Origin of the sequence: Oceanobacillus indicireducens (assembly GCF_014647195.1) — a bacterium.
GTDB lineage: Bacteria > Bacillota > Bacilli > Bacillales > Amphibacillaceae > Oceanobacillus > Oceanobacillus indicireducens.
This window is the reverse complement of record NZ_BMOS01000003.1, coordinates 1-57,671: the sequence shown is the minus strand read 5'-3', so window position 1 is coordinate 57,671 and position 57,671 is coordinate 1. Positions and strand designations below refer to the sequence as shown.

The window sequence follows — 57,671 nt, the reverse complement described above, 5'->3', positions numbered from 1 at the left end:
TTCCTGTGGCGGAATGTATACTGCCAACACGATGGCATCAGCAGTTGAAGCACTCGGTATGAGTTTACCAGGAAGCTCTTCCCACCCTGCAGTATCGAAAGAGAAAGGAATCGACTCGAAGGAAGCGGGACGAGCTGTATATAATTTGATTGAAAAACGAATTTACCCGAAAGACATTATGACGAAAGAAGCATTCGAAAATGCAATTACAATCGTTATGGCACTTGGTGGCTCAACGAACGCTATTCTCCACTTACTTGCGATTGCTCATGCGATTGAAGTAGACCTTACGATTGATGACTTCGCACGTATTCAGAAAAAAGTACCTCATCTTGCCGACCTGAAACCGAGCGGAAGATTTGTATTTCAGGATTTATATAACGTGGGCGGTGTACAGGCAGTAATGAAGTTGCTTCTTGAAAATGGTTATCTGCACGGAGATTGTCTCACCGTAACTGGAAAAACATTAGCGGAAAACTTAAAAGATGTTCCAGATTTGGCAGAAGGACAAGAGGTTATTATGCCACTAGACAATCCGAAGCGAAAAGACGGACCATTAGTCGTCCTAAAAGGGAATCTCTCTCCGGAAGGTTCGGTTGCGAAATTGTCAGGAGTTAAAGTAAAACAACATACTGGTCCAGCACGTGTATTTAACACGGAAGAAGAGGCAACACAAGCTGTAATGGACGATAAAATTAAAGAAGGCGACGTACTAATTATTCGTTATGTCGGACCAAAGGGCGGTCCAGGAATGCCGGAGATGCTATCGTTATCTAGTATTCTAGTTGGGAAAGGTCTCGGTGAAAAAGTTGCCCTCTTAACGGATGGACGTTTCTCAGGAGGTACTCATGGGCTTGTAGTTGGTCACATTGCGCCAGAAGCACAAGTTGGTGGACCAATTGCGCTAGTTGAAGAAGGCGATTCCGTCACAGTTGATACGGTGAACATGGAGCTTACGTTCGAAGTGAGCGAAGAAGAACTTGAGGCCCGTCGCAGCAAGTGGGTTGCACCGCCTCTTTACAAAAAAGGTGCACTAGGGAAATACGCACATAATGTTACAAGCGCTTCTCGAGGTGCCGTTACCGATTACTTAAATAGATAACCCACCTGAAAATGATCCGGGAATTCCCGGATCATTTTTTTCGTATTGCGGGACAGAGGGTCAGAGCACTTGTCCTATATGGGACAAGTGCTCTGACCTAGGCCACTGAAAAACCATAATTCCAAATTATCAGACACCACTTAGATATCCAAAACTAAAGAATTTAGGTTGTTATCCCCCACTTTTATATCTAAAAACAGCTAAAAATTGGGAACTGATTTTTTATTTTTCTTAATCGGCACTTTTTCAGTGGCCTAGCTCTGACCCTCTGTCCCATTTTAAAATTTTATCAGAAAAAAATAAAATATTTTTTTAAAATATAAAAGTTGATTGAATCAATAATGTAAGCGCAATCAAAGTGTTTGATTTATCAAAAGTGTCGAATAACTTTACAAAAAGCTGTTGACCTTTTAAAAAATACGTTGTATGATAAACGGCAACATCATAAAGCACAACCGCTTAAGGCATGAAGCCGAGCGAAATGAAATGAATAGTGCACAATGAAATGCTAAATCTAATACTTAAAAATCGATGACGAGAATAAAGGAACATGGTCCTGGTACTCACAGAGATCTGGGGTTGCTGGAAGCCCAGAAGTACCAATTGTTCTGACATCATCTCCGAGTGCCCAGCCGAACGATCTTGCTTTAAAAGATTCATTAAGCTGTGCCAGGTGCATCCTATTGCACCTGTTATCCAATCAAGCTGCTATTAGCTTGATGAGACAGTATCCGTAAGGGTGCTGTGAATATGGGTGGTACCGTGAAGAGTAGACGCTTTTCTCCCCAGTATACATGCAAGTAGGCGTGTTGTGGGGTGAATAGCGTCTTTTTTAATATTAAAATATCTAATTCTTTAAAAAATAAGGGAGGTATACGAATGGCGGTTGAAGCTAGGCAGAAGACGGAAGCAGGAAAGGAGTTCGTGACGGGGGCTGATTTACTCATTGAAGCCCTGGTGGAAGCAAAAGTCGAAAAAGTTTTTGGGTATCCAGGTGGTGCAGTATTACCGATTTATGACGCGATGTTCCGCCACGAATTTCCCTTTGAACACATACTCTGCCGCCATGAGCAAGGCTCCATCCATGCAGCAGAAGGGTATGCAAGAGTAACAGGAAAGCCGGGAGTAGTCGTCGCAACGTCAGGTCCTGGAGCGACTAACCTGATCACAGGAATTACGGATGCGATGATGGATTCCTTGCCACTCGTTATCATTACTGGGCAAGTCGCGCAAGGAGTGATTGGAACAGATGCTTTCCAAGAAGCAGATGTATTAGGTCTTACAACCCCAATTACGAAATACAATTATCAAATCCAGGATGCAAAGGAATTACCACGAGTCATCAATGAAGCATTCTACATTGCAACAACGGGACGTCCAGGGCCGGTTCTCATCGATATTCCGAAAAATATCTCAGCAGAACTGACTGTTCGGAATGAGAGCAACGCGATTGAATTACCAGGCTACCAGCCGAATGTTAAACCGAATGCATTACAGCTGCAGAAGTTAGCCAGCTTGCTTGAAAAAGCGGAACGACCAGTCCTCTTGGCAGGAGCAGGCGTGTTACTTTCAGACGGAGCAACTTATTTACAGGAATTTGTCGAAAAATATGAACTCCCTGTTGTAAATACCTTACTTGGACTTGGAAGTTTCCCTGGCGAACATGAGCTATTCCTCGGAATGGGCGGGATGCATGGAACATACACTGCGAACATGGCGATTTATGAAGCAGACTTTCTTATCAATATCGGAGCACGGTTTGATGACCGTTTAACCGGAAAAGTCGCAAACTTCGCACCAGGGGCAAAAGTTGCACATATCGACATTGACCCGGCAGAAATTGGGAAAATCATCCGCACAGACGTACCGATTGTAGGTGACGCGAAAACAGCCTTACAAGCATTACTCGCTATGGATATTAAAAAACCGGAAACGACAGAGTGGGTAACGCGGCTGATGGAAAACAAAGTCAACTATCCATATTGGTATAACCGGAGCGAGAAGCAGGTTTCTCCGCAATGGCTGATTGAACAAATTTGTGAAAAGTCAAAGGGAGAAGCGATTGTCGCAACGGATGTTGGACAGCATCAAATGTGGGCCGCGCAGTTCTACGCTTTTAATAAGCCGCATAATTGGCTTACGTCCGGTGGGTTAGGGACGATGGGCTTCGGCTTACCAGCAGCGATTGGTGCACAGCTCGGTAGACCAGATGATTTAGTTGTGGCGATTGTCGGTGACGGCGGCATTCAGATGACCATCCAGGAATTAGCCGTTATCCATGAACGTAATTTGCCGGTTAAAGTATTTATCGTGAATAATGAAGCACTTGGAATGGTAAGGCAGTGGCAGGAGGAGTTCCATGGCGAGCGTTATTCCAGTTCATTATTAACTCAAAATCCAGACTTTTTGAAAATAGCAGAAGGTTACGGTATCCGTAGCGTACTCGTCGATAAAGAAAAAGATGTACCAGGCGTACTGGAAGAGGTTTTCGCCTATGACGGTCCAGTACTTGTTGATTTCAGAATTCATTGGAAAGAAAAAGTATTTCCAATGGTGGCACCTGGAAAAGGTATTAACGAAATGGTGGGGGTGAAGCCGTGAAGCGGATTATAAGTTGTACCGTTCAAAATCGCGGTGGAGTTTTAAATAGAATTACCGGAATGTTTTCAAAGCGACATTTCAATATCGAAAGCATTACCGTTGGCGAATCAGAAACAGAAGGAATGGCAAAAATGACTTTCGTCGTTAATGTGGAAGATGAGCATAAGCTTGAACAGCTGACGAAACAGCTTCATAAACAAATTGACGTCATTAAAGTATCCGATATTACAGAGAAATCTGTCGTTGCTCGCGAACTGGCATTAGTGAAAGTAACAGCGAACAGCCAATTGCGAGCTGAAATACAAGGACTGATTGACCCATTCCGTGGGACGGTTGTTGATATCAGTAAGGAAACGATGACCATCCAAGTAACTGGAAAAACAGATAAGATTGACGCGTTCATCTTGTTATTAAAACCATTCGGTATTAAAGAAATTGCTAGAACAGGAGTAACAGCATTACTTAGAGGCCAACAAGCGAAACCATATGTGGCTGAAGTAAACTCACTTACAATATAAAAAACAAATCAAATCAGGAGAGGGAGATTTAAAAATGGCAAAAGTATTATACGAAAAGGACATCAATAATCAAGTATTAGAGGGGAAAAAAGTTGCAGTTGTAGGGTACGGTTCCCAAGGTCATGCACATGCACAAAACTTACGTGACAGCGGATATGAAGTAGTGATTGGATTACGTAAAGGGAAATCCCAGGAGCAAGCGGAAGAAGATGGATTCAACGTATTCCCGGTTGAAGAAGCAGTAAAACAGGCAGACGTTGTTATGGTTTTACTTCCAGATGAAACGCAGCAAAAAGTATATGAAGCAAGCATTAAAGAAAACTTGAAACCTGGCAGCGCGTTAGCATTCGCTCACGGATTCAACATCCATTATTCACAAATCGTTCCACCACAAGACGTTGACGTGTTCCTAGTTGCTCCAAAAGGACCGGGACACTTAGTTAGAAGAACATATGAAGAAGGTGCAGGTGTACCAGCATTATATGGAGTGTATCAGGACGTAACTGGTAAAGCAAAAGATGTTGCCCTTGCGTATGCACAAGCAATTGGAGCTGCTCGCGCTGGAGTACTAGAAACTTCCTTCCAAGAAGAAACGGAAACAGACTTATTCGGAGAACAGGCAGTTCTTTGCGGTGGGGTAACAAGCTTGATCAAAGCTGGATTTGAAACGCTAACGGAAGCGGGATACCAACCAGAAGTTGCGTACTTTGAGTGTCTCCATGAAATGAAACTAATCGTTGACTTGCTCTATGAAGGTGGACTTGAGAACATGCGCTATTCCATTTCAGACACAGCACAGTGGGGTGACTTCGTATCTGGAGAACGCGTCATCAATGACGAAACGAAAGAGCGTATGCAAGAAATCCTAAAAGAAGTTCAAAACGGTGCATTCGCTAAAGGCTGGATTCTTGAAAACCAGGCAGGACGCCCGCAGTTCAATGCAATCAACCGCGCGGAAAATAATCATCCGATTGAAAAAGTTGGAAGGGAGTTACGTGACCTGATGCCGTTTGTTAAACAGCCTATTCAAGAAAAACAAAAGGATGTGAAGGAATATGTCCAGAATTAAAATATTTGATACAACACTACGAGACGGCGAACAGTCACCTGGAGTAAATCTAAATAAATTAGAAAAATTAGAGATCGCTAAACAACTTGAACGTCTTGGTGTGGACCGGATAGAAGCAGGATTTCCTGCTTCTTCCAAAGGTGAATTCGAGGCAGTGAAAGAAATTGCGGACACGATTGAAACAACATCTGTAATTGCCTTAGCAAGAACCGTAAAATCGGATATAGATGCGGCTTGGGAAGCTTTAAAAGGAGCTAAAAAGCCAGCAATTCATATGTTCTTGGCAACCTCACCAATCCATATGGAATATAAATTACGTAAAACCCCAGAAGAAGTAATCGAAACCTCGGTTGAAATGGTTCGCTATGCGAAGCGGAAATTTACGGAAGTGCAATGGTCAGCTGAAGATGCATCCCGTTCCGACTTGAATTTCTTAGCAAAAATTATTGAAAAAGTGATCGATGCTGGAGCAACAGTCGTAAATCTTCCAGATACGGTAGGCTATGCGACGCCAGAAGAATACGGGAAAATGTTCAAGTATATGAAGGATAACGTGCCAAATATTGATCAAGTAAGCCTGTCTTGTCATTGTCATGATGATCTTGGAATGGCAGTAGCGAACTCGATTGCAGCGGTAGAGAATGGTGCAACCCAGGTGGAAGGTGCAATTAATGGTATCGGCGAACGGGCAGGGAACGCGGCATTGGAAGAAGTAGCTGTCGCACTGAAAGTCCGTTCTGACTTTTACCCTTATGAAACAAGACTTGTCTTAAACGAAATTAAACGGACGAGTGACCTTGTGGCGAAGTTAACTGGAATGCATGTTCAGGCAAATAAGGCAATTGTCGGACGAAATGCCTTTAGTCATGAATCAGGCATCCACCAAGACGGTGTACTAAAAAATGTGGAAACATACGAAATCATCACGCCAGCAATGGTTGGAGTCCAAGAAGCGAATACGTTATTCCTTGGTAAACACTCCGGCAGACATGCATTTAAAGAGAAAATACAGGAGTTTGGTGTCGAATTATCGGATACAGAGCTACAACAGGCTTTCAAGAAGTTTAAAGCACTAACCGATCATAATAAAGAAGTGACGGATGATGATATTTACACGATTATTATGGAAATCAAAACAGACTCAGATGAAATGAATAAATACGAGATTGAAAGTTTCCAAGTGTACTATGGGACAGAAAATTCACCAACCGCAGTTGTGCGGTTGATATCACCAGATAAAGAACAATTTGAAGCGGCGTTAACAGGAAATGGGAGTGTGGAAGCACTTTACAAAGCGATTGAAAGTTTAATTGGAGAGGAATTGAAACTCATCGATTATCAATTAAATTCAGTTGGCGGCGGACAAGACGCATTGGCAGAAGCGTATGTCCAATTGAGTGTGAATGGTGAGGTTATGAATGGTCGCAGCTCAAATCAAGACGTATTAATGGCATCAGCGAACGCATATATTAATGCGGTAAACCGCTATTTCTTAAAACATAGCCCGGTGAACCAGAAACGAGCAGTCAGCCACTAAAGTAAGAAAAAAGAGTATGTAAACTACAGGAAGGGGAACCAATCATGAAAAAACAAATTACTTTGCTTTCAGGTGACGGTATCGGCCCAGAAATTATGGAGAGTGCGAAAGAAGTATTACAAGTCATTGCTGAAGAGTTCAATCATGACTTTATATTTCATGAACATGCCATTGGTGGAAATGCAGTTGACGCCTATGGTGAGCCCCTCCCGGAAGAGACATTGAAAGCTGCTGAAGAAGGCGATGCAATATTACTCGGTGCGGTAGGTGGTCCAAAATGGGAAAACCATCCGGTGTATCAGCGACCTGAACAGGGGCTGCTCAAAATCCGTAAGAGCTTGGGATTATTTGCAAACTTACGCCCGATTAAATTAATCCCTGCGTTAATTCATGCCTCACCATTAAAAGAGGAGATTGTGGCAGCAAGCGATATTGTCATAATCCGTGAGCTGACCGGGGGATTATATTTCGGAAAACCAAGCGAACGCCGGGATAACGGGAATTCTGTAGTAGATACTCTAAGCTATGAACGCTACGAAATGGAGCGAATTATTGAAAAAGGCTTCGAAACAGCACTGTCTCGCAGAAAGCATCTGACATCTGTTGATAAAGCCAATGTGCTTGAATCCAGTAGAATGTGGCGAGAAATTGTAGAAGAAAAGGCAAAAAAATATCCGGAAGTGACGGTAGAGCATGTACTTGTCGATGCCGCAGCCATGAAGTTAATCACAAACCCAGCCTCCTTTGACACGATTGTGACGGAAAATTTATTTGGCGATATCTTAAGCGATGAAGCATCTGTTATTACCGGTTCATTAGGTATGTTGCCATCAGCAAGTGTCAGGGAAGATGGATTAGGGTTATATGAACCAATCCATGGTTCTGCACCTGATATTGCTGGTAAAGGGATTGCTAATCCATTAGGAATGATTCTGTCTGCAAGCTTTATGCTAAGAGATTCATTCGGACTTGAAGTGGAAGCAAATGCAATGGAACAAGCGGTGAATGAAGCTTTAGAGCAAGGCTATCATACAGCAGATCTGGACGTGAAAGATGGAACTTTAGTTTCAACGAAGGAAATGACGGATGTTGTAATAGGCAGTCTATCTGCACGAAGTATTTCAGACGATATTTGTTATATGTATGTATAAAGAAAAATGTAAGAGGTGAGGAAGATGGGAAAGCCGAAAACAATTATTGAAAAAGTTTGGGAACAGCATGTCGTTCATCGAGAAGAAGGGAAGCCTGATCTTTTATATATTGACCAGCATTTAGTGCACGAGGTAACATCTCCTCAAGCTTTTGAAGGTCTGCGCCTTGCAAATCGCAAGGTCCGTAGACCGGATTTAACCTACGCGACGATGGACCATAACGTACCAACAAAAAACCGGGATGTCGTGAAAGATGAAATCTCCCGTAAACAAATGGAAACACTACGCAAGAATTGCGAGGATTTCGGAATCAAGCTTGCGGATATGTTTCACCCGGATCAGGGAATTGTGCATGTCATCGGTCCACAACTTGGTCTAACGCAGCCAGGTAAAACAATTGTCTGCGGGGACAGTCATACATCTACGCACGGTGCTTTTGGAGCACTTGCTTTCGGAATTGGTACAAGTGAAGTGGAACATGTTCTTGCAACACAAACAATCTGGCAAGACCGCCCGAAAACATTGAATGTAAAAGTTGAAGGCGACCTTGGACCAGGTGTTACAGCAAAGGACCTTATTTTAGCGATTATCGCAAAATTTGGTGTCCGCTTCGGTACAGGTTATGTAATGGAATATACTGGTGAGGCAATACGTAAACTATCTATGGAAGAGCGGATGACGATTTGTAATATGTCAATTGAAGGTGGTGCGAGAGCTGGTTTAATCAGTCCGGATGAGACAACTGTTGAATTCTTAAGAGGCAGAGAGTATGTTCCGAAAGATGAAGAGTTTGATAGAATAAGTGAGGAATGGCTTGCCTTAGCAACCGACGAAGGAGCAGTTTACGATCATACGGTTACCATCAATGCAGCAGAAGTTGAACCACAGGTCACTTGGGGAACAAACCCAGGAATGGGGGTTCCAGTTAGTGGTGCAACCCCACGTGTTGCGGAATCGGATAACCCGTACGAGGTAGAACGTGCGCTAGAATATATGGGACTTGAAGAAAATCAGCCGATTACCTCGATTGAAATCGATCATGTCTTTATTGGTTCTTGTACAAACTCGCGGCTTAGCGATTTGAAGAAAGCAGCAGCGATTGTAGAAGGGAAACAAGTAAAAGACACGATTAAAGCAATTGTTGTTCCAGGATCCTTCAGTGTTAAGCTTCAAGCTGAAAAAGAGGGTATTGACAAAATATTCAAAGAGGCAGGTTTTGAATGGCGTGACTCTGGTTGTAGTATGTGTCTAGGAATGAACGATGATATCGTACCGGTCGGTGGTCGTTGTGCATCCACTTCCAATCGTAACTTTGAAGGAAGGCAGGGGAACGGCGCGCGAACGCACCTTGTTAGTCCGGAGATGGCTGCAGCAGCTGCTATTGAAGGTCGTTTTGTCGATGTCCGTCATTTTGCAGGTGTAGCGCTATAGGAAGGGAGATATTATAATGGAAGCAATTGAACAGCATGAAGGATTGGTTTACCCACTAAACCGCGCCAATATTGACACCGATCAAATAATCCCAAAGCAATTTTTAAAGCGGATTGAACGAACAGGCTTTGGTCAATTCCTCTTTTATAATTGGCGTTTTAACGAAGATGGAAGCTTAAAAGAAGATTTTAGTATGAATGATCCGAAATATGAAGGAGCATCTATCTTACTTGCCGGAGAGAACTTCGGTTGTGGTTCTTCAAGAGAACACGCACCATGGGCACTTGAAGATTATGGTTTCAAAGTGATCATCGCTCCAAGCTTTGCTGATATATTCTACAATAATGCGCTGAAGAATGGAATCATCCTTATCAAGTTGGATGAAGCGCAAATAAAAGAGTGGCAAAATCAGTCGGAAGATGGCGAATTGAAGTTGAGTGTGGATTTGCCAAATCAGACGATTACAGATGAAGCCGGGAAAGTTGTTGGATTTGAAATTCCAGCCTATCATAAAGAAAAGCTAATCAATGGCTGGGATGACATAGCTCTAACTTTATTAATGGAAGAAAAGATTTCAGAGTTTGAAAATGGTGCCCAAGCTTAATCAAGAGATAGAATTGGAAAAAATAGAGTAGTAACGAAAGAAATATGGAAGATTGTAAATGTATATAGAAGGAAACTAATAATAAGGAGTGTGGCTTTCTTTGGGGATTTAGTAGGGGATTTATTAACTGGTGAGAAAATTTATCAAGCATGGAAGCGGTTGGCACCAATCGTACATCGGACACCATTGCTTACCTCGCATACAATTGATGATATGGTTGGCAGAAAAGTGTATTGCAAGATGGAAAATCAGCAAAAGACAGGTGCCTTTAAGTTTCGCGGGGCAACATTCAAGCTCATGCAACTGACGAAAGAAGAATTGCAAAGAGGTGTAATAACCGCTTCAGCTGGTAATCATGCACAGGGAGTTGCCTATGCAGCAAGAAAGCTCGGCGCCAATGCAAAGATTTTCATGCCTGAAGGAACACCGCTTGCCAAAGTACATGCAACAAGAAATTACGGAGCAGATGTTGTACTTACAGGTGAGAGTTTCCAGGAGGCTTATCAAGCATCGATGGAATATGAAAAGGAAAGCGGCAGTGTATATGTTCATCCCTTTGATGATTATGATGTGATGACAGGACAAGGAACGATTGCTATGGAACTGCTGCGGCAAGAAGATCGGATTGACACTGTCTTTGTACCAATTGGCGGGGGCGGTCTCATTGCTGGAATTGCAGTTGCCTGTAAACACATCAACCGTAATATCCAAGTAATCGGTGTCCAAGCAAGCGGGGCAGATGCAATGTATCAAAGCTACCATTCGAAACAGATGCGGCATTCGACCGAGGTAAACACGCTTGCAGACGGAATCGCTGTAAAAGAACCTGGAAAATCAACATTTCCGATCATTCGAGATTATGTTGATGATGTTGTTACAGTTACCGATGAACAGATTGCTGCCAGTATTCTATTTATGCTAGAACGGAATAAAACCCTTACGGAAGGTGCGGGAGCGACTGCATTAGCTGGATTATTCGCTTATCATAAAGAGATTCCGAGCAGGCACACCGGTGTCATTGTAAGCGGCGGGAACTTCGATATTAAACGAATGGCCGAAATCCAAGATCTGGCAGAAGGTTTTTTTCCCGTTGAAGTAAGGAAAAAGGAACAAATGGCTTATTAACATGAAGTGAAAAAAATATATATTACGCAAATCCGAACAATTCGAAGTATCATTTTCCAATGATCGAGATAATTGTTCGGATTTATTTTTATTTAGGCTGAATGAAGGTTTAACTGTACTATTACTATAGTAGGAAATGGTTATTACAGATGTATTTCGGTTGGAAATGAAATACATAAAAAGGAAAGAAACAATTGAAAAGAACATTCGTTATCTAGGATCAGAGCGTAATTCCCAAAGTTTTTAGTAAAGAAATAAATTTTCCCATATTTACACGGAGTGATAAGAAAGGTTATCCTAGCAAGGCTTTTTATCTTTGGTTGCAGAGTTTTGGAAAAATACTGGAATTAAATTGATTTTATAATATTGCTTTTTTCAAACAATTCCATTATAATCACATTACTATAATTTTTCACTACCATTACGGAAGTTACAGGGGTGCTAATATTATGTAACAAAAGCAAAGAATGAACTCTTTTTCTTGTATCAGCTGAATGATGATTCAGAAGGAATGAAAAATAGTTGCAAAAATTGTTAAAAATGATAAAATAATATACAACTAAATCAAAATTGTCTGAACTTTATGATATTACGTGTGATTGAAAAGCCCTTAGAAGGACATCTATTCATTAGAAATTTGCTACGTAAGAGGGGATAAATTTGAGCAGAAAACTACTGGAAATAGAAAATCTAACCACTTCATTCCAAATCGGCGATGAATACTATGCTGCAGTGGATGATGTGTCATTAACCGTTAATAGAAATGAAGTTTTAGGAATTGTTGGTGAATCCGGTTCGGGAAAGAGCGCACTGGCATTTTCTATAATGAGATTACATAATCGTGCAAAGATTGAAGGAAAAATAAAACTGGAAGGAATTGATTTGGCAAAAGCGTCAACAAGTGATTTGAATAAGCTTCGCGGGGATAAACTTTCAATGATATTCCAAGACCCGTTAACTGCGCTTAATCCATTAATGGAAATTGGTGCACAAATCAATGAAACGCTCATTCTCCATCGACCGAAAATGTCAAAACAAGAACGCTATGATCGCGTGATTGAATTATTGGATTTAGTAGGAATTACAGGACCGGAATACGTCTACCAGCAATACCCACATGAGCTTTCGGGTGGAATGAGGCAACGTGTCATCATCGCTATTGCGATTGCGAACAAACCGCAATTACTTATAGCTGACGAGCCGACAACAGCGCTCGATGTGACCATTCAAGCGCAAATACTCGATTTGATTCGGGAATTGCGGGATGAAATGGACGCGGGAATTATCTTAATTACCCATGACCTCGGTGTTGTTGCAGAAATGGCAGACCGAGTTGCTGTCATGTATGCAGGTCAAATTGTGGAAATCGCTGATGTACATACATTATTTGAAAACCCTTTACACCCATATACAAGATCATTACTTAATTCGGTACCAACTGAAGGGCAAGACAGACTTCACGTCATTCAAGGAATTGTACCAGGCTTACAACACTTACCTCGAACAGGCTGTCGCTTTGCTGCACGGATTCCATGGATTGATGAATCTGTTCATGAAGAAAACCCGTTGTTACATGAAGTGACACCAGGGCATTTCGTCCGCTGCACCTGTCACAGTTATTTCTACTTCCCAGAAAAAGGTAAGGAGGAAATCACACATGGCGATACTTGATGTTAGCGGATTAAAAGTACATTTCCCGATTAAAGGTGGAATATTCAATCGTACAATCGGGCATATCAAAGCCGTCGATGATGTCTCCTTCTCGATCGAGCAAGGTAAGACATATGGGCTTGTAGGTGAATCTGGTTCAGGTAAATCGACGACTGGAAGAGCAATTGTTGGATTAGAGAACATCACAGCCGGCAAAATCCTTTTCGAAGGAGAAGATATCACCTCACGAGAAAGTAAAACAAAAGATATGAGAAAAGATATTCAGATGATTTTCCAAGATCCGTATTCATCATTGAATCCGCGTAAAAGAGTACGCGATATTATTGCAGAACCACTACGAAACTATGAAAAGTTAACAAAAAATGAAGAAAAGCAACGAGTATATGAATTATTAGAATTAGTAGGGTTGAACCCGGAAAGTATATGGAAATTCCCACACCAATTCTCTGGTGGACAAAGACAGCGGATCGGAGTTGCACGGGCAATCGCTTTAAAACCGAAGCTGATTATTGCAGATGAACCGGTTTCTGCACTTGATGTATCCGTACAAGCACAGGTGTTGAACTTTATGCAGGATATTCAAAAAGAACTTGATTTAACGTATTTATTTATTAGCCATGACTTAGGTGTCGTCGAGCACATGTGTGATGAAATCGCAATCATGTATAGGGGGCGCTACGTTGAGCAAGGTACACGTGAAGATATATTTGAAAATCCGCAGCATATTTACACGAAGCGGCTCATTGCGGCAATTCCGGATATTAATCCGCGTAACAGGGATGCACAATACGCATTTCGTCAAGAAGTAAAGAGAGAGTACGAAAACTCATTCGATGACTACTTCGATGCGGAAGGGTTAGCGTATAACTTACAGAACATCTCTGCAACCCATAGAGTCGCATTACCGGAGAGAGGTTGATTCGATATGTGGAAATTTATCGTTAGAAGACTATTAATCACATTCCCGCAAATTGTATTACTAAGTATATTAATCTTCTTAATGTCACAGTTTATGCCTGGTGATGCATTAACTGGAATGCTAGATCCGAACGTGGATCAATCAACCATTCAAGAGCAGCGTGAAAGAATGGGATTAAATGATCCATGGCATATTAAATATGCAAATTGGGTTAGTGGCTTAGTGCAAGGAGATTTAGGCCAGTCCTTCCGTTTTAAAATGGATGTGTCAGAACTCATTTCACAACGGATGGAAAATACGCTACTACTTGGAATTGTTACATTAATATTTACATACCTCATAGCTATACCTTTAGGAATCACGAGCGGTCGCTATAATGATACATTGCTGGACCAAGCCATAACCGGGTACACGTATGTTGGCTTTGCAACACCATTATTCATATTCGGACTTGTCATGTTATTTATCTTCGGTTATCAATTAGGGTGGTTTCCAACAAGTGGAAGTGTTGGGCCCGGTATGGTGCCAGGTACTCTCGATTATTGGATTAGCAAATTAAAACACGTCATGTTGCCAGCACTTTCCATGGCATTAATTCAAACAGTATCAACTGTTCAATATTTAAGAAGTGAAATAGTTGATACGAAGCAAAAAGATTTTATTATTACCGCAAGAGCGAAAGGGGCTTCTGAATCCCGGGTCTATAATAGGCATATTTTTAGAAATTCATTACTGCCGATTGCAGCTTTCATCGGCTGGGAGATTACGACTCTTATTGTAGGAACGGTATTTATTGAACAGATATTCGGTTATCCTGGTATGGGTCTACTGTTTTTAGAGTCCATTAATATGCGTGATTATAGTGTAGTAACTGCACTAGTCTTATTATTTGGTATTGCGCAGATCTTAGGTACCCTATTATCGGATATTATTTTAAGTATTGTTGACCCGCGTATTCGCATAAAATAGAAGTCGAACAACTCTGAGGTGAATATAAAATGGAAATAAAAAATGTTCAGATGGAGGCAGCAAAGGCGGAGAACCCTACTGCACTCCGGATACTCTGGCGCGAGATATTTAGAGATAAACTAGCATTCATATCGTTAATATTTTTAGTACTAGTTACAGCTACTGTTTACGGAATTTCAATTATCCTGGATCAGGATGAAATTGTAAAAGTCGATTTGTTCGCGATCCACCAACCGCCGAATGATGAGTTTATATTAGGAACAGATTATGGCGGGCGTGATGTATTTGGGCAACTTATCATCGGGACTCGAAATTCCCTGACGATTGGTTTTCTAGTTACGTTAATGAGTGGAATTATCGGAATTGTCTTTGGTCTCGTTTCCGGTTATTTCGGTGGACATATTGATAACGCGATGATGCGTATTTTGGATTTTTTCAATGTCCTTCCCTTCTTGATGATCGTCATTGTATTTGTTTCGCTTGTTCCGAAGTATAATACGGTCACATTCTCACTGATTATGACAGTATTTTTATGGATGGGAATCGCCAGGTTGATCCGGTCAAAAGCTTTGCAGGAAAAAGAACTTGATTATGTACAGGCATCGAGAACTCTCGGTTCATCGCATTTTAAAATCATATTCAAAGAAGTGATGCCGAATATCACTTCACTTATCGTCGTAACGATGACGCTTAATTTGGCTGCGAATATTGGGATTGAATCCGGATTGTCCTTCTTAGGATTTGGTTTACCTGAAAGTACGCCGAGTTTAGGTACACTCTTAAGTTATGCAACGAACCCGCAAACGCTTGAATCAAGATGGTGGATTTGGATCCCTGCGGCAATCTTGATTCTGATGCTCATGCTAGCGGTTAGAAACGTTGGCGAAGCATTAAGACGTGCAGCCGACTCAAGGCAAAGAAGAGGATAGTTTTTAAAAAGTCTTTATTTATTTCATTACTTACATCAATATCAATCCTTGTATTGGTGTTGAGTATAAGCTGTCCGCGCCAATGGGATGGACAGCAAAAAAATAAAAGGAATTAAAGGGGAGGTTAAAAGGATGAAGAAGGCAAGCTTTAGTAAATGGCTAGTAGCTATGATGTTACTATTACTCTTAGTACTGGCGGCTTGTAGCGGAGATTCTGATGATGAATCGGGCGATACAGGTACTGGTTCTGATACAGATACTACCGAAGGGGAAACGGATGATGAAGAAGGCGCAGAAGATGAAGGTGACGATTCTGCTGAAGGCGGAGACGACGTTTTCTCTATCGATGATTTCGCTACAGAAAAAACAAATGAAGGGGAAGCTATCGAAGGTGGTACGCTGAACTTTGGTTTAGTATCGTCATCCGTATTTGAAGGAACGCTTAACTATAACTTCTATTCAGGAGACCCTGATGTTCAGGTTATTAAATGGTTTGATGAGCCGTTACTCACAGTGGATGAGAATTTCTACTATACAAACGACGGTGTTGCCACGTTTGAAACAAACGAAGAGGGTGACGTATTCACATTCACAATCCGTGATGATGTTTACTGGCATGACGGCGAGCCTCTAACTGCAGAAGACTGGGTATTTGCCTTTGAAGTAATTGGTCACCCAGATTATGATGGGGTTCGTTTTGGTAACATTACGAACGTAGTCGGTGCTAGAGAATATCGCGATGCAGAAGCAGAAGCGGAAACAACATATGCAGCTGAAGCAGGTACAATTGAAGGTCTGAATATTATTGATGATAAGACATTAGAAATCACATTTACACACGCAACACCTTCCTTAATGGCTAGCGGTATTTGGGAATATGCTTTACCGAAGCATATTTTTGAAGAAATTCCAGTGGCAGAAATGTCTGAATCGGATGCAGTTCGTGTGAATCCAATCGGAATCGGACCGTTTAAAGTCGAGTCTGTTGTTCCTGGAGAGTCTGTAACTTATACAGCGAATGAGGACTACTGGCGAGGTGCACCGAAACTTGATGGTGTGACATTAAAAGTAGTTAGTCCACAAACGGCAGCTGAAGCACTCGAAAAAGGAGAAATCGACTTAGTTGATAGCTTCCCAGCAGACCAATATGTTGACGTGCATGATCAGTTAACAAACGTGGAATTCTTAGGTCAAATCGATCTATCCTACACGTATATTGGATTTAAATTAGGTTCATGGGATGCGGAAAACAACCGTGTCAAGATGGATCCAGATTCAAAAGTGGCAGATGTAGAATTACGTCGTGCAATGTGGTATGCAGTGGATAATGATGCTATTGGTGAACGCTTCTATAATGGATTACGTTGGAATGCAACGACACTTATTCCACCATCACATGGTCTGTTCCATGACCCGTCTATTGAGACACCAACCTATGACCCAGACGAAGCAAATCGTATTTTAGATGAAGCTGGCTACGAAGATGTGGATGGTGATGGCATACGTGAAACTCCGGACGGGGAAGAGTTAGTACTCAACTTTGCTTCCATGGAAGGTAGTGACGTAGCTGAGCCAATCGTTAACTATTACATCCAAGCTTGGAATGATATTGGAATTAAAGTGGAATTACTTGATGGGCGCTTACAAGAGTTCAACGCATTCTATGACCGTGTAGGGCAAAACGGTGAAGACGATCCTGAAATCGACATCTATCAAGGAGCCTGGGGAGTAGGTTCTGACGTTGACCCGACAGGTCTATATGGACCGGAGGAATTATTTAACTTCCCTCGTTATGAAAGTGACGAGAACACCCGTCTACTAGAAGAAGGGGTCTCTGCTGAGGCGCTTGATGATGATTACCGCTTTGAGGTCTACAGCGAATGGCAAGAATTGATGGTGGAAGAGATTCCAGTATTCCCGACGAATTACCGTGCGGAGCTAGTTCCTGTTAATAACCGTGTGCTTAATTACAACATTGAGCCACATATTAATCCATTTATACGACATGAAATTGCTGTAACTCAGGAAGATCCTGTATTGCCTTAATAACAGGAAATATAGCAACAATAAAAAAGTTCCGAGTATCAATCAGACTCGGAACTTTTTTAAAATTACCCAACAAGATCTAACTGTTTTAAGCCGTTAAATATTCCGGAGTCGCTCACCGTAGTCGTCCGGTGTGTTGCGTATTGGAAGAGCTCAGGGTCGGCATTCCCCATTGCAAAGCTAGTCCCCACGGTTGAAAACATTTCTTTATCATTCATCCCGTCTCCAAAAGCAATTGTTTCTTCTTTATCGATTCCCAAATGGTCAAGAACTTGCTTAATTGCTTTTCCTTTATTTACATTTGTACGAATGACATCGTAAGCATGCTGCATACCAGGAACGTTCACTTGAGAGAGGTGGATGTTTTTATCCGATTGATATGTATCGACTTCTGACTCTTTGAGTTTTATCAATGTCATTCCCAAAATGTTGTCATATTTAGGGGCTACTAGCTCCACATTTATTTTCATTTCAAAAGTTTTAATAAATCCTTGTGCGAACGGATCATCGATGGCCGTGAAATAGTTCTCGCCATTCGCATAGAGGACCATTTCATTCTTTTTCTCTTCGGCTGTTTTTCTGAAACGCTCTACTATTTCCGGTGCGAATGGTTCGTTTACAATTTCTTTTCCTTGAACAATCCCATATGCCCCGTTATAGCCAATTAGGTTCGTAATATTCAGCTCTTCCGTCAGTCCCTTAATTTCATGTAGTGGGCGCCCAGTTGCAATGAATGTATGTATATTTTGCGCTTGCAACTGCTTGATTGCTTCTACGGTAGAGGAAGAGTAGGTATGGTCCGGCATTAATATAGTGCCGTCAATATCTAGAAATACTGCTTTATATCTCATGTTATTCTCCTTTATTCCCCATATTCCTATCTTATTATACCATATTTAGTTTCACTTCCATGCATCTTAACGGAAGGATAATATTTCATATGAAATTTCGTCATTCTAATGAATTGACTTTAATTCTCTTTGGATATAGTCTATAATAAGAACTATATCAATATATGGGGTGAAAGCATGGTACAAACAGTTATTTTAGCAGGAATTATTCTTACAGTATTAACCCTTGTCGTTAACGCTGTTATTCTGCGAGCAAACAAAAGTTCACAGGCCTGCTATTATTTAAGTTTCTTCTTTGTTATCGTAGGTTTGCTACTATTAGCAATTGCTTCAGTAGCTCCAAAAGTTGATCTGCTTGGTGCAGGATTTGGAGGCTGGGGAATTGCATCCTTATTCGCAGCAGCAGTCAGCTTCATGATTACATCAATCCTTGATGCATATCAGAACGTTGAAGCATAAAAAGTTAACAATGTAAAAGCAAAAAACATAAAACATTTCATCGAAGAAATGTTTTATGTTTTTTATTTTAAAGTAAAAATGTTTTCCCGTCCCGTTGTTCAATCTTTCCTTCTTTCATTAACTTCCCTAGTGCGCGTTTAAATGCAGCTTTGCTTATATTGAATGTTGCGCGGATTTCTTCAGGATTACTCTTATCGCTGAATGGAATAACGCCACCGCTTGCTTCAAGATGCTCTAAAATATCTTCTGCATCAAGTGGGATGCTCTCTTTCTTCACTGGACGAAGGGAGATGTTTATCGTACCATCTTCTTTTACATCGATGACCCGACCAGTTACGAGTTCTCCTAATCGTGGTTCTGTTTTACGTTCCGTGTGATGGATAAACCCACGATAATTATCTTCTGTGAAGACTTCGGAGCCTTCTCTACTCGAGTAATAAACTCTCCCGGATACCGTTTTATTTAATAAATGTTCTGGTGCTGCTTCATAATATTCAGCGATAACATTTCCTGTAGCGAGAAGGCCAATGAGACGATTTTTATAATCTAAGTCAAGACGGACAAAAAGCTTGTCTCCTGTCTTTGGCCAAACCGAGCGAAATTTAGGAAGGTCATCATTTGAAATGAGTATCTCTTTAGCGATTCCGATATTGATAAAGACGCCAAGCCTTGGGACGACCTCGACAACTTCTGCCCAGCCATAATTAATAGTCGTTACGGTTGGCAGTGCAGTTGTTGCTGTAATGTTTCCCTTTTTATCACGATAAAGGAATACTTCTACTTCTTCGTTTTCTTCTAATTCTCTATCTGTCTCATTGTGATGAAGAAGGGCTTCTTTATCATCCTTTACAAGCACATAGCCGGTTTCAATTTTCCTGAGTACGGTCATCGTTATATGATTACCTAATGGAAGATGCATCTTTCACACTTCTTTCTTTAAGCTTTTGTTCATCCTTTTTGAACATCTATTTTAGCTGTTTTTCTCATCGTATCATAGTACAGAAAAAAGCAGAAGAGATTCATCCTATCCTATACTGTGGTAAAATAGACGGAGGTGACTAAAAAATACTGGAGCGATGAGTTTTGGCTTTATTTATTCAAGTTATTATCCCAATTATGCTAGTCTTTTTATCAGGCTTTATCCTGCAGCGATTACGCCCGATGAGTGTGCGTTCTGTTTCGGCAGTGACGATTTATATTTTGTCACCGGCGCTTGTTTTTATTACATTGTATGATACGGATTTTGACAGTGGTTATTTAGTAATTATTATTTATATGCTCGTCTTATTTGGAATCATGGTTATGTTAAATAAAATTTTAGGTAAAATATTCAAATGGCCAGATAAAACAGAAAGTGCAGCAATCCTTGCGACAGGATTTATGAATTCGGGAAACTACGGGTTGCCGGTTGTTCTCTTTAGTGTGGGAACGGTTGCCCTTCCATATGCCGTATTCATTATGGTTATTCAAGGGTTGATGAATAACTTTTTCGGGATCTATTATGCTTCTCGGGGAAGGGACGGGGTGAAGACGGCATTTCTTAATGTGATGAAAATGCCAACTACATATGCAGCAATACTTGGTGTTGCCTTTCAATATCTGAAGGTACCAATCTCGGAATCGATCCATTCCATGCTCTCGATGGTCGGGGAGGCGTCAATCCCTGTGATGATGGTTGTGCTTGGCATGCAGCTTGGATCTATGACCTCTTTACGTTTGAATTGGCAAGTAATTGCTTCCAGTGTAACGCTGAAAATGGTCGGGGCACCAGTTATTACTTATCTGTTCGTGAAACTGTTTCATATCGATCCACTTGTCGGGGTAGTGTTAATCATTATTTCCGCAATGCCAACTGCAGCAACGACGACGATGTATGCGATTGAGTTCGATAGTGAACCAGAACTCGTTTCAAGCATGACCTTTATAGCGACGGTCGTCAGTGTCATCTCTATTTCCGTCGTATTGAATTTATTGCAATTGTAAAAACAGGTGCAGGAACCGGATGTGGCTGCTAGTAATTCCAGTTATAGTGTATCTTAAGTTAATTCTCTTATGTATTAATAAAAGCTAGGATTCTTTTGAATAAGAAAATCCTAGCTTTTTAGATTTCATGTTATTAAATTGAATAACCCAATGCCAATTAAGAGGAGGGATGGGAGTAGGGTGAAGAATTGGATGTCTTCGTATTTCGATAGAAGCAATCCGATCTTTAATCCGACGATGAGAAAAATCCCGCTCATCATTGCGACGAGCCCAGCAGTAAGGAGTGCCGAATAGTGCAGCAGACTTGCTGCAAACCCTGCCCCGAAAGCATCGAGTGAGAGCGCCATGCCAAGAAGGATTGCTTCTGGCTTTGAAATTGTTCCGGAACGGTCCAAGTCAGCTTGCTTAGGTGAACGAAACACTTTTTTTACATTTGTAAGCATCGAATTATTTTGGGTTTCTTCTTGTTTTGTTTTATTTTTCCGGATTATATTGTACAAGGTAAAAATACCTAGGGAAATTAGTATTAGTGCCCCAATATTTTCTGAAATAGTTGGTGGAATGATAACTTTTAATCCTTCACCAATTGACATCGCGGCAAAAACGGTAACCCCTGAACAAAGCATAATAATCGATATTGCAAACATCGGGACGCGGGTTTTCTGAATGCCATAGCTTATGCCAACCCCAAGTCCATCAAGACTTACTGCAATAATTAATAAAAATAAACCAGTATAATAAAGCATCGCATCCATTCCTTTTTCATATCTAAAGTATTGTATGAAAAAAGAGGAGCGATGTGCGGAGAAAGCTTTATGACGGGATTCTGACAATTAGCAACGTTTTCCCTTTTCCGATGATAAATATGGTAAAATATAACCAGTAATATAGGGGGGATCGACATGCGTGTTGTTTGTATTGATGATGAACAGCTAGCCTTAAGTTTCCTGGAACGGCAGTTAGCAAAAATAGCAGAAGTGGAAGTAATCGGTTCATTCATTAACCCACTGGAAGGGAAAAAGTTTATTTTACGCGAAGAACCGGATGTTATTTTTCTAGATATTGATATGACACCACTGAATGGTATGGAAATAGCCGAGAGGGTCTTGGAAAAACTACCAGATGTTATCCTTGTATTTGTTACTGCATATGAAGCCTATGCCGTCAATGCATTTGAATTGAATGCAACCGACTATATTGTCAAACCACTAAAATTTGCACGGTTAGAGCTTACCGTCAACCGCATTAAAAAACAACTTCAGCCACGGCAAAAAAAGCCTATATCCCGTTCGCAAAGCCTGCGAATCAGGACGACCCCTTCCCTTGCATTTGAAACAGAGCCTGATGTATTTAAACCCCTACCATGGCGCACGGCTAAGACCCAAGAATTATTTATTTTTTTACTACAAAATCATGACGTTGTTATTGAAAAGTCGGCAATTATTGAATTGCTGTGGGAAGACTATGAATTAGAGAAAGCGCATTCTTTACTCTATACGACAATCTACAATATCCGTAAACAGCTTAGTCCTTATCAGGAGCATATTGATCTGCGCAATCATTCGTACGGTTATTTGCTTGAATTGAATCGGGTAGAGATTGATTTTGTGGAATGGCTTAAAGCAGTTAAAGCCCTGCCAAAACTCACGACGGATACGGTAGCAGATTATGAGCGGGTAATGGAAAGGTATGCCGGTACGTATCTTGCAAATTATGATTATACTTGGCTCGAGGCGGAGCGGTACAGGTATGAACGACTCTGGTTACATACATCAAATAACATAGCCACATTTTATTATAATCAGGGTAAAGTGAACGAAGCGATCCGGTGGTATCATTATATGATTGAACACGATCCGACCATTGAAAAAGCGCATTTTGAATTAATGAAATTATACGGGAAAAAGGGTGATTTTGCAGCGATGATGCAGCAATATACGACTTTACATAAAGTATGGCGCACCCATTTTGATGCAAAACCAAGCGACCATATTATCGCATGGTATGTGGACATGATGAAATAATAAGTAAAGAGAGACTGACTCAAATCAGTCTCTTATTTTTCTAATGATTGCCTACGTGTTGGAGAGGTTGATTTCAATAGACAGAATAATAAAACATGCAATATAATTAGACATAGATATAAGTTATTTTTAATAAGAAGGAGATGAAAAATGAGTACTGCAATTGTTAGAAAACCAAAGGAATTACAGTTCTTGGAAACTTTAAGTAAAAGGAAAAGATTCACGAGTAAGGAAAAGAGATATTATTTCAACCTTCAACGAGGCTTTGAAGGTGAGTTGTTATTTTCTCAATTCATAGGGAAATTAAAGAATGATTCTATTATTCTAACGGACTTGCTTCTTGAGTACAATCAAACAACTTTCCAGGTGGATTGTTTGTTAATCACGCGAAGTAAAATTTTTTTATATGAAGTAAAGAACTTTGAAGGGGATTATTATTTTGATAATGATAAGTTTTATAAGAAGCCCCGCCAGGAAATAATCAATCCGTTTCACCAATTAAGTCGAGCTGAATCAATTCTGCGGCAAATGCTTTTAAGTATCGGTTCGAATACTCCCATTGAATCCTACGTTGTCTTCGTCCATCCGACATTCTTTCTTTATCAATCCCCACTCGATATCCCTGCTATTTTTCCTAATCAGATTGAAAGGCATGTCTCATTTCTTATGCGCGAGGCTGGGAATGTGACGGCTACTGAAAGAAGATTAGCTTCCCGGTTAGTGGAACTTGCAAAAAAAGAATCACCATTTCAGAAATTACCTGAGGTGGAATATGCCGAATTGAATAAAAGAATAACTTGTGCAGCCTGTGAAGGCTTATCGATGAGATTAGTAAAAAGAACTTGTGTATGCGGAGTTTGTGGTTATAAGGAATCTGTGACAACAGCCGTGCTGCGTTCGATCAGCGAATTTCAACTATTGTTTCCAAATGAAAGGCTAACAACACACCGATCTTTCACTGGTGTGGAGAGCTTGTACCTAAGAACATCATTTACAGAGTATTATCAACAAATTTTAAATCGGTTGGGACAAAAAAATGGACTCACTATGTTTGATAGATTTGTTTCCGGCCGAATGCATAGAGAGGTTTATCCATTGTGGGTACTTAGCTACTCAAAATTCATCCTTGCAATCAATCGATTTTATTTACATTCATTAAATAAAGTTCTATCATAAATAGAAGAGAGACTATAGCTATTAAGGAGGTAGAAAATAAATGGCTTTTGTTATTCTAGAAGCATGTCAGTCGGAAAAAGCTGCAGAGTGTGTAAGCGTATGTCCGGTTGACTGTATTGAAGAAGGTCCCGATCAGTTTTATATAGATCCTGATGTATGTATTGACTGTGCAGCTTGTAAAGCGGTGTGCCCAGTTGATGCGATTGAGGAAGAATACGATCTATCACCAGATCAGGAAGTATTCCTCCAGCGCGCAGAAGAATTTTTCGCAAATCGATAATTAGACAAGCCGTATGCAAGGTAAAGAGCATACGGCTGTTTCATATAAGGGGGATTTATTCTTCTTCCCGGTGCTCCTGCATCGCTATTTCCTTTGTCTGATGCACCGTTCCTTTTGGGTGCTCTGGAGGTGCATAAATGGAATAAAGGAGTAGAGGCTTTCTTCCTGTATTTATAATGTTATGCCATGTACCGGCTGGAACTAAAATTGCGTCATCCTCACGAACCCGCCGTTCGAATGTTAATTGATTCTGCTGGGGCCCCATTTGCACAACTCCGCGTCCATCTTCTATTCGTAAAAACTGGTCAGTATCTGGGTGAATTTCAAGCCCAATGTCTTCTCCCGGCATAATCCGCATCAGGGTGAGCTGGAGATGAGTACCAGTCCAAATTGCCCGCCGGAATGCCCGGTTCCGCTCGGTTGCATGTTCAATATTAAATACATACGGCTGCCCACCTTGGTCTCCCTGCCTTTCCATATCCTCTTCAGGTAACGGATAATAATCCCTGTCTTCGTTCATATCCGGATAAACCGGTTGTTCATAAGGGTAAGGGTATGGATAGTAGCCTTGAGGATAGTAGGGGTATGGATAGTAACCATGGTACATTTCTATCATTTCCTTTCAATTATACTTTTCTTGTTATCCTATGCAGGCAGTGCCTATTTTGTTTTTCGATAAAAGTGAAACTCATTCAGTGGGGTATCCTTACCTCCCCACTGAATGTTAGTTGAACAGAATCAGGTATTTACGGACTGTTTATCCCCATCCTTCACATATTGGTTTTCCCTCCTGTTTAGATGAGGGGGTATTACAGACCGTTAATACGTGATAAAAACTTTGCGTGAAGGGGGCCAGAATAAAAAGCAATCCGAAAGATAGTCTGAATATGGTATAGTATGTGCAAAGGTATAATCGGAAAAGGGGGATTAGGTCTTGAAACAGACGATTCGGTGGGCTTTTTTCCTTGTCGGAGTTATGATATTCAGTATGGGAATTACATTAACGATTAATGTGCAGCATCTTGGGATCCACCCGTGGGATGTTCTGAATGTTGCATTTTTCCATCATTTTGGCTTATCGATCGGTTCATGGGCGATTATCGTTTCCGGATTACTGATCCTGATTACCCTCATAATGGACCGGGGGTATATCCGGTTAGGAACGTTTTTTAATGCTTTTCTCGTTGGATTATTTGTAGACTTTTATATGTGGCTGGATTTTCTACCCGTAGCTACGAATCGCTGGATAGACATTCTGATTATTTTAGCCGGAATTGTTGTGATGGGTTTCGGTGGAGGTATGTATAATGCTGGTGGAGTTGGTTCTGGTCCGAGGGACGGCTTTATGCTTTCATTGTCGGATAAAACGGGAATCTCAATCAGTCGGGTGCGAATTATCGTCGAGACGCTCATTCTTGTACTTGGTATTGTTGTAGGTGGTCCGGTGTTTATCTTCACTTTCCTGTTCACATTTATCCAAAGCCCAATATTCCAGCAATCTTACCTCTTTTTTAAGTCATTGATTAAAAAGATCGAAGGGAAATTAGATAGGGAAGCTCAAGTCCCTGTAAAGAAAGAATTGAGCTGATTTCGTCGTATGCTCAAGACAAATCTTACTGGAAGATGGGAAAATGTTTAACTGCCTTTAAACGCGATTGATGAGTGGGGATTCCGTTCGCTTGAGAGAGCAGTCAAATTGTCCAGTATTTATCTGTCAAATAAAAAATGTGGGCCAACTTTTCAGCGACCCACATTTTTCTATAGGTGATAATCTTCCAAGTTTAGATCGGGTTCTTCCCCAAGGGCAAGTTTTGCAAGTTGCTGGCCCATCAGGGGACCGGCAGTAAGTCCGGAAGCACCGAGACCATTTGCATAGAGTAGACCGTCTAGTCCTTGTAATGAACCAATTACTGGAAGTGACCCTTCTGTCATTGGTCTAAAACCAACCCGTGCTTCAATAATTGCACTATCCTTTAAAGCGGGGGCAACTTCTAAGCCTTTCGTTAAAATCTCATAGATTCCAGCTGCAGTCACATCTGTATTATAACCTACCTTGCTTTCAGTAGTAGCGCCCATGACGAAGCGATGATCGTCAAAGCTCAGTAAATACTGATTCGTTGGTGGCTTAATGACTGGTAGATTACCTGTTTCCAATTTGTCGTAATGGAGATGTAGGATTTGTGCTTTTTGCGGCCTTACATATAATCCTTGTACCCCAAAAGGTTCCAGTAGTTCATTCATCCAGGCTCCTGTTGTTGCAATTACTTGATCAGCGGCTAGCTTTTCACCGTTCACATGGACACCGCGGACGCGCGTTCCTTCTACTAAAAGCTCAGCGTTTCCTTGAATGAGTTTCATGCCATTTTTCCTCGCGCGGCGGATCAATGCATCTCTTAATTTACGACCATCTACTCGGGCAGCACCACTGACAAATATGGCATGATATCCGTCGTTCAGAAGCGGGAATTTCTCTTTTGCAGCAGCTTCATCGAGCAGTTCGATCGCTCCAATTTCGGGGGCTTCTTCCCGGCGCTTCGATACGCGCTTGATTGTTGCGTGCAATTTTTTCTCATCATTGTGAAGGCTTAAGGCACCGACCTGTTTATAACCGGTATCGGTTTCGCCGGCCGCTTCCAGTTCTTTAATTAAATCTGGATACATTTTCGCAGCCATCCTCACAAGCCTATACCATGCTTTATTCCTGCGCTGGGCAAGCCAGGGGCAAATGATTCCTGCTGCGGCATCGGTTGCCTGTCCAGTATCGGCGCGGTCTATAAGCGTTACGTCTACCCCTTCTTTAGAAAGGTAATAGGCAGAGCTTGCACCGGCGATACCGCCTCCGATTATAATTATTTTCTTCGTCATACTTCCGCATTCACAACTTGAAGCATGGCTTTCATTTTTCCAAGATGCTCCGTTTCATGATGACCGAGCATGATGAGCAAGTCACCAAATGTTTCAATACTGCCGAATGGTACTTTAAAGGTTACATTTGTTTTCCAGAACAGGTCATCGAAATTATTTACGCGCTCCTGCTGGTCTAGTAAATGTTTCTTCAATTCTTCTAATGTTGGGGCTGCTTCTGTCCAGTCACTTGGTTTTGTACCTGGACCAAATAGATCCGCATAATTTTGCGGAATGTTGTCTGATTTCTTCGGATAGCGGAATAACAATTTTTCAGAAAAGGTGAGAACATGGCCGATGTGCCAGCGTAATGTATTGTTGAACGGTTTTGCCTGAACGTCTGCCGTTTCCTCGTTTATATGATCCATAAAATTAATTAAAGCAGTTCTTGCCAAGTTGAATTGTTTTCTTGACATTGTGCATCCTCCTTATAAAAAATAAGTTCTTCACGTTGTACGTACTCTTAACCTAGTTTAGCCCTTCACAAATAAAATGTAAAATATTGTGCTGGGATTAGTTAAATTTCGTTAAGCTCCTATTTGCCGATAATTGAAAGAGGGAGATTCGTGTGATAGAATTTGATTAGATTTCAATCGAAATTACATAATGAATACGTATATAAAGGAGAAGACGTCATGGCGAAATTAGTTTTTGGACATAAAAATCCAGATACCGATACGATTTGCTCGGCACTGGTTTATGCAGATTTAAAAGGAAAACTTGGTGAAAATGTGGAAGCCCGCAGATTAGGAGAAGTGAGTAAAGAAACCGAGTATGCACTTGAGTTTTTCAAAGTGGATGCACCAGCATTACTAGAAAGGCTAGAGGATGGTGCAGAAGTCGTATTAGTCGACCATAATGAGTTCCAGCAAAGTGCAGACAACATTGAACATGCGAAAATTGTAGAAGTGGTAGACCACCACCGCGTTGCTAACTTCGAAACGAAAGAGCCGCTTTATTTCCGCGCTGAACCAGTTGGGTGTACGGCAACGATTCTAAATAAAATGTACAAAGAAAATAATGTGGAACTTTCTAAAGAAATGGCAGGTTTACTACTGTCAGCAATCATTTCAGATTCGCTACTGCTTAAATCACCGACATGTACAGAGGAAGATGTAGCCGCTGCAAGAGAATTAGCTGAGATTGCGGAAGTGAATCTAGAAACTTATGGCTTGAACATGTTGAAGGCTGGAGCGGACTTAAGTGATAAATCGATTGTTGATCTGCTTACAATGGATGCAAAAGAATTTACAATGGGGGATTCGAAAGTTGAAATCGCCCAGATTAACACGGTTGATTTAAATGCAATTTATGAAAAACAAGGTGAGATTGAGGCTGAAATCAATAACATCATTGAGGAGAAAAATCTCGATCTTTTCTTATTCGTCGTAACGGATATTTTAAATAATGATTCAGAAGTTCTTGCACTTGGAAACGGACAAGCGAATGTCGCAACCGGATTCAACGTGAACCTCGAAAATAACCGTGCCTTACTAAGAGGTGTCGTCTCTCGTAAGAAACAAATCGTCACCACATTAACAGATGAATACACGAAGTAATGGGACAGTGGGGTCAGAGGTTTTGTCCCACTTAAAACAAAAATGAAACATAAAAAAAGCCTTCCCGAAATTCGGAAAGGCTTTTTTTAGCGCGTCTTATAATTTAACAACGTTTGCTGCTTGTGGTCCACGGTTACCTTCTTCAATATCGAAAGAAACAGATTGACCTTCTTCTAAAGTTTTGAATCCTTCGCCTTGAATTGCTGAGAAATGTACGAATACATCGTCTCCACCTTCAACTTCGATAAAACCGAAACCTTTGTCTGCGTTAAACCATTTTACTGAACCTGTGTTCATTAAAATACCTCCATGTGCATGTTGCACGTTTATTACTATTTTGTTCAAGTTGCCAATTCAAGACGATAACAACCAGTGTTATTTTCTATCCTTATAATCACCGAACCAAAATAATTACCGTTAGTATAGCACTATTATTTACTAATTGCAAACTTATTTTAATTTTTTTCGAAAAACCGAAATTGGAACAAATGCTCTGACCCCAGTGTCCCGCTATGAAGATTGGAGTTTTTGGCTTTCTTGGAAGACTTGACAGGCGGTTGCTCCTTTTTTACCGCAGCGGGAACATTTTGGTACGTTGATGATATGCAGTGCGTAGTCGACTGCTTTGCTTGCGTCATTGAAGATATGATCAGAACCAATTTCTTCATATAATCCACTTATCTTCATTGCTTCGAGCACATCAGGATTGACTTCTGCAAGTAAAGTAGTCCCCCCGGTTTTCCGGAAGTCGCGGATAAGGCTAGTGAAGTTATTGCCGCCTGTTGCATCTATATAGGAAACATGCTTCATTTTCAAAATGAGTACTTCCGGTTTCTGGTTGATCGAGCGGGTGATCGTGGATTCAAATTTATCAGCCGCTCCAAAGAACAATGGACCTTCAATGGTGAAAAATGCAAGCTGTGGACATTTGGCAGTCAATTTCTCGTCTTTTAAAGCCTGCTCATCTTTCAAATGACTCGGAATGACTTTCTCTACACCAAGCACTTCACTCATCCGTTTCACAAAGGAAACCATTGCAAGCAGTAAACCGAACTGTACTGCAACCGTCAAATTAACGAATACCGTAAGCAAAAACGTAACGGCTAAGACTAAAGAGTCACTCGATCTCAAGCGAATAATATGGGCGAACGATTTATATTCACTCATATTAAGAGCAACCCGCATAAGGATCGGTGCCATACTGGCAAGCGGAATATGGGAGGCGAAAGGTGCAAAGGCAAGAATCGTAGCCAAGACAAATACACCCTGAAACACGCCGGATAATGGACTGACTGCACCGCTATTAATATTTGTCGCGGTCCGGGCAATCGCACCTGTTGCCGGTATCCCACCAAACAAAGGTGTGATGACGTTGGCAAGACCTTGCCCGACAAGCTCCCGATTCGAATTATGCCGTTTACCGGTCATTCCATCGGCGACAACAGCAGATAGTAAGGACTCAATCCCGCCAAGCATCGCAATAACAAACGCCGGTTGCAGGAGATTAATGATTTTATTCCACGTGATTTCCGGAATGTGCAAGCTTGGTAAGCTTTGCGAAATTCCTCCAAAAGCTGTTCCAATCGTATCAACTTTTCCAGGGAAAAATATATACGCAACTAGTGCTGGAATAATGAGTGCTACTAGCAATACTGGTACACGCGGGAAAATACGAGGCACGAAAACAAGAATAACAACCCCAAGAACGGCGATTAAAATACTGTACCAATTCATCGTCGGCAACTTATCAAAAATCTGCAGCATTGTTTCATGAAAATATTCTTTCTTCTCCATGCCTGCTAAACCGAGGAAGTTTTCAATCTGTCCTGAAAATATGATGACGGCAATTCCGGCAGTAAACCCAATCGTGACAGAACGAGGAATAAATTTTATCAGATTCCCTAGCTTGAAAAAACCCATAATCAAGAGGATGATTCCGGCCATAAATCCTGCAATCAGCAAATCCTCATAACCGAATTCTAAAACAATCGCAAGCAGGATAGGGATAAAGGCTCCTGTTGGACCGGCAATCTGGTATCTTGACCCCCCGAACAATGCAACAAGAATCCCCGCAATGACCGTCGTATACAAGCCATATTCCGGTTTCACTCCTGACGCAATTGCAAATGCCATTCCAAGAGGGATTGCTACGATGCCAACTGTAATACCAGCAATCACATCCTGCTTGATATCATTGGCAGTTAACCCTTTGAATCGATTGTCTTTCAACAATTTTACTTCAGCTCCTATTTCATGCTACTAACTATGATACCATAGAAGATGGGGAGTACTTAAATAAGTGCATTTTTCATTGAATGATTATTTGAACCTCTCATGTGCGATTCACGTTTTTTGTTGTATAGCTTTACGCCGGATTGTTTTTACTTTTGAAGTTTGATTTGTTGTTTTGTTTCTTAAAGAAACGGGAGGAAGAATCAGCGAGGTTTCTGATGAAAGATTGAAGGGCAATGCTGCCCGACTTCATTTAGCTTCTTCCCGTTTCATTTTTGGGAGCATAGCCGAACAAGCGTTGTAGGATAAGCTTTTTTGAGCTTATTCCACTTACAAAGGACAAGAAAGTGATGATATACAAATCTGGAACAACCCATTGTTTTAGCAATTAAAAATTGTTAAGCTTGATTTGGATACATTCGAAACTTATATGCTTTATGTCTTAACACGACATTCACCTCACTTTATTTACTAGTATACAGGACGTAGAAAAAGTGAGAAAAAGTCAAAACCAAACCAATTCATCTCATGGCTGAAGTCACGAGTGTTCTTGGTTTATTCGATTTAGTCTTAAGGAAATGGAGAGAGTTTAGATGTGGAAAGAATTTAAAGAATTTGCTTTTCAGGGAAATGTCGTTGATTTAGCGGTAGCAGTTGTGATTGGAGCTGCATTTAACGCAATCGTAACTTCTTTTGTTGATCATATTATTACACCACTGATTGGTATGCTTGCGGGAGGAATTGATTTCACTGGTTTGAAAATAACCGTAGGGAATGCTGAAGTGATGTATGGGAGTTTCATCCAGTCATTTGTTGACTTTTTAATCATTGCCTTCTCTATCTTCATGGCAATCCGGATTTTGAATAAATTTAGGCGGAAAGAAGAAGAGGAAGAAGATGAAGTTGATGCACAGGAACAATTACTTACCGAAATCCGCGATTTGTTAAAAGAGCAAAATGGACAAAACTAACAAACAAACAGGCAGTTAGATACCGCCTGCCTGTTTGTTTCTGAAAAGAAAATATAGAAATACCTATATTTTACAAGGAACGAGATCGATCCATTTCTCGTTCCTTTTTGTTGTCCATTTTTTCATCCCACATTTTGTAGAATAAATTTAAACACGTGTAAATAAATTGTCGATTTAGGTAAACTCATCCTCGCTTTTTGCGTAAACAACCCGTATCTTAAGCCTAAGAAAGGGGGTGTGATCATGAATGAGCTGAGGAAGTTATCAAATGGCGGTCTTGTTTGCGCTTATAACAAAGCCAAAAAACTGGATCTGGACCCGCATTTTATTTATCAACTAGAAGAGGAACTGAAAAGGCGCTCCAGCTCTAAACAAAAGAGGCGTAAAAGTTCCTGGCAAGAATAACATTTAATTGGTTACTCTTGCCAAGAGGGGGGAGGGTTTATCTATAAAATCTCTTGCCCCCTCACCTTTATCCCGTATTAAAGGTCTGTAATACCCCCATTGAATGAATTTCACTTTTTTTAATCCATCACCAGAGCTAAATTTTTGGCCGGGATGTAATTGATTAATTAGGTTAATTTTGCCATTATAGGAGAAATAATAATTTTTCTATATATTTAGCGGGAATGGAGGAATAAAATATTTATTCTTTCGCCTATATCCTTGTATTCATCCCCTACCGAAAAATATAGTGGGGGCTGGTGAACAGTAATATACCGATCGGGAAGGGAATCGATATTTCTTGTAGAATAGGTAATATAACGGAAAGGAGAAAGAAAAAATGACAAATACAGTATTATCTTTTAGTGGTGGGAAAGATTCTATGTTTGCCCTGCACCGGATGATAGAACAAGGGATTACGGTCGTTTGCCTTATGACGACTGTGTGGAACGAGAGCGGGGAAACAGTTGCTCACGGCGAGAAATTAAAGCGGCTGGAAGATCAGGCGGCACGTTTAAATATACCAATCGAATGGGTCGTTACCGATTTTGAAAATTACACCACAGATTATAAACGAAGACTTGAAGAAATAAAGGAAACGTATCAGTTGGACGGAATTGCTTTTGGTGATATTTATCTGGAAGGGCACCGTAAGTGGGGGGAAGAACTTGCACAATCGGTAAATCTCGAAGCAATCTATCCGTTATGGACGAAGAAGGAGCGTTCGATTGATTTGCTCCATGACTTTGTAAAGACCGGCTATAAAAGTGAAATCATAAAGCTGGATGAAGAAAAGCTTCCAAAAGATTGGCTTGGAAGAGAGATAGATCAACATTTTATCGAGGACATTGTGAAGCTTGATGTTTGTCCACTTGGTGAATCGGGCGAGTACCATACGTACGTATATGACGGTCCGTTATTTCAAAAGAACAAATTTCAGTCTTAAGGCTGAGAAGTGTTCCTGCTAAGGAGTGTATTCGTAGATGTTTTCTTATCTTACAATACATGTAAATGATACGAAAAGGGGATGGAAGGATGGAGCCGATTGTCGAGGTACATAATCTCCATAAACAATACAAGAAGCGGAAGACAAATGAATTCACCCAAGCGGTGTCAGATGTTTCCTTTGCCGTGTATCCTGGTGAAATACTTGGGTTGCTTGGTCCGAACGGGGCGGGGAAGACGACAACGATTAAAATGATTTGTGGTCTGCTGCGTCAGGATGAAGGGACGATTACCATCAAGGGAATTGATAACAAAAAGAAACGGCTGAAAGCTCTCCGGCATATTAGTGCTGTGCTCGAAGGAAACCGTAATTTGTATTGGCGCTTGACGGTAAGAGAGAATCTGGAATACTTTGCAGGGAACCGGGGAAAGAGTAAACGGGAAGTACGGGAAAAAATTGAGAGATTCTTGCGTGACTTCCATCTGAAAGAGAAGGAACATGAACTCGTCAATAGATTGTCCCGCGGCATGCAGCAAAAGCTGGCGATTGCAGTGGCGATGCTTGCTGATACGGAGGTCATTTTACTTGATGAGCCTACCCTTGGAATCGATATAGAAACAAGCTATGAGGTCCGGGAAATTTTAAAACAGATTGTGAAGGATGCTAAGAAAACGATTATTATCAGTTCCCACGATATGGATGTGATCCAGGATATTTGTGAACGCACGGTTATTATCAATCAAGGACAAATTGTCATTGATGAAAAAATCGATAATTTATTAAAACTTTTTGCCGTGAGAAACTATAAGCTCACATTAGGCGCACCACTTACTACAGAACAGCAACGTCTTTTACGTGAGAAATTCCCAGCTTATCAATATGAAGAAACAGACCATTTACAAGCAGTCATTGAAGTGGATTTAGCAGGGAATGAGGAGTTCTATGATCTATTTGATCTATTAAAGCTGGCGAAAACACCGGTGGAGTCCATTGACAGGGAAATGGTGAACTTCGAGCAGATCTTTATGAAAATAGTAAAGGGGGAAGGCGGAAATGGCTTGGCTCAACCTTCTTAAGGCAAATTTGAAAAAAGAGTATCTGGAATTAAAACGTTATTTACCAAATACAATTGCGATGATTTTAACCTTTTACATTATTTTTCTAGGTTTGTTCGGAGTGATCCAGATGGTTGGCGATCCGACAACCCAGGATGCGAATACGCAATATGTAATTGTGAATTACATTTTTTGGTTTTTAACAATTACAATTATCAATAGTATCGGATACGAAGTCATTAATGAGGCAATGCGGGGAACGCTGGAGCAGCTATCGATGTCGCCAATGGGGATCTGGCGAATAATGGCAGCACGGCTCCTATCGACGACGGTCATCAATTTAACGATTGTTATTGCTTTGCTTTACGTGTCGATGGCAACTGCCGGTCAATGGTTGAATATAGATGTAGTAACACTGGTGCCGATTATGCTGCTCACCCTTGTTGGTATGTTTGGCATCAGTTTCATCATCGCAGGTATTTCCATTATATTGAAGCAGGTGCAAGCATTTTTGCAAATTCTGCAGTTCATCTTAATGGCACTCGCCTTTATCCCGTTATCCTTGTCACCAATCATCCAGTTCCTGCCATTTGTTAAAGGGTTCGATATGGTCCGGGAAGTGATGATTCATGGTGTCAGCCTCAGTCAATTTGCCATGAATGATTTCCTTGTTCTGCTTGCAAGTGCCTTGTTCTATTTCGCTCTTGGACTTGGCGTATTCATTTATTGTGAAAGAGTGGCAATGGAAAAAGGATTACTTGCCCATTATTGAATCATGATTTGGCGAAACGGGCGAACATATATATTTTCCTGAAAGCTGGGTACTTGCTTATACACTCTGCCGGCTACTGTCATAGGTTAGTAGTGAATCTATAACAGAAAGGGGATTAAATCATGTGGCATCATCACGGGCAGCATTGTGGCTGTCATGCATGTAAAACGATTGTATATCCAACAAAGCATAACTGTGTCAACAAATTCTCTGAGAGTACAGTAAACCATGTGCATCCATCGCACACCACTGTTATGAAGCATCATCTTGTGAAAAATAAGCATTTTTATCCGCATTCAACTTCCGTGCAAAACACTTGCAACAGTGTAGACCAATTCGGCGGAGCTTTCGAAACCCCACCAAGACCAAATCAAGTAGCGGGTGCGTATAGTCCTCCGGGAGGCCCAGGTGGGTATGGCATGGGACCTGGATATGGCATGGGTCCTGGTGCAGGACCAGGCCAGGTCATGGGGGCAACTCAGCCGGGTTATGGAATGCATCAGGGTCATCATTGGCATAAGCACGGTAAGTGGTGTTAAGATAGTAGCGAAGTCAGGCTGGAACTTAATCGTTTCAGCCTATTTTTAATTAGTGGACTATGTAATAAGAGGTGAGTAAATGAAAGTATTACATGTAAGTGGCTATAAATCACTTGAAATGGGAATTTTTAAAGAGAATGATCCGAAAGTTCATATTATCAAAGCAGCGATAAGGAAGAGAATTATCGGATTTATCGAAGAGGGACTGAAATGGGTGATCGTATCCGGTCAGATGGGGGTGGAGCTCTGGACAGTTGAAGTTGTGCTTGATTTAAAAGAAGAGGAGTATGAAGTTCAGCTGGCGATTTTCCCTGCTTTTGAAAATCAGGACAAGCGCTGGCCTGAAATGCTTCAGGAGAAATATCAGGAAATGGTGATGACAGCAGACTTTTATAAGCCGTTATATGTTGGCGACTACAAAGGTCCTTACCAATTCCGAGCACGGGATGCATGGTTTGTTGAGAAAAGTGATGCGAGCCTTTTGCTGATGGATGAAGAGTACCCTGGGAGCGTCCGTTATTTTTATGAGGCGGCAAAGAAAACAAACGAAGATTATCCGATTTATTTCATTACACCGATGGATCTTGATGACATTGTAGAAGAAATTCAAATGACTGACCCGGATTACTGGATTAACTTGCAAAACAATCAAGGATTGAAATAGATGGAACAGAGCTGGAGAAATAAGTATAATAATAGAGAGGGGGTAAGCTTGTGAATGTTTTGGCATCGTTATTAAATTTGTTTGTATTTGTTGTCCCATTTATTATTTTATACTTTGTTATCGCTGCTGGGGTGAAGAAAGGAATTGAGGCCTCAACAGTCGGCCAGGCCATACTTGAAGAGCATCACGAACGGAAAGCGAAACGGAAATGAAGAAGAACGAGGAAATTAATGGCAAGGTGAGTAGGATGGACTTAACAATTCGGAAGATGAAGAGAAAAGATATTCCGGCAATCCAGGATATTGCTAAAATCAGCTGGAATTCTACTTATACAGGAATTATTCCGTCACAAATTCAGGAAAGTTTCTTGAATCAGGCTTACAGCGTGAAGATGTTGAAGAAGCAGCGGAGAAATTCGAACTTTTATGTAGCATTGATCAATCAAGAACTGATTGGGTTTGCTAATTATTCGCAAGTATATTCAGATGACAGCGTTCACTTACACGCGATCTATCTACATCCGGAATACCAGGGAAAGGGAATCGGCAGTGCCCTATTAGAGATTGGGAGCGATCAATTAGCTGCGGAAAAGATTTCCCTTCATGTGGAACGTCAGAACATAAAAGCAATCCAGTTCTACAAACGGAAAGGATTTTATAAGATTTCTGAATTTGATGATGAATTAGAAGGACATACTATACATACAATTCGAATGGTATGGAATATACATGAATAAATACTGCTAATTGCTTATATTCAGCAGCGAAAATAACTTCGCCGTTTCTTTTTTTAGAGCCATGATAGCGATTCGGTTGCTCGGTTAACGGATGCGCATCCTAGGGATAAAAGTAATCCAATTTGAGTAATGAAAAATAGTTAGCAAGGTTGATTATAAAGGAGGAGTAAGCAGATGACCTATCAAACAGATATTGAAATTGCGGAATCTGTTGAAATGGAGCCGATAACGAAAATTGCCGATCAAGCAGGGTTTGACAAGAGTGATATTGAATTGTATGGGAAGTATAAGGCGAAAGTAAATTTTACCGCTTTACAAAAAATGCGCGAAGCTCCCGACGGCAAGCTCATTCTTGTGTCGGCAATCAACCCGACGGCCGCAGGTGAAGGAAAGACGACGACTGTAGTTGGTCTCGGTGACGGCTTAAAGCGAATCGGTAAAAAAGCAATGCTCGCTTTAAGGGAACCATCACTTGGTCCGGTTTTCGGAATAAAGGGCGGTGCTGCCGGTGGTGGATATGCGCAAGTTGTGCCGATGCAAGATATAAATCTGCATTTTACAGGAGACTTTCACGCAATCGGAGCTGCTAATAATCTCCTTGCTGCACTTATCGACAACCACATCCATCAAGGAAATAAATTGAATATTGATACCCGGAAAATCACTTGGAAGCGTGTAGTCGATATGAATGATAGACAACTCCGCCATATCGTGAATGGTCTGGGTGGGGAGAAGAATGGGGTGCCACGGGAAGATGGGTTCGATATTACAGTCGCTTCCGAAATTATGGCTATCCTTTGTCTTTCCAATGATCTAAACGAACTAAAGGAAAAACTAAGAGAAATTATTATCGGTTACAATTACGATGATGAACCGGTGAAAGCTGGCGAACTCAAGGCTCACGGAGCGATGGCTGCCTTACTTAAGGATGCATTAAAGCCGAATCTTGTGCAAACCTTGGAAAAAACACCAGCCCTTATCCATGGTGGACCGTTTGCAAATATTGCCCATGGCTGTAATAGTATTATGGCGACAAAACTTGCATTGAAATATGCGGATTATACGGTGACCGAGGCTGGATTCGGGGCGGACCTGGGTGCAGAGAAATTTATTGATATTAAAAGCCGGATGGCTAATATCGCACCTGATGCGGCTGTAATTGTGGCAACTGTCCGCGCCTTGAAACTGCACGGAGGAATAGCTGCCTCTGATTTGAATGAAGAAAATATTCAAGCAGTTGAAGAAGGTCTGCCTAATTTGCTTAAGCATATTGAAAACATGCAGGATGTTTTCGGTATTCCTTCCGTTGTCGCGATTAATAAATTCCCGACAGATACAGAGGAAGAACTTCATGTGATAAGGAAAAAATGTGAAGAAATCGGTGTGAATGTAGTTCTTTCCGATGTCTGGGCAAAAGGCGGAAAAGGGGCGGAAGACCTTGCTCGGGAAGTCGTAAAGCTTTGTGAAACGGAGAGCACCTTGCGTCATCCATATAGTCTGGAAGATCCCATCCCAACAAAGATTGAAAAGCTTGTGCAGAAAGTGTACGGTGGAAGGGGAATTGAGATTTCAGCGGAGGCGGAGCGGGAGATTACAAGGCTTGTTAAGCTTGGGTATGATAAGCTCCCGATTTGTGTGGCAAAGACACAGTACTCTTTATCAGATGACCCTGCATTACGAGGGGCGCCGAAGGATTTTCATATTACTATCCAACAAGTGAAAGTATCTGCGGGAGCGGGCTTCCTTGTTGTCTTGACGGGAAGAGTCATGACAATGCCGGGCTTGCCGAAGATCCCGGCAGCTGAAAACATTGATGTTACTCCGGAAGGGAAAATTGTTGGTTTATTTTAATGATAAAGAGGGGGCGAGATGTTGGATAAGCTCAATTTAAGGAATCTTGCAAAGGATAGATTAACGAACCTCAGCAGCGTGGAAAGAGCGGAAATTGAGGAGAAAATAGTTCAAAATCTCACTTCCTCTGAACTTTGGAATCAGGCCAGTACCGTCGGGGTCACGGTTTCCGGTGGTTTGGAATGGGATACGGAACCCCTGATTAGAAAGGGATGGCAAGAAGGAAAAACAGTCACGGTTCCGAAGTGTGTCCCTGAGGAGAGAAGGCTTGATTTTTATCAGCTTGATGATTTTGAACAATTGGAAGCAAGTTACTTCAATCTCCGTGAACCGAATCCGCATGAGACAGTAAAGGTGGAAAAGCGGGAAATTGATCTACTTATCGTTCCGGGCCTTATATTTGATAAGCGCGGCTATCGGGTTGGATTTGGTGGGGGATATTATGACCGTTTCCTTACAGATTTCCCTAACCGAACCGTTTCGGTACTATATTCAGGCCAATTAGTGGAGGAAGTACCAGCTGAGCCATTTGATATCCCCGTCGATTATCTGGTTACGGAGAATGGTTTTTTATAATAAATCGACAAAAACAATCGCACCGCCCTTCCCAGAGCACCGTGCGATTGTTTTATCACGTATTAACGGTCTGTAATACCCCCCTCTAAACATGAGGGAAGCCCAATATGTGAAGGGAGGGGATAAACAGTCCGTAAATACCTGATTCTGTTCAACTAACATTCAGTGGGGGGAAGGATACCCCACTGAATGAAGTTTCACTTTATCACGTATTAACGGTCTGTAATACCCCCCCTCTAAACATGAGGGAAGCCCAATATGTGAAGGAGGGGTAAACAATCCGTAAATACCTGATTCTGTTCAACTAACATTCAGTGGGGGGTAAGGGAACCCCACTGAATGAGTTGCACTTTATTATTTCTTACCTTCTATATTCTTTTTCCACATTATCTCCATATTCAATTTCCAAATCGACTTTGGCAGCATCTTCTGGGATGTTGAAAGCTTGGAGCACTTCGTTGATCACTTCTTCATCTGGTGTATTTTCATCAAACTGGAAGGAAGTGAAGATGTTGTCAAGCTCTTCCATTGCTTCGTTTCCACGTAAATTGATGTTTTCAGGTTTGTTCTCATAAGATGCTTCGGTTTCATTCTCATCTATGTCCACTTCATAATCAACATCGATTGCATCGTCGTTATTTTCAATATCAACTTCTAAATCGAAACTCGTAAAGACGTAATCATTTGAGAAATCGGCCTGATCACTGTCTCCCTTCGTTTGGTTATTATTGGCTCCGTTGTTATCATCTGTTTGATTATCATCATTTATGTCTCCACCAGCTGCACCATCATTTGGTTCTTCCGTTGTTGTATCGTTATTCGGTGTTTCTGTCGCTTTATTACTATTCCCACAAGCTGCAAGAACAGCGGATAGCAGCAGAATCAAAAATAATGTCATTATTTTCTTCATAGAGGCTTGACTCCTTTTCATCGTGATATCTATTAACTTATCCAAAAATGGGAAGAACTAAACTAACTACTTCAATACAGCGTAAGTTTTTAAGAAAGTAAAAAGGGTTAGTGGTCGTTAAGATTGTTTCTAAAGAAAAATAATGCTAAAATATAAAGTTACGTGTAGCTATTCGTATGAGGAAAGAAGGAATAAATATATGGGAGAAAATTTAACAAAGGATCAAAGTGTCCAAAATTTCAATCGTGTACCATTGGTTATTGTGCTTATTTCTGGTGCCTTTGTAGCAATTTTAAACCAGACATTACTTGGAACGGCATTACCTAAAATAATGGTTGATCTCGATTTGACGGAGAATACTGTTCAGTGGTTGCAATCCGTTTTCATGCTTGTAAATGGGATTATGATTCCGATTACTGCGTTTCTTATCGGACGGTTTACAACCCGCAGTTTATTTTTAACAGCGATGAGTTTATTCTCATTAGGGACATTAACAGCTGCAATATCAGGAAGCTTTGAAGTACTGTTGTTAGGGAGGATTTTACAAGCAGCAGGTGCTGGAATTATGATGCCGCTTATGCAGACGATTCTCATGCTTATCTTCCCGATTGAAAAACGGGGAACAGCAATGGGAATGTTCGGGCTTGTTATTGCGTTTGCACCGGCAATCGGACCATCTCTTTCCGGCTATATTGTAGAAGCAGCATCCTGGCGTTGGCTGTTCTGGATGATTCTTCCAATCGCAATAGTTGACATCATTCTCGCATATTTTATATTAAAAAATGTAACGAAGCAGACGAAGCCCAAGTTGGATGTGCTTTCGATTATTCTGTCGACATTCGGTTTCGGAGGAATTCTTTATGCATTCAGTATTGCTGGAAGTGCCGGATGGGGAAGCATGGAAGTCCTGATTGGCTTTGGAGTAGGGATTACCACGCTCGCTTGGTTCATTACCCGTCAGTTCAAGTTAGATCAACCGATTTTAGAATTCCGGGTAATGAAATATAAAATGTTTACTCTTTCGACAATCCTCGGGATGATTACGTTCATCGCAGTAATCGGAGCAGCAATTGTATTACCATTATATATGCAGACGATGCTCGGATTTACGGCGTTTGAATCAGGACTTGCTCTCCTTGCTGGAGCGGTCATTCAAGGGTTGTTAAATCCGATTACAGGTCGGCTGTTTGACAGATACGGAGCAAGATGGCTGGCGATTTCAGGGATGGTCATCTTAACTGTTTCGACATTTATGTTTGCAGTTTTAACACCAGAAACGTCATTTACGTACATTGCGGTCACGCATGCTTTACGTATGGTTGGTATTTCGATGGTGATGATGCCAGTCACAACGGCTGGACTTAACGTATTGCCTACGGACCTTATATCCCACGGAACGGCAGTTAATAATACACTCCGTCAGGTATCAGGTTCAATAGGAACAGCACTTCCGGTAACGATTATGACAACATTCACGATACCCGAAGAGGGGATTGAAGGAATGATTCATGGGGTAAATATCTCCTTTATCTTCTCAGGAATTATATCCTTAATCGGCCTTATCATGTCGTTCTATATTAAAGATCGGAGAGTATAAAATGCAAAGGCGAAAGCGCCCGTTTAGCAACGTACAAACTGGAGCACTCCGGAATGAGATAAAGGAAACACAACGAACGGCAGTGAGTTGATGTTGACTTATCGATTGGAGGAGTGTGAAGTTTGATAGTTGTTGGGCGCTGGAGCCGGACGTGGCTAGCCCTAGATACCCATGTTATCACAGCATTTTTATTTTATAGTTTCTTATACAAATAAAAAGACTGAGTTGAAATGTTAACTTCAACTCAGTCTTTTTATTATTCTTCATCCCGTGTTACTACATCAACTTTACCTGTGTCAGGGTCAATGACGAGGCCGTGCACTTTGATACCTTCAGGCAGTAAGGGATGATTACGGATAATTTCTGTACTTTGCATTACTGATTCTTCTACCGTCGTAAAACCGTGAAATTCTTCTTCTAAATGGATACCGCTATGTTCTAACGTTTGAATACGATCTTCACTAATTCCGCGATCAATCATACTTTGTTTTAACGCCTCAATATTTACATCAGACATGCCACAGTCATGGTGCCCGATGACGATTACTTCCTCCGCTTTTAATTTATAAATAGCAACGAGAATACTCTTTGTAATGCTATCGAAGGGTTTACGGATAATTGCGCCGGCATTTTTAACGATTTTCGCATCACCGTTCTCCAAGTTAAGTGCCCGGTGTAAAAGCTCTAGTAACCTTGATTCCATGCAAGTGAAAATAACCATCTTCTTGTTCGGGAATGTATCTGTCCGGTAAGGCTCATAACTTTTTTCTTCTACAAATTTTTTATTGAAATCAAGTAAATCTTGTAAACTCATATACCATTCTCCTTCACTCTAAAATTCTTTCTTTAAAATATATCATATTTTTGGAGAAAAGAAATAAAAATGAAGGATGAAGGTGAAGGTTAAAAGCTTAACGATTGATGAATCCGTTCGTCGATTCCAACTTACCCTTGATTTGTTTCGCATTTATATCGGCTCCAGCAAGCCATTTCTTGAAATCAAAAATAAGTGGCAAGCGATCATGGCCAAAGGAGATCCAAGCTTGCATATGCACTGGTAAATAGGCTGCTGTATGAATCGTCCCTGCCCAAGCGCCGTAATTCTTCGAGAAAACCCCTTTATCGGCATCATTTAATATGCGAAACGCATCATATACATTGTCGATATTTGCTTGTTGATCGACCATTGCTTCGTAACGGCGCAAGGAATCGTCCATCCGGTAACGATTCTCCTTTGTTAATTTCTCGAAGTGGTTCGTACAGATTGTACCTTCCCTTGTTACGACTTCATTTGAAGAAGCTTCAACGACGAGTGTTTTTCCGGTTGCGTCGACGAGGGAATAACTGAAGGAGTGACGGTGGGGAATTTCCTTTAGCAGTTCAATTGCTTCATCAACGGTTGCGCAATTTTCCAGTACGAGTCTGCCAATCATATTGCAAACAAATCCATCATCTGAGCGGAGGCGATTAATAAAGTTATAGCCCATGGCGAGTCCTTTTTCATTCAGACCATCCGTCCGGCCAGTAATTTGCATGGATGGACCAATCGTTGCATATCCGCCATCAGTTGGTGCATAAAGGACGTAACGCCCTTCATAGGTGATGGGGTCATTGTCATAGTTTCGGATCATAAACTGATTACCAGTCAATATTGAGCAGCCGCTCTTCCCGTATTCAAAATAATAACCGCCAAACTCTCGGAGGGCCTCTTCAGTAGATAGTTCCAGGGCATCGGCAAGCCCGAGTAATTCATTCCAGATGCCGGGACTAAAATATTGGATGATTGGCCTGATTTTTTCTTCATCCACGATATAATGGTGTTTTGACCGGCTTTTCAATTGTCTTCTGCGGGCTTTTAAAATGGGAGAGTCCTGTAATTCTTTTCCTTGAAATCGACCAAAATCATCATGGCTTCCCCGAAATTGAATGACATCGCTAACTACCTGTCTCACGTTATCCCTCCATTCTGATGGTTGTGTGTAGTATACATGAAGCATACTAGAAGCAAGGGAAATAAGAAAATGAATTGCATTTTTAGTACCAGTGTAGTTATTGTAAGAATGTCTAATTGTTTGGTAAGATAAAGAGACGGAAGGGAGAGAAGTCCATGGGCCGGAAAATCCTTGTTGCTTATGATACGTCTCTATTAAGTAGAAAAGCAATTGATGAAGCAAAAACCCAAGCGAAATTAGTTGAAGATTCCCATCTTTATATTGTGACGGTAGTAACCCCGGGGATTACGAGTAATAGCACGGCTGCAAGTGGTAATTTATCGATGAATGATGCCGAGCTCATCTATCCGAAACTGGAAGAAATAAAAAAAGAGTTACAAGGTAACGGATTTAATGTGCACACCGAAATCATAACCGATTTTTCCCAACGAAATCCGGGAGTTGCAATCTGTGATTATGTAGAAGAACATGCGATTGATATGGTAGTTGTTGGTCATCGTGGACTCAGCAATTTAAAAAGACTCTTCCTCGGGAGCGTCAGCAGCACGATTGTACAACGAGCAGCAAGTAAAGTTTTAGTAATTAAATAGGAAAGAGGTAGAGTAATGGATATCCAATATGAAATCATTGAAAATATTGTCGTCCTATCCGAATCACCAAAAGGCTGGACGAAAGAGCTCAATCTCGTCAGCTGGAATGGAAGGGATCCGAAATATGATCTTAGAGACTGGGCCCCAGATCACAAAAAAATGGGCAAAGGCATCACATTGACAAAAGAAGAAGTACTTAAACTAAAAGAAAGCTTGGGAAGTTTCAACTGAATAATAACTGAATATACGCTGCCTGAACAGTGGATTCCGTTCATACAGGGTAAGTCCTTTTGCTCTTTCACTAATTAAGGCGCTCTAATCGCCGTTCAGTTGCCCGGTGGACGGATGCTTTCCCAATTAAGTAAGATAAACATGTGAATGGGAGAAAAAACCCCAGTTGTTTTCCCATTAAAGTAAGAAGAACATGCTGATGGGAAAATAACCCTCAGTTGTTTCCTCATAAAGCTAGATGAAACACTAATGGAAAGATAAAACTGAAGTTGAACATGCGAATGGGATAAGAATATGAAATAGTGTTCTAAATTAGGCCTTTCCTCAGAGCAGTACAGACACCTCGAGACTCCTGCGGGAGGCCGGCTAAGTACGGTCACGTCCTGTGACCAATGCCGGCATTAGAACCTCCTGTTCGTCGATAGGCCTAGGTGAGCCTCTTCGCGGGCTTGCCCGCGAAGAGGCTCACCAGCCGCTCAGCAGGTGCGAGAGGTGTCTGGACTGCGGACCTCCAGAAGAAAGTTGCACTTAAGCTTTATGAAAGTAAGCACAAAAAGGGATGGACAGAAAATGTTCATCCTTTTTGTAATTTCGACAGCTTTGTTAACGTAGGGTCTCTTGTTTTACTGTGGGGTGATGAATCGGTTATACTTATGTGAAAGACTTCACTTCTTAGTAGGAGGAACAATACATGCACAGTTGGAAGGATCTGGCACAAGACCATAGAGGCAGACTGATTCTGATGATTTTATTTTCACTGCTTAGTGGGATCAGTATTATTGCTCAAGCCTACTTGCTTGTGTATATCGTAAATGAAGCATTTTTACAAGGAACAGCTTTTGCTGACCTTTTACCATATCTTGCCTTATTACTTGCAGCATTGCTCGGACGAACTTTATTTAATTATGGAAATGGAAAAACGGGGGTCCGTCTTGCAGCAATTGTAAAGCAAGGACTGAGAAGCCAGCTGCTTCGTAAATATTCTAAGACGAATATGCAAGCAGCGATGTACGGAAGGTCCGGCGAGAAAGTGAGTGTCATGATGGATACGGTAGATGAAATAGACGATTATTATAGTAGCTACATCCCCCAAGTTATCCAGTCTATTATCATTCCCATCATGCTACTTATTACGATTTTTGCCGAACATTTCACGACTGGAATCATCATTATAATTACCGCACCATTCATCCCGATTTTTATGGTAATTATCGGTTTTAATACGAAGGATAAATCGGAGGAACAGCTCGATAAAATGGCGGCATTCTCAGGAAAGTTCCTTGATACACTGCAAGGACTGACGACTCTTAAGTTATATGGTCGCTCAAAAGAACAAAAAGCAGAAATAGAGGAAAGCAGTCTGAACTTTCGGGATGCTACGATGGTTGTTCTCAAAACGGCTTTCGCGAACTCGTTCGCACTGGAATTCATTTCGATGCTTAGTATGGGATTGATCGCACTTGAAGTTGCATTCCGTTTGATCATTTTCCAAAACATTAGTTTTTTCACCGGTTTTCTTATGCTTTTGCTTGCACCGGAATTTTACAATAAGTTAAAGGAACTTGGAAATGCTTTTCATACTGGAAGAGGCAGTAGTGGTGCTTTCAACAAGTTGCAGAAGGAACTCGACACACCGGACATGCCGGTGGAATGGGGGAGTAATGTATTTGAGGTAAGAAAACCGCCTGCCATTGAATTAAAGGATGTTTGCTTCCGTTATGAAGAGAATGGTTTTACTTTAAATCATATTTCGGTAGAGATTTCTCCTTATGAACAAATCGCCATTATTGGTAAAACTGGTTCAGGAAAATCCACTTTGCTGCATGTTATCGCAGGTCTCGTTGCTAATACAGAGGGGGAGATTCTCGTTAATGGAAAACCTCTCTCAGAGTATGAAGAAAAGGCATGGTTTAACGAAATAAGCTATATTTCCCAGCATCCATATTTATTCTCTGGAACAATTGCGGATAATATAGCTATTGGCGGGAGAGGGGAGAGAGCGAGAGTAGAAATTGAGGCGGCAGGTGAAAAAGCTGGAATATCAGAGCTCGTTGCCTCTTTGGAAAAAGGATATGACACTCCGGTCGGTGAAGCGGGACGCGGACTGTCCGGTGGAGAGAAACAGCGGGTCGCCCTTGCAAGGGCTTTTCTGAAGCGGCCTTCCATTATCCTATTTGACGAACCTACTGTAGGACTCGACTTACGAACCGAACGGATATTACAACAATCGATTGAAGAATTGGCGAAGCATGCAACCATTATTACGGTAGCGCATCGCCTGCACACGATTAAACATGCGGACAAGATTGTCTTGCTTGATTCCGGAAAGATCGTGGCAAAAGGGAAGCACGAAGAATTGTTAAGAACGAATCCGGATTATCGTTCTATGGTCTCAGCAGAGCAAGGAGGTGAGCGGAAGTGAGGGATTTAACAACAGTGATCCATCTATTATTTAAAGAGAAAAAAGACATTATCCTCTCGATTATATGTGGATTTATCGGTGGGATTACCGCTGTCGGATTGTTTTCAGCGAGTGGGTATTTAATTTCCCAAGCAGCACTCGCTCCGCCAATCTATACCTTGATGGTGCTTGTCGGTACGGTAAAACTCTTTGGAATCATCTCCGCCATTAGCCGCTACGGAGAACGTTATTACTCGCACCGTGGCACGTTTACGATGCTTAGTAATTTACGGGTATCTTTTTATGAAAGATTAGAGCCGCTTGCTCCACAGATTTTCCAGAAGTTCCGGAGCGGGGACTTGCTTGCCCGTATTGTCGGGGATGTGGAAACATTACAGAACTTCTTCTTGCGGGTCTTTTATCCGCCAATTGTACTATTTCTTGTGTTCTTCTGTACGATATTTTTCACGGCATATTTTTCTACTACGCATGCCATTATTATTTTTGTCGGGTTTCTTCTAACGACGGTGCTTGTCCCAGTGTATTTCGCTATCAGGCAGCGTCGGGTCGACCAGGGATTAAGAGAGGAACGCGGAAAATTATCAACAGAAGTGACAGAGCTCTTCTACGGTTTCCGTGATTTGAAAATATATCAGCGGCTGGAAGAAAAAGAGGAAGCACTTGAGCAAATGGCTGAAACCTATGTTCGGGAACAGGAGAAAGCGGGTGTCCATCATCTTTACAGTGAATCATTAAATACATTTGTATCACTGATCATCTCGGTCGTTGTGCTTGGAATGGGTGCTTATTTAATCGCAGCAGGCAGCTTGAATGGAGTTTTCTTAGCGATGCTGTTAATGATTTCTTTAACTGTCTTTGAAGACACGACATCGATGGCGATTTTCCCTAGTCATCTCGAGGATAATAGAAGAGCGGCAGCTAGATTATCAGCAGTAGTTGGTAGTGAACCAGTTGAAGTAGAAGAGAAGGAAGACCTAATCTTGACTTCTTCCCCAGCTATAACGTTTAATGATGTATCATTTACTTATTCAGAAGAAGAAAGACAAACTTTGAATGATGTTCAGCTCTATTTTCCGGCAGGTTCGAAAACGGCAATCGTTGGCCCGAGTGGTTCTGGGAAATCAACCATTCTTAGCTTGTTGCTAAATTTTAATTCTGCAGATTCAGGAGAAATTCTGATTAACGGAGAAGAGATTAGCGGGCTGAATCAAGAAAGCATTTGGAAATATGCAAATGTCGTCCTTCAGGAAAACCATTTCTTCTTTGGGACAATCCGAGATAATCTGAAAATCGCTGCGGATGAAGTATCGGATGAGCATTTGCTGAAAGTATTGGAAAAAGTTGAATTAAGCCAGTTCAAACTGGACGATGCGGTGCTTGAAAAAGGTGCCAATCTATCGGGAGGGGAAAAACAGCGGCTGGCGCTTGCCCGTACAATGCTTAAGAACTCCTATCTCTGGCTACTTGACGAACCAACGTCATCAATGGATTCCCTTACGAGTTTTAATATTTATCAGGAATTATTTGAACTAGCGAAACATGATACACTTATCCTCATTAGCCATCGCTTGAATGGACTGGAAACAATGGATCAAATTGTCGTTATGGAAGAGGGCAAAGTTGTTGAAGTCGGCAGTTATGAACAATTGTTGGAAATGCAAGGTTATTTTTACGAACTGAAACAAATTGAACAAAGCGTTTTTCACGCATAATAAAAAAGTGATTGCTCTTTTGGGCAATCACTTTTTTAATATCACGTATTAACGGTCTGTAATACCCCCACCTCTAAATATGAGGGTAGCCCTACATGTGAAGATGGGGGATATACAGTCCGTAAAACCCTGATTCTGTTCAACTAACATTCAGTGGGGGAGGCAAGGAAAGCCCCACTGACTGAAGTTTCACTTTATGAATAAACCAAGAACACTCGTAACTTCAGTCATAAGAGGTTCAATTTTCCTTATCTCCAAAAGCATCATCTTTGTCGGCAACAATAAAAGCGAGGATGATGGCTATGATAATCACTAATCCTGGAGCAACAAACATTAGAAAATCATTAAACATTTCGTTCACTCCTTCTTACCTTGGATATATTCCTCATCAAACAAGAACAGTTTTAATAATAAATAGATCGACGGGATCAGTAATGCGAGCCCGAGTACGAAGACGATAACAAGCGAAATAGCCATTGCTTGGTTGGTGAAGCCTTCATGAATCGTCAAGTGCGGGTAAAGCAGGTAAGGATAATGGGCAATACCGTATGCGAAAAATGCAAATGCAAATTGACCGACTAACAACCACAACGCAGCTGTATAACTTCTTTTTCTCCAAATGAACCACGTAGTCAATGCCCACAGCACAAAGGAAACGGCAAACATCCACCATAGGTTCAGCAGATTTTCGAACAACATGTAGTTATGGTAGCGGAGTTCAATAATAATCCCCGAAGCTGCTACGATTAATGGGATAGCCCAAATTAACGCATATCTGCGCATCAAGTCTCTCGCATCAGCATCTTGCGCTTTATCTGCATACCATGTTAGGAATACTGCAGAAATGTATAATACAGCTATAATGGCAAGAACGACGATGGACCAGGATAATGGACTCGTAAATAATGCAAAATAGTCAAGCTGTGGAGTTCCATTTTCAATGGTTACAAATCCACCTTGAGCAATTGCAAGCACAACCGATAAAGCTGGCGGAATAAGCAATCCTGCAATACCGTACATGGTGGCATACCCTTTATGACCGGCTCGATACGATTCAAAGGCATAGTAGGAACCGCGGATTGCCATCAAGATCAAAGCGATACTGCCTGGAATTAGTAAGATTGTTCCGAAGTAAGTCGCCGTTTTCGGGAAAAATCCAACAATCCCAATATAGAAAAATACAAAGAACACGTTCGTCACGGACCATACTGGTGATAGGTACCGCTGAATAACCTTTGATAGGATTTTCTCTTTACCAATCAATATACTATAAGCATTGAAGAATCCAGCACCAAAGTCAATGGAAGCGAGGATGACATATCCAAATAAGAAGGTCCACAGTACGGAAATCCCTAATATTTCTAAACTCATTACTGCTCACCACCTTGTGTAGATTGAACTTTCGCTAATTCTTTTTCGAGCGGGTTATTTGCAAACATTTTACGTAGAATAACAATTGTTCCAATTCCCAAGATAAGGTAAAGAAGAGCGAATAGCACAAACATTAATCCAACATAATCACTTGTCGTGGCAGCCTCGCTGACTGTCATAATACCGCGCATGATCCACGGCTGACGGCCGAATTCCGCGAGCCACCAACCAGATTCAATAGCTAACATGGATAGTGGACCGCCTAAAACAATGAGCCAGCGGAACCAGTTTGATTCAACAAATGTGTATCTCATCCGTGATCCAAGCCAATATAAGAAGGATATTGCAATCATCACCATACCAATCGTAATCATAGTGTCGAAGTAATAATGCACTTCAAGCGGTGGTTGTTCCTCTGCAGGGAATTCATCGAGACCAATCACTTCAGAAGATGGACTTCCAAAGGCGAGAATACTTAAAACGTAAGGAAGTTTAATTGCATATTTTGGTTCTTGATTTTCATCGAGTACTCCGTATAACAGAAGTGGAGCACCTTCTCCCGTTTCAAAATGCCATTCGGCAGCTGCAAGTTTTTCTGGTTGGTATTCTGCCAGGTATTTACCAGAGAAGTCACCAATCAATGCTACTGCAACAGCAAAAATTAACCCGATTTTCATCGTCATATGCAATGCTTTTTTATGATACGTATGCTTCGAACCTTTAATTAGTTTAAATGCAGCTATTGCCGCTAATATAAAGGCAGCCGTCATATAGGACGCGGCAAGCACGTGAGCAATCTTCGTAGGTGATGCCAGGTTAAACATGGCAAGGACTGGGTTAACATTAACGAGTGTTCCATTTACAATATCAAACCCTTGCGGCGCGTTCATAAAGCCGTTCACTGTTGTAATGAAAAACGCTGACATCCCAGCACCGATGGCAACAGGTATCAATAGAAGAAAATGAGTCTTCTTATTTTTAAATCGGTTGCCGGTATATAAATAAATACCAAGGAATATAGCTTCAAAGAAAAAGGCGAAAACTTCCATGAATAAAGGTAAAGCAATGATATTACCTGCAAGTTCCATAAAGTTTGGCCACAATAAGGCAAGCTGTAGACTGATGATCGTTCCAGTAACTACACCTACAGCAACTGTAATTACATATCCTCTAGCCCAGCGTCTAGCCATAAGGATATAGTGGTCATCGTTCTTTTTAATTCCAAGCCACTGTGCAATCATAATAAAAAGTGGTATCCCAACACCGATAGTTGCATAAATAATATGAAACGATAATGTTAGCAGTGTCAGCATCCTGCTCGCAAATACAGGATCATGAAACATAAGCTTTTCCCTTCCTCTCTTTATAAGTTCGTGTACTATTGAACATAAGGAAAAACAGTTTTTACTTATGTTCGATAGTAAAAACTAGTTTCGTCTCTCTATTGTAGCTTATAAACGACGCGAAAGACCCATCTACTTATGACAATTTTTCAAAAACCCGTTACTTTATTTTGCACAAAGCAACGGGAATTATTATCATTACTTTATTTTGTAGAAATTGGCAACGTGAAGGTGAAATTCTCTTCCGCTGTCAGCTCTCCATCTTTATAGGTTCGTTCACTAAATACAACATCATACTCCCGGTTAATCAGAACGACCGTTGCTGAGCGAGTACCGTAGTTAGGCGTTTTAATAAAGGATGCGGATAATTTTCGTTCAAGTTCTAATCCTATACCCGTATTCGGCAGCATTGAATCAGGAGCTTCTTCTTCATTTTCGAGAATATGGAATAAATCGTCTGTTTTTACATGGTCGGTTTGACGTAGATAATCGTCCAACCTTGTTCTTCCTTTAACGACTTTCGGCCACGGTGTGTTTAGTGTTGCGTTGCTTAAACTATGTGGCCCTGCTGGCACTTCAGTAATCGTATTGTCTGCATTATTATAATGAAAGAGTCCGCTTGTATCACCAACGAGAATGTTGAATCCGGCATAGGCATCTCGCTCGTTACGGATTTTTTCAAGGAATTGGTTAGGAGAAGTGGTTGTCGATAGAAATTCATGCACAATATGCCCTCGTGACTTTTTATCTTTCCCTTCAAGGGAGAAATCACGAATATTTGTGAGAGCAGCAAATCGTCCTTCTTTCGTAATGCCAAGCCAAGTCCCTTGCTGGAGCATATCACGTCCGGCGAGAAGAAAAGGTGCATCAGGCCAATAGTGAGCTTTCTCTGTAGGTCTGTCGTAGAATTCATCCCGATTTGCGGCAACAATTAATTTATAATTCGGATGGTCTTGTAAATGAAAATGAATTAAACACACTACTAATCACCTCCTAACTATATATTATACGCCCGGCCATTCCCGTCCACCAATTTAAAGCTTTGCAATCGTCACGCATCCGACAAACAAAGTGGAGTGTCAATGATGAGCCAAATGTTATTATGATAATAATTGATTTCAACACGGAGATAGAAGGCATCATTTATGTGGAAAGTTCATTGAAAGAGTGAACAACCACTATATTTACAAATCGTTGATGAACTAGAGAGGAAGATTTCATATGGTGAATTCCCTTGAGGAAAAATTACCTTTTGAAAGAAAATGAGCTGAACAATTGAAGGTCAATCGAAGTGCCGTTGTTTTAGCTTATGATGAGGATACTTACAAATGAAGAAAGATGTATTATAATTGTAATTACGATGATAAACTAAGGTCAAAGTGTAGTATTTTCAATTCGTTTGTGTTGTAATAGAAGAAGGTAATTCCTTAAATATTCAGTGGTCTATTGGATATATTTCAACTGACGGAGGAGGGCTTCTTGTGGAATTAAAGATGGAATGGGAAGGGAAAAGAGCTTTTAACGGTGTAACTCCCTCAGGATATCCATTCATTACAGATGGATTGCCAGAGTTTGGTGGAGAGGGGCGCGGACCGACTCCAATGGAAATGTTGCTCGGAACGGTGATTGGTTGCACCGGAATTGATATTATTTCGATTTTAGAGAAAATGAAACTTGCACCAAAGGCCTTCCATGTTCAGGCAAAGGGAGACAGGTCTCAAAGTCATCCGCGTCGTTATAAGGATATACATCTGCATTACACAGTGAACGGTGACATCCCGGAAGATAAATTATACCGGGCGATTGAGTTATCGTTAAATAAATATTGCTCCGTTGTTTATTCATTAAACGCGGAAATTACAGCAAGTTATTCATTGAATGGAGGAGACCAGGTCACAATGGACCTTGATTAAGGGGGAAAATGATGCTTGATTTTAATGCTTTTACAGTTGGTTTGATTATAGTCGTTTGTGTTATTGCAACGGTTCTGACATATAGGGTTTTAAAAGAAGAAGAACACAAGCAAAAGGCATACAAAGAAAGTGGTCAAACGATTGAAGACGAACTGCAGCGATCTTTGGAATATGAAACATCTTCTTGGAGCAGTAATGTACCTATTATGTCTTGGATATATATCGTTGCAACAGTTCTCTCGATTATCGCATTTGTTATTTATATGGCTTAATGGGACAGTATGGTTGCTGTCTCATTTTTCAGTGTATAAGAAACTAATATTCAGTGGGAGTGGTAAGGAAACCCCCACTGAATGAGTTTCACTTTATTAATAGTCTAGGAGAATAGGAATGTATCAGAATTCAGAACGATTTTTGACTGCCTTTAATCGAATCGAGAAGAAGTTACGGGCAATTATTAATAATGGACGGAATATTGGTTTTTCCAAAATGGTACATATGTTGAAGAATAGAAATGCGATTGTTGGAAGATATAGTGATGATCTGCTTGAATTTGCAGAATTACGAAATGCGATTGTTCATAATAAAGTCGATATGGCTCATGTAATAGCAGAACCGCATGAGTCTACAGTAAAGCGGGTGGAACGAATTGAAAAAGAATTGCTCCAACCAAGGATCGTGTCACCGAAGTTTATTAAAGAGGTCATTTCATTTCAGCATGACGAACCATTAACCAATCTACTTGCACTTATTCATGAAAAGAAAATATCAAAGTTTCCGGTTTATGATCATCAGGAATTCAAGGGGCTGATCAGTCAACGGGCGATCACTTTTTGGCTCGCCGGCAATATGTACGCAGCAAATAAAATGCCAATGGAAGTGACAGCGGGGGAAGTCCTCGAATATGAAACGAATGATAATTACCGCTTTATTGCAAAGAATACATCTGTACTAGAAGCGATCGATATTTTCAAAAAACAATTTGGCAGAGGGAATCGCCTGGAAGCCTTACTCATTACGGAAAGTGGTAAGGAAACGGAGCCCTTGATTGGAATCATTACGAACCTAGATATTATTGGACTCAGACAGCCAAATTAACAATAGTAAACTTTTACCATTGCGTTTTTTTAAGATAAGGTATAGAATATGATTACAAGCTACAATGTTCGTATGGAATTAAGTTTTAACCTCTAAATAATGAATAGGGAGTTTTATATCGAAGTTGGAATGTCGGGCCGTCTTTGAACGGAAGACAAGAAGGCTTCTGCAAACACCCACTTGAACAAAGTGAGTGGTTTAAAACTTTTTATTTCAGAAATACGGCAATTGTGGCTGTACCTACATATTATAAAAGGCTGATTTCCTTACTGGAGATTAGCCTTTTTTTGTTTGTTCGTACTGACGTTGCGAAGACAATCACATACTTAGCTTGTAAGGACGCTAACACTTTGATCGTGGTTAAAATGCTCATTCCGATCCATAGACAGAACGGATCTCACCACCTATAATCGAGATATAGAAAAAAGAGCGTTTTACAGATGTTGGGAGTGGGATTATGGGTGGTTTTTTAATATTTTACATCATATTTATTGTGCTTGCCTTAAGTACCGGAATTATCTTTTGGGTAAGGTATCAGTACCGGATACTCTCGGTATTATCGCTTATCTTTGCATTGCTGGCACCTCTTCTACTCCTGTTGACGGTTGCGCAGCGGGAAAAGAAAGAAGCCGGTGCATTTAGTTACTTAATGGAACAGGTAGGGGCTGGAAACACTTGGGCCCGGATTACGTTCATTATTCATATTTATCTTGTTGGTTGGATGTTATTTCTAACCGTTCGCCTGATCATTTACCTTGTGCAATCACCAGATGTTAGAGTGAAATATAAAAAACTACTAGAACAGATCCATAAATTAAAGCGGAAGAAGGAGGAAGGGACATGACGCTTCATTAGTAAATTCGTCGTGTTCTTATTTTTTCTTGCAATGTTTCTGTCTTTTGCATATAATAACAGTAATTCGAAAAAGCAAATAATAGCGATGAAGAGGGAAAAGTAGGATAGTCGATTTTTGGATAGAGAGCTTCGGCTGGTGAAAAGAAGCAAAATTGACGTCACGAACAATGGCCTCCGAGCTGCAGACTGAACGGAATCTAGTAGGTTGTGCCGAGTTGGCGACTCGTTATCAAAACTAAAGTATAGATGTTGTACTTAATGAGGCTGTAAGTGTGAACTTACAGTGAAATAAGGTGGTACCACGAATTGTAAACCCGCGTCCTTATCAATTATGATATTGACGTGGGTTTTTTATGTTTTGCGAAGAAGGGGAGGATTTAGTTGAATAAACATATCGTTCTACAAACAGATTTCGGATTACATGATGGGGCAGTTAGTGCAATGAACGGGGTTGCTTTTTCCGTTGATTCAACACTTAGGATATCTAATTTAACACATGAAATCCCGCAATATAATATTTGGGAAGCATCGTATCGTTTATACCAAACGGTTGCTTACTGGCCAGAAGAGACCGTGTTTATTTCCGTTGTCGACCCTGGTGTCGGAACGGAACGTTTAAGCATTGTGGCGAAAACAAAGGACGGGCATTATATCGTAACACCGAATAATGGGACACTTACCCATCTTGCACATAGCACGGGGATTGTTGCGGCTCGCGTCATTGATGAAAATATAAATCGCCTCCCCCGATCTGGTGAATCGTATACATTCCATGGCCGTGATGTATATGCCTTTACGGGAGCAAGACTTGCGGCTGGTGTAATTAGTTTTGAGGAAGTCGGTCCGGAACTCTCACTTGACGATGTGATAAAGCTAAGAATCCCTGAAGCGACATATTCAAACGGTATTATTCATGGAAATATTGATATTCTCGATAGCCGTTTTGGTAACTTATGGACGAATATCAATCGCGAACTTTTTAAAAAAGCAGGCATTGAGTATGGAGACGCGGTTGAAGTGACGATTGTGCATAACTCGACAAAAGTATATAAAAATTTAATTACTTTTGATCGATCATTTGCAGACAGGCGCCTTGGTGAGCCCTTATTATTTGTGAATTCCATTGATAATCTGGGAATAGCGATCAATCAGGGGTCCTTTGCCGATGCGTATCATATCCGTTCTGGGGTGAATTGGACGATTATAATTGGGAAATAAACGCATTTCTTTTTTTAAAGGTGTGAGACGATGAGGGTATTTTGGATTCGAATCATTAGCTTTAGCATATTATGGCTATATGAAATTAGCTTTAACAGTACGTTTCAAGCAGTTTCGATTATTGCATTTGCTGTTACACTCGGGATTTATTTTCTGCTAACGATTCCTCGTTTTCTAATCTGGAAATACACTGCCCTGTTAATAATTCTTACCGCTCATGGATATTTTTTCACCGAGGAAGCGATAGCAACAGCATTGTTACTCTTGTATATTGTGTTGGATGCAGCTTTTCGCCTGGAAAAGCAGAATCAGATCATCCTCTTTATTCAAGCGGGTCTGCTTCTCCTTTTACTAGGATTACCAGATGAATTGACGGTTGAGCGAGTCGTTCTTTATCTATTCGTTGGTATTCTTTGCTTTATTGTCAACCAGATGTGTGTTGAGAGAAGGGAGCAACAGGAGATCTATGAAGAGCTCCTCGGTGAGTATCGCACAATGAAGCGCTTTCATATAAATGCAGAGAATAATGCCAGATTAGAGGAAAGGACAAGGATTGCAAGGGACCTCCATGATTCGGTCGGACACCGCTTGACTGCATTGATCATGAGTCTAGAAATGTTATCGATTCAGCAAAAGGACACTGCATATGATGAATTGAAACAGTTGGCAAAAGAAAGTTTGGAAGATACCCGTTTAGCGGTAAGAGCTTTACAAACGGAGCATTCCTGTAATGAAGAAATTTGAGGTTTGAACAAAAAAGAGCCT

59 protein-coding genes, 1 other RNA gene and 1 other annotated feature (1 of these 61 running past the window's edge) are annotated in these 57,671 nt (G+C 41.0%); of the genes, 44 read left to right on the top strand and 16 right to left on the bottom strand.

What is annotated here, in order from left to right; translation table 11 throughout:
- The 14 genes from ilvD to IEX94_RS02950 all read left to right on the top strand — a co-directional run.
- Window positions 1–1,102: the 3' portion of a dihydroxy-acid dehydratase gene (gene ilvD / locus IEX94_RS03015; protein WP_188855962.1), read on the top strand. Its footprint begins 581 nt before the window's first position; only the last 1,102 of its 1,683 coding nucleotides appear in the window; its start codon lies beyond the left edge, outside the window; it ends in the stop codon at window positions 1,100–1,102.
- An 879-nt stretch (window positions 1,103–1,981) separates the two neighbouring features.
- Window positions 1,982–3,703 carry a biosynthetic-type acetolactate synthase large subunit gene (gene ilvB / locus IEX94_RS03010; protein ID WP_188855961.1) on the top strand — a complete coding sequence of 574 codons (1,722 nt, stop codon included), beginning with the start codon at window positions 1,982–1,984 and terminating at the stop codon, window positions 3,701–3,703.
- Window positions 3,700–4,221 carry an acetolactate synthase small subunit gene (gene ilvN / locus IEX94_RS03005; protein ID WP_188855960.1) on the top strand — a complete coding sequence of 174 codons (522 nt, stop codon included), beginning with the start codon at window positions 3,700–3,702 and terminating at the stop codon, window positions 4,219–4,221. Before ilvB ends, ilvN begins: the two co-directional genes overlap by 4 nt.
- A gap of 7 nt (window positions 4,222–4,228) precedes the next feature.
- On the top strand, window positions 4,229–5,290 hold the full coding sequence (gene ilvC, locus IEX94_RS03000) for a ketol-acid reductoisomerase (RefSeq protein ID WP_268239574.1): 1,062 nt from the start codon (window positions 4,229–4,231) through the stop codon (window positions 5,288–5,290).
- Complete coding sequence (locus IEX94_RS02995; RefSeq protein WP_188855958.1) at window positions 5,277–6,827, top strand: 2-isopropylmalate synthase; 1,551 nt, start codon at window positions 5,277–5,279, stop codon at window positions 6,825–6,827. Before ilvC ends, IEX94_RS02995 begins: the two co-directional genes overlap by 14 nt.
- Window positions 6,828–6,871: 44 nt before the next feature.
- On the top strand, window positions 6,872–7,978 hold the full coding sequence (leuB, locus tag IEX94_RS02990; protein ID WP_188855957.1) for a 3-isopropylmalate dehydrogenase: 1,107 nt from the start codon (window positions 6,872–6,874) through the stop codon (window positions 7,976–7,978).
- A 24-nt stretch (window positions 7,979–8,002) separates the two neighbouring features.
- Window positions 8,003–9,409 carry a 3-isopropylmalate dehydratase large subunit gene (leuC, locus tag IEX94_RS02985; RefSeq protein ID WP_188855956.1) on the top strand — a complete coding sequence of 469 codons (1,407 nt, stop codon included), beginning with the start codon at window positions 8,003–8,005 and terminating at the stop codon, window positions 9,407–9,409.
- Between the two features lie 16 nt (window positions 9,410–9,425).
- Window positions 9,426–10,013, top strand: a complete 588-nt coding sequence (gene leuD / locus IEX94_RS02980) for a 3-isopropylmalate dehydratase small subunit (RefSeq protein WP_188855955.1) — start codon at window positions 9,426–9,428, stop codon at window positions 10,011–10,013.
- A gap of 90 nt (window positions 10,014–10,103) precedes the next feature.
- Window positions 10,104–11,138 carry a threonine ammonia-lyase gene (gene ilvA, locus IEX94_RS02975; RefSeq protein WP_229782537.1) on the top strand — a complete coding sequence of 345 codons (1,035 nt, stop codon included), beginning with the start codon at window positions 10,104–10,106 and terminating at the stop codon, window positions 11,136–11,138.
- Window positions 11,139–11,798: 660 nt separating this feature from the next.
- Window positions 11,799–12,809 carry an ABC transporter ATP-binding protein gene (locus tag IEX94_RS02970; RefSeq protein WP_188855954.1) on the top strand — a complete coding sequence of 337 codons (1,011 nt, stop codon included), beginning with the start codon at window positions 11,799–11,801 and terminating at the stop codon, window positions 12,807–12,809.
- A complete protein-coding gene (locus tag IEX94_RS02965; RefSeq protein ID WP_188855953.1) occupies window positions 12,796–13,728 on the top strand; it encodes an ABC transporter ATP-binding protein in 933 nt (310 codons plus the stop codon). The genes IEX94_RS02970 and IEX94_RS02965 overlap by 14 nt, the downstream gene beginning before the upstream one ends.
- A 6-nt stretch (window positions 13,729–13,734) precedes the next feature.
- Entirely contained in the window at window positions 13,735–14,697 is a 963-nt protein-coding gene (gene opp4B / locus IEX94_RS02960; RefSeq protein WP_188855952.1) for an oligopeptide ABC transporter permease, read from the top strand.
- A gap of 29 nt (window positions 14,698–14,726) precedes the next feature.
- Window positions 14,727–15,626 carry an ABC transporter permease gene (locus tag IEX94_RS02955; RefSeq protein ID WP_188855951.1) on the top strand — a complete coding sequence of 300 codons (900 nt, stop codon included), beginning with the start codon at window positions 14,727–14,729 and terminating at the stop codon, window positions 15,624–15,626.
- A gap of 132 nt (window positions 15,627–15,758) precedes the next feature.
- The gene (locus tag IEX94_RS02950) at window positions 15,759–17,672 is read left to right on the top strand and encodes an oligopeptide ABC transporter substrate-binding protein (protein ID WP_188855950.1); all 1,914 of its coding nucleotides are present in this window, start codon (window positions 15,759–15,761) and stop codon (window positions 17,670–17,672) included.
- 65 nt (window positions 17,673–17,737) lie between these two features.
- Here the strand turns inward: IEX94_RS02950 and IEX94_RS02945 are convergent, their stop codons facing one another.
- Window positions 17,738–18,523 (bottom strand): HAD family hydrolase, encoded by a 786-nt coding sequence (locus IEX94_RS02945; protein WP_188855949.1) that lies wholly within the window; start codon window positions 18,521–18,523, stop codon window positions 17,738–17,740.
- Between the two features lie 177 nt (window positions 18,524–18,700).
- Between IEX94_RS02945 and IEX94_RS02940 the strand changes: the two genes are divergently transcribed.
- Window positions 18,701–18,982: a hypothetical protein gene (locus IEX94_RS02940; RefSeq protein ID WP_188855948.1), complete on the top strand. Its 282-nt coding sequence runs from the start codon at window positions 18,701–18,703 to the stop codon at window positions 18,980–18,982.
- A 67-nt stretch (window positions 18,983–19,049) separates the two neighbouring features.
- Here the strand turns inward: IEX94_RS02940 and IEX94_RS02935 are convergent, their stop codons facing one another.
- The gene (locus IEX94_RS02935; RefSeq protein ID WP_188855947.1) at window positions 19,050–19,901 is read right to left on the bottom strand and encodes a CvfB family protein; all 852 of its coding nucleotides are present in this window, start codon (window positions 19,899–19,901) and stop codon (window positions 19,050–19,052) included.
- A gap of 164 nt (window positions 19,902–20,065) precedes the next feature.
- Between IEX94_RS02935 and IEX94_RS02930 the strand changes: the two genes are divergently transcribed.
- Complete coding sequence (locus tag IEX94_RS02930; protein WP_188855946.1) at window positions 20,066–20,965, top strand: AEC family transporter; 900 nt, start codon at window positions 20,066–20,068, stop codon at window positions 20,963–20,965.
- A gap of 125 nt (window positions 20,966–21,090) precedes the next feature.
- Here the strand turns inward: IEX94_RS02930 and ytaF are convergent, their stop codons facing one another.
- Window positions 21,091–21,711 (bottom strand): sporulation membrane protein YtaF, encoded by a 621-nt coding sequence (gene ytaF, locus IEX94_RS02925; protein WP_188856076.1) that lies wholly within the window; start codon window positions 21,709–21,711, stop codon window positions 21,091–21,093.
- Between the two features lie 156 nt (window positions 21,712–21,867).
- Here ytaF and IEX94_RS02920 point away from each other — a divergent pair, with 156 nt between their 5' ends.
- The 3 genes from IEX94_RS02920 to IEX94_RS02910 all read left to right on the top strand — a co-directional run bounded on the left by IEX94_RS02920 (window position 21,868) and on the right by IEX94_RS02910 (window position 24,445).
- Window positions 21,868–22,989, top strand: coding sequence for a response regulator (locus IEX94_RS02920; protein WP_188855945.1), 1,122 nt, complete (start codon window positions 21,868–21,870; stop codon window positions 22,987–22,989).
- 150 nt (window positions 22,990–23,139) lie between these two features.
- Window positions 23,140–24,165, top strand: a complete 1,026-nt coding sequence (locus IEX94_RS02915; RefSeq protein WP_188855944.1) for a nuclease-related domain-containing protein — start codon at window positions 23,140–23,142, stop codon at window positions 24,163–24,165.
- A gap of 40 nt (window positions 24,166–24,205) precedes the next feature.
- Window positions 24,206–24,445, top strand: a complete 240-nt coding sequence (locus tag IEX94_RS02910; protein ID WP_188855943.1) for a DUF362 domain-containing protein — start codon at window positions 24,206–24,208, stop codon at window positions 24,443–24,445.
- 55 nt (window positions 24,446–24,500) lie between these two features.
- Here the strand turns inward: IEX94_RS02910 and IEX94_RS02905 are convergent, their stop codons facing one another.
- A complete protein-coding gene (locus IEX94_RS02905; RefSeq protein ID WP_188855942.1) occupies window positions 24,501–25,052 on the bottom strand; it encodes a cupin domain-containing protein in 552 nt (183 codons plus the stop codon).
- Between the two features lie 327 nt (window positions 25,053–25,379).
- Between IEX94_RS02905 and IEX94_RS02900 the strand changes: the two genes are divergently transcribed.
- A complete protein-coding gene (locus IEX94_RS02900; protein WP_188855941.1) occupies window positions 25,380–26,033 on the top strand; it encodes a YczE/YyaS/YitT family protein in 654 nt (217 codons plus the stop codon).
- Between the two features lie 170 nt (window positions 26,034–26,203).
- On the opposite strand, the gene IEX94_RS02895 is transcribed toward IEX94_RS02900, so the two are convergent.
- Window positions 26,204–27,310 (bottom strand): NAD(P)/FAD-dependent oxidoreductase, encoded by a 1,107-nt coding sequence (locus IEX94_RS02895; RefSeq protein ID WP_188855940.1) that lies wholly within the window; start codon window positions 27,308–27,310, stop codon window positions 26,204–26,206.
- Complete coding sequence (locus IEX94_RS02890; RefSeq protein ID WP_156854773.1) at window positions 27,307–27,765, bottom strand: DinB family protein; 459 nt, start codon at window positions 27,763–27,765, stop codon at window positions 27,307–27,309. Before IEX94_RS02890 ends, IEX94_RS02895 begins: the two co-directional genes overlap by 4 nt.
- Before the next feature lie 219 nt (window positions 27,766–27,984).
- On the opposite strand from IEX94_RS02890, the gene IEX94_RS02885 reads away from it, so the two are divergent.
- The gene (locus tag IEX94_RS02885; protein WP_156854771.1) at window positions 27,985–28,908 is read left to right on the top strand and encodes a manganese-dependent inorganic pyrophosphatase; all 924 of its coding nucleotides are present in this window, start codon (window positions 27,985–27,987) and stop codon (window positions 28,906–28,908) included.
- 96 nt (window positions 28,909–29,004) lie between these two features.
- On the opposite strand, the gene IEX94_RS02880 is transcribed toward IEX94_RS02885, so the two are convergent.
- The 3 genes from IEX94_RS02880 to IEX94_RS19600 form a co-directional block, all read right to left on the bottom strand.
- Complete coding sequence (locus IEX94_RS02880) at window positions 29,005–29,205, bottom strand: cold-shock protein (RefSeq protein ID WP_156854769.1); 201 nt, start codon at window positions 29,203–29,205, stop codon at window positions 29,005–29,007.
- Between the two features lie 213 nt (window positions 29,206–29,418).
- Window positions 29,419–31,140: a SulP family inorganic anion transporter gene (locus IEX94_RS02875; protein WP_188855939.1), complete on the bottom strand. Its 1,722-nt coding sequence runs from the start codon at window positions 31,138–31,140 to the stop codon at window positions 29,419–29,421.
- 269 nt (window positions 31,141–31,409) lie between these two features.
- Window positions 31,410–31,517 carry a hypothetical protein gene (locus IEX94_RS19600; RefSeq protein ID WP_229782536.1) on the bottom strand — a complete coding sequence of 36 codons (108 nt, stop codon included), beginning with the start codon at window positions 31,515–31,517 and terminating at the stop codon, window positions 31,410–31,412.
- Window positions 31,518–31,733: 216 nt separating this feature from the next.
- Between IEX94_RS19600 and mscL the strand changes: the two genes are divergently transcribed.
- From mscL to IEX94_RS02815, 11 genes are all read left to right on the top strand, one after another.
- The gene (gene mscL, locus IEX94_RS02865; RefSeq protein WP_156854767.1) at window positions 31,734–32,111 is read left to right on the top strand and encodes a large conductance mechanosensitive channel protein MscL; all 378 of its coding nucleotides are present in this window, start codon (window positions 31,734–31,736) and stop codon (window positions 32,109–32,111) included.
- A gap of 243 nt (window positions 32,112–32,354) precedes the next feature.
- The gene (sda, locus tag IEX94_RS02860) at window positions 32,355–32,516 is read left to right on the top strand and encodes a sporulation histidine kinase inhibitor Sda (RefSeq protein ID WP_156854765.1); all 162 of its coding nucleotides are present in this window, start codon (window positions 32,355–32,357) and stop codon (window positions 32,514–32,516) included.
- Window positions 32,517–32,895: 379 nt separating this feature from the next.
- Window positions 32,896–33,501 carry a Dph6-related ATP pyrophosphatase gene (locus IEX94_RS02855; RefSeq protein WP_188855938.1) on the top strand — a complete coding sequence of 202 codons (606 nt, stop codon included), beginning with the start codon at window positions 32,896–32,898 and terminating at the stop codon, window positions 33,499–33,501.
- 89 nt (window positions 33,502–33,590) lie between these two features.
- Entirely contained in the window at window positions 33,591–34,577 is a 987-nt protein-coding gene (locus IEX94_RS02850) for an ABC transporter ATP-binding protein (RefSeq protein ID WP_188855937.1), read from the top strand.
- On the top strand, window positions 34,555–35,328 hold the full coding sequence (locus IEX94_RS02845; protein ID WP_156854759.1) for an ABC transporter permease: 774 nt from the start codon (window positions 34,555–34,557) through the stop codon (window positions 35,326–35,328). Before IEX94_RS02850 ends, IEX94_RS02845 begins: the two co-directional genes overlap by 23 nt.
- 122 nt (window positions 35,329–35,450) lie before the next feature.
- A complete protein-coding gene (locus tag IEX94_RS02840) occupies window positions 35,451–35,867 on the top strand; it encodes a spore coat protein (RefSeq protein WP_188855936.1) in 417 nt (138 codons plus the stop codon).
- 79 nt (window positions 35,868–35,946) lie between these two features.
- The gene (locus IEX94_RS02835; RefSeq protein WP_188855935.1) at window positions 35,947–36,531 is read left to right on the top strand and encodes an SLOG family protein; all 585 of its coding nucleotides are present in this window, start codon (window positions 35,947–35,949) and stop codon (window positions 36,529–36,531) included.
- 50 nt (window positions 36,532–36,581) lie between these two features.
- Window positions 36,582–36,743: a hypothetical protein gene (locus tag IEX94_RS02830; protein ID WP_156854753.1), complete on the top strand. Its 162-nt coding sequence runs from the start codon at window positions 36,582–36,584 to the stop codon at window positions 36,741–36,743.
- Between the two features lie 35 nt (window positions 36,744–36,778).
- Complete coding sequence (locus IEX94_RS02825) at window positions 36,779–37,267, top strand: GNAT family N-acetyltransferase (protein ID WP_156855009.1); 489 nt, start codon at window positions 36,779–36,781, stop codon at window positions 37,265–37,267.
- Window positions 37,268–37,441: 174 nt separating this feature from the next.
- Window positions 37,442–39,118 (top strand): formate--tetrahydrofolate ligase, encoded by a 1,677-nt coding sequence (locus IEX94_RS02820; RefSeq protein WP_156854751.1) that lies wholly within the window; start codon window positions 37,442–37,444, stop codon window positions 39,116–39,118.
- 18 nt (window positions 39,119–39,136) lie between these two features.
- A complete protein-coding gene (locus IEX94_RS02815; RefSeq protein WP_188855934.1) occupies window positions 39,137–39,694 on the top strand; it encodes a 5-formyltetrahydrofolate cyclo-ligase in 558 nt (185 codons plus the stop codon).
- Window positions 39,695–40,055: 361 nt separating this feature from the next.
- Here IEX94_RS02815 and IEX94_RS02810 read toward each other — a convergent pair whose 3' ends face one another.
- Window positions 40,056–40,604 carry a YusW family protein gene (locus IEX94_RS02810; protein ID WP_156854747.1) on the bottom strand — a complete coding sequence of 183 codons (549 nt, stop codon included), beginning with the start codon at window positions 40,602–40,604 and terminating at the stop codon, window positions 40,056–40,058.
- A gap of 199 nt (window positions 40,605–40,803) precedes the next feature.
- Here IEX94_RS02810 and IEX94_RS02805 point away from each other — a divergent pair, with 199 nt between their 5' ends.
- Window positions 40,804–42,201, top strand: a complete 1,398-nt coding sequence (locus tag IEX94_RS02805) for an MDR family MFS transporter (protein WP_156854745.1) — start codon at window positions 40,804–40,806, stop codon at window positions 42,199–42,201.
- Between the two features lie 256 nt (window positions 42,202–42,457).
- Here the strand turns inward: IEX94_RS02805 and IEX94_RS02800 are convergent, their stop codons facing one another.
- Both IEX94_RS02800 and IEX94_RS02795 read right to left on the bottom strand, forming a co-directional pair.
- A complete protein-coding gene (locus IEX94_RS02800; protein ID WP_156854743.1) occupies window positions 42,458–43,015 on the bottom strand; it encodes a beta-class carbonic anhydrase in 558 nt (185 codons plus the stop codon).
- A 97-nt stretch (window positions 43,016–43,112) separates the two neighbouring features.
- On the bottom strand, window positions 43,113–44,153 hold the full coding sequence (locus IEX94_RS02795; protein WP_156854741.1) for a C45 family autoproteolytic acyltransferase/hydrolase: 1,041 nt from the start codon (window positions 44,151–44,153) through the stop codon (window positions 43,113–43,115).
- A 155-nt stretch (window positions 44,154–44,308) separates the two neighbouring features.
- Here IEX94_RS02795 and IEX94_RS02790 point away from each other — a divergent pair, with 155 nt between their 5' ends.
- The 4 genes from IEX94_RS02790 (at window position 44,309) to cydC (ending at window position 49,108) form a co-directional block, all read left to right on the top strand.
- The gene (locus tag IEX94_RS02790) at window positions 44,309–44,743 is read left to right on the top strand and encodes a universal stress protein (RefSeq protein WP_188855933.1); all 435 of its coding nucleotides are present in this window, start codon (window positions 44,309–44,311) and stop codon (window positions 44,741–44,743) included.
- A 15-nt stretch (window positions 44,744–44,758) separates the two neighbouring features.
- Window positions 44,759–44,974, top strand: a complete 216-nt coding sequence (locus tag IEX94_RS02785; protein ID WP_156854737.1) for a YdbC family protein — start codon at window positions 44,759–44,761, stop codon at window positions 44,972–44,974.
- Window positions 44,975–45,665: 691 nt separating this feature from the next.
- Window positions 45,666–47,396, top strand: a complete 1,731-nt coding sequence (gene cydD / locus IEX94_RS02780) for a thiol reductant ABC exporter subunit CydD (protein ID WP_188855932.1) — start codon at window positions 45,666–45,668, stop codon at window positions 47,394–47,396.
- Complete coding sequence (gene cydC, locus IEX94_RS02775; RefSeq protein WP_156854733.1) at window positions 47,393–49,108, top strand: thiol reductant ABC exporter subunit CydC; 1,716 nt, start codon at window positions 47,393–47,395, stop codon at window positions 49,106–49,108. The genes cydD and cydC overlap by 4 nt, the downstream gene beginning before the upstream one ends.
- Window positions 49,109–49,346: 238 nt before the next feature.
- Here cydC and cydS read toward each other — a convergent pair whose 3' ends face one another.
- The 4 genes from cydS to IEX94_RS02760 all read right to left on the bottom strand — a co-directional run bounded on the left by cydS (window position 49,347) and on the right by IEX94_RS02760 (window position 52,802).
- Complete coding sequence (gene cydS / locus IEX94_RS20215; protein ID WP_373290785.1) at window positions 49,347–49,460, bottom strand: cytochrome bd oxidase small subunit CydS family protein; 114 nt, start codon at window positions 49,458–49,460, stop codon at window positions 49,347–49,349.
- Between the two features lie 5 nt (window positions 49,461–49,465).
- The gene (locus tag IEX94_RS02770) at window positions 49,466–50,479 is read right to left on the bottom strand and encodes a cytochrome d ubiquinol oxidase subunit II (protein WP_156854731.1); all 1,014 of its coding nucleotides are present in this window, start codon (window positions 50,477–50,479) and stop codon (window positions 49,466–49,468) included.
- Window positions 50,479–51,822, bottom strand: coding sequence for a cytochrome ubiquinol oxidase subunit I (locus tag IEX94_RS02765; protein ID WP_156854729.1), 1,344 nt, complete (start codon window positions 51,820–51,822; stop codon window positions 50,479–50,481). Before IEX94_RS02765 ends, IEX94_RS02770 begins: the two co-directional genes overlap by 1 nt.
- A 203-nt stretch (window positions 51,823–52,025) precedes the next feature.
- Window positions 52,026–52,802, bottom strand: coding sequence for an NRDE family protein (locus IEX94_RS02760; RefSeq protein ID WP_156854727.1), 777 nt, complete (start codon window positions 52,800–52,802; stop codon window positions 52,026–52,028).
- Window positions 52,803–53,303: 501 nt separating this feature from the next.
- Here IEX94_RS02760 and IEX94_RS02755 point away from each other — a divergent pair.
- The 7 genes from IEX94_RS02755 to IEX94_RS02725 all read left to right on the top strand — a co-directional run bounded on the left by IEX94_RS02755 (window position 53,304) and on the right by IEX94_RS02725 (window position 57,650).
- The gene (locus tag IEX94_RS02755) at window positions 53,304–53,735 is read left to right on the top strand and encodes an OsmC family protein (RefSeq protein ID WP_229782535.1); all 432 of its coding nucleotides are present in this window, start codon (window positions 53,304–53,306) and stop codon (window positions 53,733–53,735) included.
- An 11-nt stretch (window positions 53,736–53,746) separates the two neighbouring features.
- Window positions 53,747–54,007, top strand: a complete 261-nt coding sequence (locus IEX94_RS02750; protein WP_156854723.1) for a hypothetical protein — start codon at window positions 53,747–53,749, stop codon at window positions 54,005–54,007.
- 118 nt (window positions 54,008–54,125) lie between these two features.
- Window positions 54,126–54,833: a CBS domain-containing protein gene (locus IEX94_RS02745; protein WP_188855931.1), complete on the top strand. Its 708-nt coding sequence runs from the start codon at window positions 54,126–54,128 to the stop codon at window positions 54,831–54,833.
- Between the two features lie 53 nt (window positions 54,834–54,886).
- Window positions 54,887–55,074, top strand: a non-coding RNA gene (gene ssrS, locus IEX94_RS02740) — 6S RNA.
- 216 nt (window positions 55,075–55,290) lie between these two features.
- Entirely contained in the window at window positions 55,291–55,677 is a 387-nt protein-coding gene (locus tag IEX94_RS02735; RefSeq protein ID WP_156854719.1) for a hypothetical protein, read from the top strand.
- 87 nt (window positions 55,678–55,764) lie between these two features.
- Window positions 55,765–56,015: a binding site (T-box leader), on the top strand.
- Window positions 56,016–56,069: 54 nt separating this feature from the next.
- Window positions 56,070–56,906: an SAM hydrolase/SAM-dependent halogenase family protein gene (locus IEX94_RS02730; protein WP_188855930.1), complete on the top strand. Its 837-nt coding sequence runs from the start codon at window positions 56,070–56,072 to the stop codon at window positions 56,904–56,906.
- A 30-nt stretch (window positions 56,907–56,936) separates the two neighbouring features.
- Window positions 56,937–57,650: a sensor histidine kinase gene (locus tag IEX94_RS02725; RefSeq protein WP_188855929.1), complete on the top strand. Its 714-nt coding sequence runs from the start codon at window positions 56,937–56,939 to the stop codon at window positions 57,648–57,650.
- The last annotated feature ends 21 nt before the right edge of the window (window positions 57,651–57,671 follow it).

Excerpts from the sequence above, each read along its gene's own strand:
- ilvB (WP_188855961.1), top strand. The coding sequence starts at position 1,982 with ATGGCGGTTGAAGCTAGGCAGAAGACGGAAGCAGGAAAGGAGTTCGTG.
- IEX94_RS02995 (WP_188855958.1), top strand. The coding sequence starts at position 5,277 with ATGTCCAGAATTAAAATATTTGATACAACACTACGAGACGGCGAACAG.
- leuB (WP_188855957.1), top strand. The coding sequence starts at position 6,872 with ATGAAAAAACAAATTACTTTGCTTTCAGGTGACGGTATCGGCCCAGAA.
- leuC (WP_188855956.1), top strand. The coding sequence starts at position 8,003 with ATGGGAAAGCCGAAAACAATTATTGAAAAAGTTTGGGAACAGCATGTC.
- leuD (WP_188855955.1), top strand. The coding sequence starts at position 9,426 with ATGGAAGCAATTGAACAGCATGAAGGATTGGTTTACCCACTAAACCGC.
- IEX94_RS02965 (WP_188855953.1), top strand. The coding sequence starts at position 12,796 with ATGGCGATACTTGATGTTAGCGGATTAAAAGTACATTTCCCGATTAAA.
- opp4B (WP_188855952.1), top strand. The coding sequence starts at position 13,735 with ATGTGGAAATTTATCGTTAGAAGACTATTAATCACATTCCCGCAAATT.
- IEX94_RS02955 (WP_188855951.1), top strand. The coding sequence starts at position 14,727 with ATGGAAATAAAAAATGTTCAGATGGAGGCAGCAAAGGCGGAGAACCCT.
- IEX94_RS02950 (WP_188855950.1), top strand. The coding sequence starts at position 15,759 with ATGAAGAAGGCAAGCTTTAGTAAATGGCTAGTAGCTATGATGTTACTA.
- IEX94_RS02945 (WP_188855949.1), bottom strand. The coding sequence starts at position 18,523 with ATGAGATATAAAGCAGTATTTCTAGATATTGACGGCACTATATTAATG.
- IEX94_RS02940 (WP_188855948.1), top strand. The coding sequence starts at position 18,701 with ATGGTACAAACAGTTATTTTAGCAGGAATTATTCTTACAGTATTAACC.
- IEX94_RS02935 (WP_188855947.1), bottom strand. The coding sequence starts at position 19,901 with ATGCATCTTCCATTAGGTAATCATATAACGATGACCGTACTCAGGAAA.
- ytaF (WP_188856076.1), bottom strand. The coding sequence starts at position 21,711 with ATGCTTTATTATACTGGTTTATTTTTATTAATTATTGCAGTAAGTCTT.
- IEX94_RS02920 (WP_188855945.1), top strand. The coding sequence starts at position 21,868 with ATGCGTGTTGTTTGTATTGATGATGAACAGCTAGCCTTAAGTTTCCTG.
- IEX94_RS02915 (WP_188855944.1), top strand. The coding sequence starts at position 23,140 with ATGAGTACTGCAATTGTTAGAAAACCAAAGGAATTACAGTTCTTGGAA.
- IEX94_RS02910 (WP_188855943.1), top strand. The coding sequence starts at position 24,206 with ATGGCTTTTGTTATTCTAGAAGCATGTCAGTCGGAAAAAGCTGCAGAG.
- IEX94_RS02905 (WP_188855942.1), bottom strand. The coding sequence starts at position 25,052 with ATGTACCATGGTTACTATCCATACCCCTACTATCCTCAAGGCTACTAT.
- IEX94_RS02895 (WP_188855940.1), bottom strand. The coding sequence starts at position 27,310 with ATGACGAAGAAAATAATTATAATCGGAGGCGGTATCGCCGGTGCAAGC.
- IEX94_RS02890 (WP_156854773.1), bottom strand. The coding sequence starts at position 27,765 with ATGTCAAGAAAACAATTCAACTTGGCAAGAACTGCTTTAATTAATTTT.
- IEX94_RS02885 (WP_156854771.1), top strand. The coding sequence starts at position 27,985 with ATGGCGAAATTAGTTTTTGGACATAAAAATCCAGATACCGATACGATT.
- IEX94_RS02880 (WP_156854769.1), bottom strand. The coding sequence starts at position 29,205 with ATGAACACAGGTTCAGTAAAATGGTTTAACGCAGACAAAGGTTTCGGT.
- IEX94_RS19600 (WP_229782536.1), bottom strand. The coding sequence starts at position 31,517 with ATGGGTTGTTCCAGATTTGTATATCATCACTTTCTTGTCCTTTGTAAG.
- mscL (WP_156854767.1), top strand. The coding sequence starts at position 31,734 with ATGTGGAAAGAATTTAAAGAATTTGCTTTTCAGGGAAATGTCGTTGAT.
- sda (WP_156854765.1), top strand. The coding sequence starts at position 32,355 with ATGAATGAGCTGAGGAAGTTATCAAATGGCGGTCTTGTTTGCGCTTAT.
- IEX94_RS02855 (WP_188855938.1), top strand. The coding sequence starts at position 32,896 with ATGACAAATACAGTATTATCTTTTAGTGGTGGGAAAGATTCTATGTTT.
- IEX94_RS02850 (WP_188855937.1), top strand. The coding sequence starts at position 33,591 with ATGGAGCCGATTGTCGAGGTACATAATCTCCATAAACAATACAAGAAG.
- IEX94_RS02845 (WP_156854759.1), top strand. The coding sequence starts at position 34,555 with ATGGCTTGGCTCAACCTTCTTAAGGCAAATTTGAAAAAAGAGTATCTG.
- IEX94_RS02840 (WP_188855936.1), top strand. The coding sequence starts at position 35,451 with ATGTGGCATCATCACGGGCAGCATTGTGGCTGTCATGCATGTAAAACG.
- IEX94_RS02835 (WP_188855935.1), top strand. The coding sequence starts at position 35,947 with ATGAAAGTATTACATGTAAGTGGCTATAAATCACTTGAAATGGGAATT.
- IEX94_RS02825 (WP_156855009.1), top strand. The coding sequence starts at position 36,779 with ATGGACTTAACAATTCGGAAGATGAAGAGAAAAGATATTCCGGCAATC.
- IEX94_RS02820 (WP_156854751.1), top strand. The coding sequence starts at position 37,442 with ATGACCTATCAAACAGATATTGAAATTGCGGAATCTGTTGAAATGGAG.
- IEX94_RS02815 (WP_188855934.1), top strand. The coding sequence starts at position 39,137 with ATGTTGGATAAGCTCAATTTAAGGAATCTTGCAAAGGATAGATTAACG.
- IEX94_RS02810 (WP_156854747.1), bottom strand. The coding sequence starts at position 40,604 with ATGAAGAAAATAATGACATTATTTTTGATTCTGCTGCTATCCGCTGTT.
- IEX94_RS02805 (WP_156854745.1), top strand. The coding sequence starts at position 40,804 with ATGGGAGAAAATTTAACAAAGGATCAAAGTGTCCAAAATTTCAATCGT.
- IEX94_RS02800 (WP_156854743.1), bottom strand. The coding sequence starts at position 43,015 with ATGAGTTTACAAGATTTACTTGATTTCAATAAAAAATTTGTAGAAGAA.
- IEX94_RS02790 (WP_188855933.1), top strand. The coding sequence starts at position 44,309 with ATGGGCCGGAAAATCCTTGTTGCTTATGATACGTCTCTATTAAGTAGA.
- IEX94_RS02785 (WP_156854737.1), top strand. The coding sequence starts at position 44,759 with ATGGATATCCAATATGAAATCATTGAAAATATTGTCGTCCTATCCGAA.
- cydD (WP_188855932.1), top strand. The coding sequence starts at position 45,666 with ATGCACAGTTGGAAGGATCTGGCACAAGACCATAGAGGCAGACTGATT.
- cydS (WP_373290785.1), bottom strand. The coding sequence starts at position 49,460 with ATGTTTAATGATTTTCTAATGTTTGTTGCTCCAGGATTAGTGATTATC.
- IEX94_RS02770 (WP_156854731.1), bottom strand. The coding sequence starts at position 50,479 with ATGAGTTTAGAAATATTAGGGATTTCCGTACTGTGGACCTTCTTATTT.
- IEX94_RS02765 (WP_156854729.1), bottom strand. The coding sequence starts at position 51,822 with ATGTTTCATGATCCTGTATTTGCGAGCAGGATGCTGACACTGCTAACA.
- IEX94_RS02750 (WP_156854723.1), top strand. The coding sequence starts at position 53,747 with ATGCTTGATTTTAATGCTTTTACAGTTGGTTTGATTATAGTCGTTTGT.
- IEX94_RS02745 (WP_188855931.1), top strand. The coding sequence starts at position 54,126 with ATGTATCAGAATTCAGAACGATTTTTGACTGCCTTTAATCGAATCGAG.
- IEX94_RS02735 (WP_156854719.1), top strand. The coding sequence starts at position 55,291 with ATGGGTGGTTTTTTAATATTTTACATCATATTTATTGTGCTTGCCTTA.
- IEX94_RS02725 (WP_188855929.1), top strand. The coding sequence starts at position 56,937 with ATGAGGGTATTTTGGATTCGAATCATTAGCTTTAGCATATTATGGCTA.